The sequence below is a fragment of the uncultured Oxalicibacterium sp. genome (assembly GCF_913776015.1).
Taxonomy (GTDB): domain Bacteria; phylum Pseudomonadota; class Gammaproteobacteria; order Burkholderiales; family Burkholderiaceae_D; genus Oxalicibacterium.
On the sequence record NZ_CAJYMD010000028.1, the window covers coordinates 1 to 57671 of the forward strand.

Annotated in this window: 48 protein-coding genes (1 of these 48 running past the window's edge); 26 read left to right on the top strand and 22 right to left on the bottom strand. The window is 56.8% G+C overall.

Going from position 1 to position 57671, the window contains the following annotated elements; translation table 11 throughout:
* Positions 1 to 874 (bottom strand): patatin-like phospholipase family protein (locus QZ725_RS03835; protein WP_293776369.1); only part of this gene is annotated, 874 nt, incomplete at its 3' end.
* 222 nt (positions 875 to 1096) lie between these two features.
* On the opposite strand from QZ725_RS03835, the gene QZ725_RS03840 reads away from it, so the two are divergent.
* Positions 1097 to 2083: a Fe(3+) ABC transporter substrate-binding protein gene (locus tag QZ725_RS03840; protein ID WP_293776618.1), complete on the top strand. Its 987-nt coding sequence runs from the start codon at positions 1097 to 1099 to the stop codon at positions 2081 to 2083.
* 65 nt (positions 2084 to 2148) lie between these two features.
* Here QZ725_RS03840 and egtB read toward each other — a convergent pair whose 3' ends face one another.
* Both egtB and egtD read right to left on the bottom strand, forming a co-directional pair.
* The gene (gene egtB / locus QZ725_RS03845) at positions 2149 to 3414 is read right to left on the bottom strand and encodes an ergothioneine biosynthesis protein EgtB (RefSeq protein WP_293776371.1); all 1266 of its coding nucleotides are present in this window, start codon (positions 3412 to 3414) and stop codon (positions 2149 to 2151) included.
* Between the two features lie 56 nt (positions 3415 to 3470).
* On the bottom strand, positions 3471 to 4553 hold the full coding sequence (gene egtD, locus QZ725_RS03850; protein ID WP_293776372.1) for an L-histidine N(alpha)-methyltransferase: 1083 nt from the start codon (positions 4551 to 4553) through the stop codon (positions 3471 to 3473).
* Positions 4554 to 4726: 173 nt separating this feature from the next.
* On the opposite strand from egtD, the gene QZ725_RS03855 reads away from it, so the two are divergent.
* From QZ725_RS03855 to QZ725_RS03885, 7 genes are all read left to right on the top strand, one after another.
* Complete coding sequence (locus QZ725_RS03855) at positions 4727 to 6514, top strand: ABC transporter transmembrane domain-containing protein (RefSeq protein WP_293776373.1); 1788 nt, start codon at positions 4727 to 4729, stop codon at positions 6512 to 6514.
* Positions 6515 to 6691: 177 nt separating this feature from the next.
* A complete protein-coding gene (locus QZ725_RS03860) occupies positions 6692 to 7666 on the top strand; it encodes a thymidylate synthase (protein ID WP_293776374.1) in 975 nt (324 codons plus the stop codon).
* Positions 7667 to 7795: 129 nt separating this feature from the next.
* Positions 7796 to 8305, top strand: coding sequence for a dihydrofolate reductase (locus QZ725_RS03865; RefSeq protein ID WP_293776376.1), 510 nt, complete (start codon positions 7796 to 7798; stop codon positions 8303 to 8305).
* A 209-nt stretch (positions 8306 to 8514) separates the two neighbouring features.
* On the top strand, positions 8515 to 10770 hold the full coding sequence (locus QZ725_RS03870) for an arginine/lysine/ornithine decarboxylase (protein WP_293776377.1): 2256 nt from the start codon (positions 8515 to 8517) through the stop codon (positions 10768 to 10770).
* Positions 10771 to 10791: 21 nt separating this feature from the next.
* A complete protein-coding gene (locus tag QZ725_RS03875; protein ID WP_293776379.1) occupies positions 10792 to 12324 on the top strand; it encodes a cryptochrome/photolyase family protein in 1533 nt (510 codons plus the stop codon).
* Between the two features lie 223 nt (positions 12325 to 12547).
* Entirely contained in the window at positions 12548 to 13009 is a 462-nt protein-coding gene (locus QZ725_RS03880) for a PliI family lysozyme inhibitor of I-type lysozyme (protein ID WP_293776380.1), read from the top strand.
* 107 nt (positions 13010 to 13116) lie between these two features.
* Positions 13117 to 14055, top strand: a complete 939-nt coding sequence (locus tag QZ725_RS03885) for a sensor domain-containing diguanylate cyclase (protein WP_293776381.1) — start codon at positions 13117 to 13119, stop codon at positions 14053 to 14055.
* A gap of 61 nt (positions 14056 to 14116) precedes the next feature.
* On the opposite strand, the gene dcd is transcribed toward QZ725_RS03885, so the two are convergent.
* The 3 genes from dcd to hrpA form a co-directional block, all read right to left on the bottom strand.
* On the bottom strand, positions 14117 to 14683 hold the full coding sequence (dcd, locus tag QZ725_RS03890) for a dCTP deaminase (RefSeq protein ID WP_293776382.1): 567 nt from the start codon (positions 14681 to 14683) through the stop codon (positions 14117 to 14119).
* Positions 14684 to 14761: 78 nt separating this feature from the next.
* On the bottom strand, positions 14762 to 15424 hold the full coding sequence (locus QZ725_RS03895; protein ID WP_293776383.1) for a hypothetical protein: 663 nt from the start codon (positions 15422 to 15424) through the stop codon (positions 14762 to 14764).
* Between the two features lie 342 nt (positions 15425 to 15766).
* A complete protein-coding gene (hrpA, locus tag QZ725_RS03900; RefSeq protein WP_293776384.1) occupies positions 15767 to 19756 on the bottom strand; it encodes an ATP-dependent RNA helicase HrpA in 3990 nt (1329 codons plus the stop codon).
* Positions 19757 to 19920: 164 nt separating this feature from the next.
* Here hrpA and argA point away from each other — a divergent pair, with 164 nt between their 5' ends.
* Both argA and QZ725_RS03910 read left to right on the top strand, forming a co-directional pair.
* On the top strand, positions 19921 to 21231 hold the full coding sequence (gene argA / locus QZ725_RS03905) for an amino-acid N-acetyltransferase (RefSeq protein WP_293776387.1): 1311 nt from the start codon (positions 19921 to 19923) through the stop codon (positions 21229 to 21231).
* 103 nt (positions 21232 to 21334) lie between these two features.
* Entirely contained in the window at positions 21335 to 21607 is a 273-nt protein-coding gene (locus tag QZ725_RS03910; protein ID WP_293776390.1) for an oxidative damage protection protein, read from the top strand.
* Between the two features lie 65 nt (positions 21608 to 21672).
* Here QZ725_RS03910 and QZ725_RS03915 read toward each other — a convergent pair whose 3' ends face one another.
* Positions 21673 to 22410: a carbonic anhydrase family protein gene (locus QZ725_RS03915; RefSeq protein ID WP_293776392.1), complete on the bottom strand. Its 738-nt coding sequence runs from the start codon at positions 22408 to 22410 to the stop codon at positions 21673 to 21675.
* 222 nt (positions 22411 to 22632) lie between these two features.
* On the opposite strand from QZ725_RS03915, the gene QZ725_RS03920 reads away from it, so the two are divergent.
* Both QZ725_RS03920 and QZ725_RS03925 read left to right on the top strand, forming a co-directional pair.
* Positions 22633 to 23547, top strand: coding sequence for a sulfurtransferase (locus QZ725_RS03920; RefSeq protein WP_293776395.1), 915 nt, complete (start codon positions 22633 to 22635; stop codon positions 23545 to 23547).
* 2 nt (positions 23548 to 23549) lie between these two features.
* Positions 23550 to 24716 carry a YeeE/YedE family protein gene (locus QZ725_RS03925; protein ID WP_293776397.1) on the top strand — a complete coding sequence of 389 codons (1167 nt, stop codon included), beginning with the start codon at positions 23550 to 23552 and terminating at the stop codon, positions 24714 to 24716.
* Between the two features lie 379 nt (positions 24717 to 25095).
* Here QZ725_RS03925 and QZ725_RS03930 read toward each other — a convergent pair whose 3' ends face one another.
* The gene (locus QZ725_RS03930) at positions 25096 to 25398 is read right to left on the bottom strand and encodes a hypothetical protein (protein WP_293776399.1); all 303 of its coding nucleotides are present in this window, start codon (positions 25396 to 25398) and stop codon (positions 25096 to 25098) included.
* Between the two features lie 279 nt (positions 25399 to 25677).
* Between QZ725_RS03930 and QZ725_RS03935 the strand changes: the two genes are divergently transcribed.
* On the top strand, positions 25678 to 26469 hold the full coding sequence (locus QZ725_RS03935) for an EAL domain-containing protein (RefSeq protein WP_293776621.1): 792 nt from the start codon (positions 25678 to 25680) through the stop codon (positions 26467 to 26469).
* A gap of 143 nt (positions 26470 to 26612) precedes the next feature.
* On the opposite strand, the gene QZ725_RS03940 is transcribed toward QZ725_RS03935, so the two are convergent.
* Together QZ725_RS03940 and QZ725_RS03945 are read right to left on the bottom strand one after the other, a co-directional pair.
* Positions 26613 to 27074 carry a DUF2721 domain-containing protein gene (locus tag QZ725_RS03940; RefSeq protein ID WP_293776401.1) on the bottom strand — a complete coding sequence of 154 codons (462 nt, stop codon included), beginning with the start codon at positions 27072 to 27074 and terminating at the stop codon, positions 26613 to 26615.
* A gap of 170 nt (positions 27075 to 27244) precedes the next feature.
* Positions 27245 to 28153 (bottom strand): recombination-associated protein RdgC, encoded by a 909-nt coding sequence (locus QZ725_RS03945; RefSeq protein WP_293776403.1) that lies wholly within the window; start codon positions 28151 to 28153, stop codon positions 27245 to 27247.
* A 277-nt stretch (positions 28154 to 28430) separates the two neighbouring features.
* On the opposite strand from QZ725_RS03945, the gene minC reads away from it, so the two are divergent.
* From minC to fghA, 5 genes are all read left to right on the top strand, one after another.
* On the top strand, positions 28431 to 29234 hold the full coding sequence (gene minC / locus QZ725_RS03950) for a septum site-determining protein MinC (protein WP_293776405.1): 804 nt from the start codon (positions 28431 to 28433) through the stop codon (positions 29232 to 29234).
* A 46-nt stretch (positions 29235 to 29280) separates the two neighbouring features.
* Positions 29281 to 30096 carry a septum site-determining protein MinD gene (gene minD, locus QZ725_RS03955; RefSeq protein WP_293776407.1) on the top strand — a complete coding sequence of 272 codons (816 nt, stop codon included), beginning with the start codon at positions 29281 to 29283 and terminating at the stop codon, positions 30094 to 30096.
* 2 nt (positions 30097 to 30098) lie between these two features.
* Positions 30099 to 30380 carry a cell division topological specificity factor MinE gene (minE, locus tag QZ725_RS03960; protein ID WP_293776409.1) on the top strand — a complete coding sequence of 94 codons (282 nt, stop codon included), beginning with the start codon at positions 30099 to 30101 and terminating at the stop codon, positions 30378 to 30380.
* A gap of 115 nt (positions 30381 to 30495) precedes the next feature.
* Complete coding sequence (locus tag QZ725_RS03965; RefSeq protein ID WP_293776412.1) at positions 30496 to 31602, top strand: S-(hydroxymethyl)glutathione dehydrogenase/class III alcohol dehydrogenase; 1107 nt, start codon at positions 30496 to 30498, stop codon at positions 31600 to 31602.
* A gap of 35 nt (positions 31603 to 31637) precedes the next feature.
* The gene (fghA, locus tag QZ725_RS03970) at positions 31638 to 32480 is read left to right on the top strand and encodes an S-formylglutathione hydrolase (protein WP_293776414.1); all 843 of its coding nucleotides are present in this window, start codon (positions 31638 to 31640) and stop codon (positions 32478 to 32480) included.
* A gap of 104 nt (positions 32481 to 32584) precedes the next feature.
* Here fghA and QZ725_RS03975 read toward each other — a convergent pair whose 3' ends face one another.
* Positions 32585 to 34309, bottom strand: coding sequence for a methyl-accepting chemotaxis protein (locus QZ725_RS03975; protein ID WP_293776417.1), 1725 nt, complete (start codon positions 34307 to 34309; stop codon positions 32585 to 32587).
* Between the two features lie 700 nt (positions 34310 to 35009).
* On the opposite strand from QZ725_RS03975, the gene QZ725_RS03980 reads away from it, so the two are divergent.
* The 3 genes from QZ725_RS03980 to QZ725_RS03990 all read left to right on the top strand — a co-directional run bounded on the left by QZ725_RS03980 (position 35010) and on the right by QZ725_RS03990 (position 40004).
* Positions 35010 to 37211, top strand: a complete 2202-nt coding sequence (locus tag QZ725_RS03980; protein ID WP_293776624.1) for a YgiQ family radical SAM protein — start codon at positions 35010 to 35012, stop codon at positions 37209 to 37211.
* Positions 37212 to 37342: 131 nt separating this feature from the next.
* Positions 37343 to 38929 carry a glutamate--cysteine ligase gene (gene gshA, locus QZ725_RS03985; protein WP_293776419.1) on the top strand — a complete coding sequence of 529 codons (1587 nt, stop codon included), beginning with the start codon at positions 37343 to 37345 and terminating at the stop codon, positions 38927 to 38929.
* A gap of 370 nt (positions 38930 to 39299) precedes the next feature.
* The gene (locus QZ725_RS03990; protein WP_293776422.1) at positions 39300 to 40004 is read left to right on the top strand and encodes an OmpA family protein; all 705 of its coding nucleotides are present in this window, start codon (positions 39300 to 39302) and stop codon (positions 40002 to 40004) included.
* Positions 40005 to 40046: 42 nt separating this feature from the next.
* Here QZ725_RS03990 and QZ725_RS03995 read toward each other — a convergent pair whose 3' ends face one another.
* From QZ725_RS03995 to QZ725_RS04020, 6 genes are all read right to left on the bottom strand, one after another.
* Positions 40047 to 40613 carry a putative glycolipid-binding domain-containing protein gene (locus QZ725_RS03995; RefSeq protein ID WP_293776424.1) on the bottom strand — a complete coding sequence of 189 codons (567 nt, stop codon included), beginning with the start codon at positions 40611 to 40613 and terminating at the stop codon, positions 40047 to 40049.
* Positions 40614 to 40705: 92 nt separating this feature from the next.
* Complete coding sequence (locus QZ725_RS04000; RefSeq protein ID WP_293776428.1) at positions 40706 to 41545, bottom strand: Crp/Fnr family transcriptional regulator; 840 nt, start codon at positions 41543 to 41545, stop codon at positions 40706 to 40708.
* A 203-nt stretch (positions 41546 to 41748) separates the two neighbouring features.
* The gene (locus QZ725_RS04005; protein ID WP_293776430.1) at positions 41749 to 43131 is read right to left on the bottom strand and encodes an MgtC/SapB family protein; all 1383 of its coding nucleotides are present in this window, start codon (positions 43129 to 43131) and stop codon (positions 41749 to 41751) included.
* Positions 43132 to 43303: 172 nt separating this feature from the next.
* Positions 43304 to 43540: a hypothetical protein gene (locus QZ725_RS04010; RefSeq protein WP_293776432.1), complete on the bottom strand. Its 237-nt coding sequence runs from the start codon at positions 43538 to 43540 to the stop codon at positions 43304 to 43306.
* Positions 43541 to 43637: 97 nt separating this feature from the next.
* Positions 43638 to 43886, bottom strand: coding sequence for a hypothetical protein (locus QZ725_RS04015; protein ID WP_293776434.1), 249 nt, complete (start codon positions 43884 to 43886; stop codon positions 43638 to 43640).
* Positions 43887 to 43921: 35 nt separating this feature from the next.
* On the bottom strand, positions 43922 to 46228 hold the full coding sequence (locus QZ725_RS04020; protein ID WP_293776437.1) for a PAS domain S-box protein: 2307 nt from the start codon (positions 46226 to 46228) through the stop codon (positions 43922 to 43924).
* A gap of 299 nt (positions 46229 to 46527) precedes the next feature.
* On the opposite strand from QZ725_RS04020, the gene QZ725_RS04025 reads away from it, so the two are divergent.
* The 4 genes from QZ725_RS04025 (at position 46528) to QZ725_RS04040 (ending at position 52009) form a co-directional block, all read left to right on the top strand.
* Entirely contained in the window at positions 46528 to 46929 is a 402-nt protein-coding gene (locus tag QZ725_RS04025; RefSeq protein WP_293776440.1) for an MAPEG family protein, read from the top strand.
* Positions 46930 to 47023: 94 nt separating this feature from the next.
* A complete protein-coding gene (locus QZ725_RS04030) occupies positions 47024 to 49438 on the top strand; it encodes a DUF3772 domain-containing protein (RefSeq protein ID WP_293776442.1) in 2415 nt (804 codons plus the stop codon).
* A gap of 217 nt (positions 49439 to 49655) precedes the next feature.
* Entirely contained in the window at positions 49656 to 50516 is an 861-nt protein-coding gene (locus tag QZ725_RS04035) for an autotransporter outer membrane beta-barrel domain-containing protein (RefSeq protein ID WP_293776444.1), read from the top strand.
* Between the two features lie 335 nt (positions 50517 to 50851).
* A complete protein-coding gene (locus QZ725_RS04040) occupies positions 50852 to 52009 on the top strand; it encodes an acyltransferase (RefSeq protein WP_293776446.1) in 1158 nt (385 codons plus the stop codon).
* Between the two features lie 3 nt (positions 52010 to 52012).
* On the opposite strand, the gene QZ725_RS04045 is transcribed toward QZ725_RS04040, so the two are convergent.
* Positions 52013 to 52606 (bottom strand): hypothetical protein, encoded by a 594-nt coding sequence (locus QZ725_RS04045; RefSeq protein WP_293776448.1) that lies wholly within the window; start codon positions 52604 to 52606, stop codon positions 52013 to 52015.
* 214 nt (positions 52607 to 52820) lie between these two features.
* Here QZ725_RS04045 and QZ725_RS04050 point away from each other — a divergent pair, with 214 nt between their 5' ends.
* Positions 52821 to 53096: a hypothetical protein gene (locus QZ725_RS04050; RefSeq protein WP_293776451.1), complete on the top strand. Its 276-nt coding sequence runs from the start codon at positions 52821 to 52823 to the stop codon at positions 53094 to 53096.
* 70 nt (positions 53097 to 53166) lie between these two features.
* Here the strand turns inward: QZ725_RS04050 and QZ725_RS04055 are convergent, their stop codons facing one another.
* The 4 genes in view from QZ725_RS04055 to QZ725_RS04070 are tightly spaced (at most 5 nt apart) and all read right to left on the bottom strand, a layout consistent with a single transcriptional unit that may run on beyond the window.
* The gene (locus QZ725_RS04055) at positions 53167 to 54180 is read right to left on the bottom strand and encodes an XdhC family protein (protein WP_293776454.1); all 1014 of its coding nucleotides are present in this window, start codon (positions 54178 to 54180) and stop codon (positions 53167 to 53169) included.
* Entirely contained in the window at positions 54167 to 54745 is a 579-nt protein-coding gene (locus QZ725_RS04060; protein ID WP_293776627.1) for an NTP transferase domain-containing protein, read from the bottom strand. Before QZ725_RS04060 ends, QZ725_RS04055 begins: the two co-directional genes overlap by 14 nt.
* Before the next feature lie 5 nt (positions 54746 to 54750).
* Positions 54751 to 56949, bottom strand: a complete 2199-nt coding sequence (gene paoC / locus QZ725_RS04065; protein ID WP_293776457.1) for an aldehyde oxidoreductase molybdenum-binding subunit PaoC — start codon at positions 56947 to 56949, stop codon at positions 54751 to 54753.
* A 3-nt stretch (positions 56950 to 56952) separates the two neighbouring features.
* On the bottom strand, positions 56953 to 57671 hold the 3' portion of the coding sequence (locus QZ725_RS04070; protein ID WP_293776460.1) for a xanthine dehydrogenase family protein subunit M. 235 nt of this gene lie beyond the right edge of the window; only the last 719 of its 954 coding nucleotides appear in the window; the start codon falls outside the window, past its right edge — the gene reads right to left on this strand; the stop codon is at positions 56953 to 56955.

Sequence of the window (57671 nt, forward strand, 5' to 3'; positions counted from 1 at the left end):
TCTCTGCCATCTGCGCCATGGCTGCCTGCTCGCCCGCCAGCACGGCAAGGTTACGGCCATTGAAATCCGTACCTTTCATCATGCCCAACGCCGGACGGATGACGATATCGGCATTCTTCAATTCATACTGATTGATCGTTTGCCCCATGATGGTGAAGGTCTGCAAGACAACATCAACGGAACTCGATGCAAGCTGCCCTTCCGGCTGGCTCGAAATATTGACGGCGATTACGAAATCCGCCCCCATCTCGCGCGCAAAACTGACGGGCACAGGTGCCACCAAACCGCCATCGACGTAATAACGGTTACCGATCTTCACCGGCTGGAAGACCCCGGGCACAGCCGAAGATGCACGCACGGCCAAGCCTGTATTGCCACGACGAAACAGAATCGGCGCACCACTGTTGAGATCAGTCGCCACAGCAGCGAACGGCATCTTCAGATTTTCGATCGGTACATTGTTGATGGCCTTGTTGACATAGCTTTGCAGGGCATCGCCCTTGAGCACACCGCTCGAACGCGCAAACAACGGCACGGCCCAATCGGAAATGGCGGCCTCATCCATCTGCAGCGCCATCTTCTGCAAGGCAAAGCCATTATTGCCCGCCGCGTAGAGTGCACCAACGACGCTGCCTGCGCTGGTACCTACCACCATATCGGGCACGATGCCTTGTGCTTCGAGCGCCTTGATCACACCAATATGCGCAAAACCGCGCGCAGCCCCGCCACCGAGCACCAGTGCCACCTTGACGGGAGCGGCCGACTTTGGCTGCGGCGTGGCGGTGACCGGCGCTTCCGACTTGAAGGGTGAAAGGCTGCTGCAGGCACTGAGCAGGAGCGCGGAAAGCAAAGCCGAGAATCTTGTGAATCGCATGGAAATGTCATTTTTGGGAAAGACTGAAGGGTAACGCGAAGACGCATTGCATGCAGAAACCCTTTTGGCAGAAGTGAGAACCATTCCGGTTCATAAATTTTCACTCTATAATTTAACGAAATTTTTACACCTCTCTTTTCATCACATCCATCACAAGGACGCTTCATGAAACATCGCTTTGCCCCTGTTCTGACAGCTCTGGCGCTGGCCCTGCCACTTCACATGGCGCATGCAGCGGAAGAAAAAGTATTAAATCTCTATTCGGCCCGCCATTACCAAACCGATGAACAGTTATATGGCGAATTCACCAAGAAAACCGGCATCAAGATCAATCGCATCGAAGCCGATGACAACGCTCTCTTCGAACGTCTGAAAAATGAAGGCAAGAACAGCCAGGCAGACGTGATTGTGATGGTCGATGCCGCACGCATCTGGCGGGCCGAAATCGAAGGCTTTTTCCAGCCGGTGAAATCGAAGACGCTCGACAGCCGCATCCCCGCCAATCTGCGCGGCAAGGATGATGGCAAGGGTTCCGAATGGTTCGGCTTTTCCAAACGCGCGCGCGTCATCGTCTACAACAAGGGCACCGTAAAACCGGAAGATGTTGCCACCTATGAATCGCTGGCCGATCCGAAAAACAAGGGCAAGGTCTGCACACGCTCCGGCTCCCATCCCTACAATCTGTCGCTGATCGGCTCCATGATCGAGCGTAATGGCCAGCAGGCAACCGAAGAATGGGCCAAGGGCATGGTCGCCAATTTCGCGCGTCCGCCACGCGGGGGCGACACCGACCAGATCAAGGGTGTGGCATCCGGTGAATGTGGCGTGGCGATTGCCAACTCGTATTACTACGCACGTCTGCTGCGCTCGACCAAACCGGAAGATGTCGCAATGATGAAGAACGTCGGCTTCATTTGGCCTAATGCGAAGACCAGCGGTACGCACTTCAACATCGCCGGTGGCGGCGTGGCCAAACATGCACCGCATCGTGAAAACGCTGTCAAATTCCTCGAATATCTGGCAAGCGATGACGCACAACGCTATTTCGCCGACGGCAACAACGAATGGCCTGTCGTGACCAGCGTGAAGGTCAAGAATGAAGCGCTCGAAGGACTGGGCAGCTACAAGATCGAAAACGTACCTGTGTCTTTGATCGGCAAAAACCAGATCGCGGCGCAACGTATTCTGGATCGCGTGGGCTACAAGTAACAGACGGTTGTCCAACGAAAAAGCCGGCAGATGCCGGCTTTTTTATTTAGCGCCCTTGCTGCATTTCACAGCGCATTACCATCGCGCGCCAGCCGAATGCCGGTGAATTGCCAACGTGCCGAAGTCGGAAAGAAATTGCGGTAGCTGATACGGCTGTGTCCAGGTGGCGTAACGCAGGATGAACCGCGCAATACATATTGGTTCGCCATGAACTTACCGTTGTACTCGCCCAATGCACCGGCAGCCACCTGAAAGCCCGGATATGGCGAATAACTGCTCGATGTCCACTGCCAGCAGACGCCAAACAATTGCGTGAGCACGGATTCGTCCGACTGCAGGGCTTGCGTGGCAGCATGCTCCCATTCGGCCTCGGTCGGCAAGCGTGCGCCGGCCCAGCGCGCATAGGCATCTGCCTCGAAGTAGGAAAGCTGGGTAGCGGCGGCATGCGGGTCCAGTCTTTGCAGGCCGTTCAAACCGAAACCCTGCCACGCCTGATGGCTTTCAGCATCTTGGCGCAGTTGCCAGTACAGGGGATGCTGCAATCCTTCACGACAAACCCAATCCCAGCCTTCCGACAACCACAGTGCCGCAGTGCGATAACCGCCATCCTCGATGAAAGCCAGATACTCGGCATTCGTCACAAGGCGCGAAGCCAGTCCATAAGCTTCGACATATTGGCGGTGGCGCGGCAATTCATTGTCAAAACAAAAGCCATCCTGTGCGCCGATATGCACGACACCGGCGTCGAAGGCTTGCCATTGCAGCGGCAGCGGAATCGCCTTGTGCGGCGGACTATCGTCATAAGCAGGCTTGAGCGGATTGCAGGAAAACAGATACAAGACATCCGTCATCATCAGTTCCTGATGTTGCTGCTCATGCTGCAAACCCAATTCCAGCAGTGTCATCAGGCGACTATCGCGACCGGATAACAAATGCGCACCATCGTCGCGTGCCAGCAAACGGCGCATGCGTGCATCCACATCACGCCGATAGGCACGCACTTCATTCAGAGAGGGTCGGGTCAGCAGGCCGCGTTGCGGTCGCGCATGGCGATCGCCGACATCGTTGTAATACGAGTTGAAGAGCATGCGAAAAGCCGGGTGAAACGGACGAAAATCCGACTCGAAACGTTCGAGGATAAAGGTTTCGAAAAACCAGGTGGTATGGGCAAGGTGCCACTTGATCGGACTGGCATCGGGCATTGATTGGGCACCGCAATCTTCATCGGAAAGCGGAGATGCCAGCGACACGCTGTGATCGCGCACCGCTTGGTATCGTACCGGCAGCAATTCGGGATCGATCAAGCGGAAAGCGTCAGTCTTGGCGTTCATGCATGCTCCGAAAAATCGTTGGTGTCTTTGCGCAAGCCACGAATGTGATGTCCTCATCACAAATATCGATCCGGCGTTACCGCACGTGCATGGCAAACCAGAAACCAGTCGCGCGGATCGGTCCAGACCGTGACATCGCGGAACCCGGCTTGCGTCAGTAAATTCACGAATCCCTGACGGCTGTACTTGTAGCTGTTTTCCGTGTGAATGCGCTCACCCGCTTCAAAGCGCCGTAAACCATTTCCCGGCCAACGCACCGTCTGCGCAGTGCGGGCTTCCAGATGCATTTCGATACGGCTCTTTTCCGCATTGAAGAAGCCGCGATGCTGCCAGCCACGCAAATCGAAATCCGCCGACAGCAGACGGTTCAAGTGCTGCAACAAATTCAGGTTGAACGATGCCGTCACGCCGAGCGCGTCGTCATAGGCAGCATCGAGCAGCGCCGCATCCTTGATCAGATCGACGCTGATCAACAAGCTCCCATCGGCCTTGCCATTGTCTAGGCAAGCGGCATGAATTCGGCGCAGAAAGGCAAGTGCTTCGTCCGGCGCGAAGTTGCCGATCGACGATCCCGGATAGAAAAACAGGCGCTGCTGTCGCTGCACGGCTTCCGGCAGAACCAGGCTACGCGAAAAATCCATGCCGATACCCGTCATCTGCACATGGGGAAACTGGTACTGCAAGCGTCGTACTGCATCGCGCAGGAAGGCAACCGAGATATCAATAGGGACATATTGCGTCGGTTGCAATGCGGGAATCAGTTTTGCCGCCTTGGCACAGTTACCGGCACCGAGGTCGATCAGCGTGCTGCCCGTACCTGCGATCTCGGCGATATGCCCTGCATAGCGTTGAAAGATTTCTGCCTCGGTGCGCGTCGGATAGTATTCGGGCAACTCGCAAATGGCTTCGAACAGCTTGGAGCCTAAGGCATCGTAGAGATACTTGGGCGAGGTGTGGGCGGCTTCCGCCATCAGGCCGGCCAGCAATTCGGCGCGAACCAGATCTCGATCTTGTTCAGAATCCAGTTCGGCAAGCTGGATGAACTGGCTTGCGCCACGTTCCTGCTGCCAATCTTGTCGCAGCAAGGGCTTGCTGGTATTACGCCGGTGTTGCGTGGCAAATTCTGTTGCAGCATGCATACTGGCTCTCCCGTAAGTTGCCATCGCGCCAACGTTACCTCTGGCAAACGATGTGTCAGACTGCAAATCGTCTGGAGTGCTACTCTATGCCCTTTGCCGAACTGGCCGATGTGCGAAAGCGCACCGATCATCGGTGACCATCACGCCCCGACTGACCATAATCTGCAGCATTCATGACTCCCCGTCCTTCCCGAGAGCAAACCAAAGGCAGCATCGTGCTGCTACGCGGACTGGCACGCTTTCTGTTGCCGTATAGAAAACAGATCCTTCTCGCCGCGATCGCATTGGTCGTGGCAGCCGGCGCCACACTGGCCATTCCCTATGCTTTCCGCCAAATGATCGATCTGGGCTTTGGTGCCAATGGCATTCAGAACACCACGCATATCAACACCTATTTTCTTGCCCTGTTTGGCGTTGCCTGCGTACTCGCCATCGCCACGGCGGCACGCTTCTACACGGTATCGTGGTTAGGCGAACGGGTGACAGCCGACGTACGCAGCGCGGTGTATGCCCATGTCGTCACGCAAAGCCCCGAATTTTTCGAAACGACAAAAAGCGGCGAAGTACTGTCACGCCTGACCACCGACACGACGCTGATCCAGACGCTGATCGGCACCAGCATTTCCATGGCCTTGCGCAACATACTGCTGTTTGCAGGCGGACTGGTGATGCTGTTCGTCACCAGCGTAAAGCTGTCTTCGATCATCATCGTGCTGCTGGCAGCTGTCGTACTGCCGATCGTGCTGTTCGGTCGCCGGGTACGATCGCTGTCGCGCGACTCGCAGGACCGCGTGGCCGACTCATCTGCGCTGGCGGGTGAGATTCTGAATGCGATGCCCACCGTGCAAGCCTATACGCATGAAGGCATCGAATCGCGGCGCTTCGGCCAGTCCGTCGAGCAGGCTTTCGACACTGCGGTACGTCGCGTACGTGCGCGCTCGCTGCTGACCATGATCGCCATCCTGCTGATATTCGGCGCGATTGTGTTCGTGCTCTGGCTGGGCGCGCACGCCGTCATCAACGGCAGCATGAGCGCTGGCCAGTTGGGGCAGTTCATCTTGTATTCGGCGATTGTCGCCGGCGCGGTCGGCGCCCTGTCCGAGGTGATGGGCGACGCGCAACGTGCCGCAGGTGCGACCGAACGCTTGCTCGAACTGCTGTCGGTGCAATCGCCGATTGCCTCGCCAGCCTTGCCGCTGGCCTTGCCGCCGCGCCGTGCCAATGGCGCCTCGCTAACGCTGGAAGGTGTGACCTTTCACTATCCTTCCCGCCCTAACCAACCGGCACTGTCGCACATCTCGGTCGCCATCGATGCAGGCGAAACCGTCGCCGTCGTCGGCCCTTCCGGTGCGGGGAAAAGTTCGTTATTCCAATTGCTGCTGCGCTTTTACGATCCGCAGGAAGGCACGATCGAGCTTGATGGCATCGACATCCGCCAGCTCGATCTGCATGTCCTGCGCGACACGATTGGCATCGTGCCGCAAGATACGGTGATCTTTTCCGCCGATGCAATGGAAAACATCCGGTACGGCCGCCCGGATGCCAGCGATGCCGATGTCATCGCCGCTGCCAAAATGGCAGCAGCCCATGAATTCATCGAACGCTTGCCCGAAGGCTACCGATCCTTCCTCGGCGAACGCGGTGTGCGCCTGTCCGGCGGACAGCGTCAGCGCATTGCGATTGCGCGCGCCCTGCTGAAAAATCCACCACTACTGTTGCTCGATGAAGCAACCAGTGCGCTCGATGCCGAATCCGAGCGTTTGGTACAAGGCGCACTGGAAGCCGCGATGGCGGGGCGTACCACGCTGGTCATCGCGCATCGTCTCGCTACCGTGCAGAAGGCGGACCGCATCATCGTCATGGAACATGGCCGCGTTGTCGAAAGCGGCACGCATGCGTCGCTGGTCGCGGCCGGTGGCCTGTATGCCGGACTGGCCGCCTTGCAGTTTGCGCAGACCTGATTGCCAGAACAATCCGCCGCGCATGGATCGCTTGCGGATTTTGGCTATTGCCCCAAAAAGCACGCTGCCGGAGCAGGCAAAACGCAACAAGAAGCCCGCCCCGGACGAGTCAGGCTTTGACGTAAAATACCGGCTTTCGCGGCCTGCCCGCTTACCACTGATTCCACGGACCCACGCATGAAACAGTATCTTGACCTGGTACGCACGATTCTCGATACCGGCACCTGGCAGGAAAATCGCACCGGCGTCCGTACCATCAGCATTCCCGGCGCGATGATGCGTTTCGATCTGCAGAAGGATGGCTTTCCGGCCGTCACTACCAAACGTCTGGCGTTTCGCTCGGTCGTCGGCGAACTCGTCGGCTTTCTGCGCGCCTCGCGCAGCGCGGCAGATTTTCGCGAACTCGGCTGCAAGGTCTGGGACCAGAATGCCAACGAGAATGCCGACTGGCTGGCCAATCCTTACCGCATGGGCGAAGACGATCTCGGTGCCGTGTATGGCGTGCAGTGGCGTCAATGGCCGGCCTACAAACTGCTCGAATCGGACCGCAAGACGCAGATTCAGGATGCGCAGGAACGCGGCTATCGCGTAGTCGGCGTGGTGCGCGATCAGGGAACCGACAAGGTCTTGCTTTACAAGGCGATCGATCAGTTGCGCGAATGCTTGGATACCATCGTCAAGAATCCGGGTAGCCGCCGCATCCTGTTCCACGGCTGGAATTGCGCCGAACTCGATGCCATCGCCCTGCCCGCCTGTCATCTGCTCTATCAGTTCCTGCCGAATGCCGTCACCAAGGAAATTTCGCTGTGCCTGTATATCCGCAGTAACGACATCGGCCTCGGTGCGCCCTTCAATCTGGCTGAAGCCGCCACCTTGCTGCATCTGGTCGGACGTCTGACGGGCTACACGCCACGCTGGTTTACCTATTTCATCGGCGATGCCCACATTTATGAAAACCACCTGGACATGCTGAAGGAACAGTTGCAGCGCGAACCGTTTTCGTCACCCAAACTGGTCATTTCCGACCGCGTGCCCGACTATGCCGTTACCGGCAAGTACGAACCGGAATGGCTGGAAAAGATCGAGCCGATCGATTTTTCACTCGAAGATTACCAACACCATGCGCCGCTGACGGCACCGATGGCCGTTTGAGACGATTGGATCAATACAGCCGATTTGTAGCGCTTCTACCGTGGCTATTTGTACGGTCGCTTCACAAGACTGATTTATATCGCTGACTCACACGACTGATTGATACAGTCGATACGATTGCAGGAAACCATGTCCGCACACCTGACTCTGGTCGTTGCCATCGATGCCAAGAACGGCATCGGCATCGACAACCAACTGCCCTGGCATCTGCCAGAAGACCTTGCACACTTCAAGCGCACTACGTCAGGCCATCCGATCATCATGGGCCGCAAGACCTTTGATTCGATCGGCCGCCCGCTGCCGAATCGTCGCAATATCGTCATTACGCGTAATACGGCATGGCAGCATGAGGGCGTGGAAGCTGTCACCTCGATCGCCGCCGCCAAGGCGCTGGTTGGCGATGCTGCTGCCTTCATCATCGGCGGTGGGCAAATCTTTGCCGACACGCTGGCCGAAGCCGACCGCCTGATCGTCACGCATATCGACAAGGTGTTCGACTGCGACGCCTTCTTTCCGGCCATCGATCACGCGATCTGGCAGGAAACCGCGCGAGAAACGCATCATTCGGATGCCAGCGGCTTCGATTACGCTTACGTCACTTACGAACGTCGCCCTGCGGTCGCCGGCGAAGTTGTCTGAGCGAAATCGCCGTCCACGTCATCGCATCGTCACAATATCGCCGCACAGTGTGGGACTTCCAACAAAGTCCGGCCATTTTCTCCCGGCCGGACGCCATATCTGCGAAAATTCGCTTTTTTTCATCGGCGCGAAATGAACCTGCGCCTGTTGCGTCTTTTTTACCGTAGCCGTTCTTACTGCTTTTTGCCATTCGTCTTGCTGGAGACTTCATGAAATTCCGCTTCCCCATCGTCATCATCGATGAAGATTTCCGTTCCGAAAACACCTCGGGACTCGGCATCCGCGCCCTTGCGGAAGCCATCGAGAAGGAAGGCATGGAAGTGCTGGGCCTGACGAGCTACGGTGATCTGGCGCAGTTTGCGCAGCAACAGTCGCGTGCTTCGGCGTTCATCCTGTCGATCGACGATGAGGAATTCGGTGCCGGTTCGTTCGAGGAAACCGATTACGCGCTCAAGTCGCTGCGCGCCTTCGTCGAGGAAATTCGCCACAAGAATGCGGACATTCCGATCTACATGTACGGCGAAACGCGTACCTCGCGCCACATTCCGAATGACATCCTGCGCGAACTGCATGGCTTCATTCACATGTTTGAAGACACGCCGGAATTCGTGGCGCGCCACATTATTCGCGAAGCCAAGTCGTATCTCGACAGCCTGGCGCCACCGTTTTTCCGCGCCCTCGTCGATTACGCACAAGATGGTTCGTATTCATGGCACTGCCCCGGTCACTCGGGCGGCGTGGCCTTCCTGAAATCGCCAATCGGCCAGATGTTCCACCAGTTCTTTGGTGAAAACATGCTGCGCGCCGACGTCTGCAACGCCGTGGAAGAACTCGGCCAGTTGCTCGACCACACGGGCCCGGTCGCCAAATCCGAACGCAATGCCGCACGTATTTTCAATGCTGATCACTGCTATTTCGTCACCAACGGCACCTCGACCTCGAACAAGATGGTCTGGCACTCGACCGTTGCGCCCGGCGATATCGTGGTGGTCGATCGTAATTGCCACAAATCGATTCTGCACTCGATCATCATGACCGGCGCAATTCCGGTGTTCCTGATGCCGACACGTAATCACCTCGGCATCATCGGGCCGATTCCGTTGTCGGAATTCTCGATGGACAACATCCGCAAGAAGATCGAAGCCAATCCGTTTGCGCGGGAAGCCGTCAACAAGAAGCCGCGCATCCTCACCATCACGCAATCGACCTACGATGGCGTGGTGTACAACGTGGAAGTGCTGAAAGATTTGCTCGACGGCGAAATCGATACGCTGCATTTTGATGAAGCATGGCTGCCACACGCCACCTTCCATGATTTCTACAAGAACATGCACGCGATCGGCAAGGATCGCCCGCGCGCCCATGAATCGATGATTTTCTCGACGCAATCCACGCATAAGTTGCTGGCCGGCCTGTCGCAGGCTTCGCAAATTCTGGTACGCGAATCGGAAAAAGTGAAGCTCGATCAGGATGCCTTCAACGAAGCGTACCTGATGCACACTTCCACCTCGCCGCAATACTCGATCATCGCGTCGTGCGACGTCGCCGCCGCCATGATGGAAGCGCCGGGCGGTACCGCGCTGGTGGAAGAAAGCATTCTGGAAGCACTCGACTTCCGCCGCGCCATGCGCAAGGTCGAAGCCGAATGGGGCGATAACGACTGGTGGTTCAAGGTGTGGGGGCCAGACAGCTTTGCTGAAGAAGGCATTGGCACGCAGGACGACTGGATGATCCGTGCCGAGGACAACTGGCATGGTTTCGGCAATCTGGCACCGGGCTTCAACATGCTCGATCCGATCAAGGCCACCATTGTCACGCCGGGCTTGTCGCTGGACGGCAAATTTGGCAACTCGGGTATTCCGGCATCGATCGTCACCAAATATCTGGCCGAACACGGCGTCATCGTCGAGAAATGCGGCCTATATTCGTTCTTCATCATGTTCACCATCGGCATCACCAAGGGCCGCTGGAACACGCTGCTCACCGCGCTGCAACAGTTCAAGGACGATTACGACAAGAACCAGCCAATCTGGCGCATCCTGCCGGAATTCGCCGCCGCGAATCCGCGCTACGAAACCGTCGGCCTGCGCGATCTGTGCCAGATGATTCACGATTTCTACAAGGCCTACGACGTGGCACGCCTGACGATGGAAATGTATCTGTCCGACATGCAGCCGGCCATGAAACCGTCGGATGCCTTTGCCAAGATGGCACACCGCGAAATCGAACGCGTGGCCATCGACGATCTGGAAGGCCGCGTCACCTCGATTCTGCTGACGCCTTATCCACCGGGCATTCCGCTGCTGATCCCAGGTGAACGCTTCAATCGCACCATTGTCGATTACCTGCGTTTCGCACGCGATTTCAATGAGAAATTCCCGGGTTTCGAGACCGATGTGCATGGACTCGTCACGCGCGAAGTTGATGGCAAGCGTGGCTACTTCGTGGATTGTGTGAAGCAGTAATGCCATCCAGCCGGGGATCGGATGAAACCACTGTGCAGACTGATCCTCGGCGACCAGCTCAATCCTGAGCACAGCTGGTTTTCGGAAACACGCGACGACGTCATCTACCTGATGATGGAAGTCAGGCAGGAAACCGATTACGTCCTGCATCACGCGCAAAAGATCATCGCCATTTTTGCCGGCATGCGTGATTTTGCTCGGCATCTCGAAACGCACGGGCATCGTGTTCATTACCTGCAGATCGACGACAAGGAAAATCTTCCCTCCCTCACAGCCAACCTCGATCAATTGCTAGCGACGTACAAAGCCAGTGGATTCGAGTATCAGGCACCTGACGAGTGGCGGCTGGACGAGCAGCTGGCGCGCTATGTCGAGAAGCTGCACATTCCGGCGCGCATGGTCGATACCGAACACTTCTATACAGCGCGCGACGAAGCCTTTCTTCTGTTCGAAGGCCGCCAGCAGTGGCTGATGGAGCACTTCTATCGTCAGATGCGCATCAAGCACAACGTGCTAATGAGCGGGCCGCGCAAGCCTGTCGGCGCAAAGTGGAACTTCGATCACGACAACCGCAAGAGCTGGTCAGGCACGCCACGCGAACCCGAAGATATACGTCCGCTGCACGACCACAGCGCACTCTGGCAGCAAATCAGCGATGCCGGCGTGAAAAGCTTTGGACGACCGTCCGCCAGCGCGATTCCCTGGCCGCTCAACCGACAAGAGGCATTGGCGCAACTCACGCACTTCATTGACGAGGTGTTGCCGCATTTCGGCGATTTTCAGGATGCGATGCATACCCAGGCGCCTCGCCTGTTTCACAGTCTGCTGTCCTTCGCACTCAATACCAAGATGCTCAATCCGCTTGAAGTCGTGCAGGCGGCAGAAGAGGCCTATCGTCGCGGGCACGCGCCACTGCCAGCGGTCGAGGGCTTCATTCGGCAGATTCTCGGCTGGCGCGAGTACGTACGGGGCGTCTACTGGGCATACATGCCAGGCTACGACAAGCGTAATGTGTTCAAGCACGATACGCCGCTGCCACCGTGGTTCTGGGATGGCAAGACAAAAATGCGCTGTCTGTCACATGCAATCGGCCAGTCCCTCGACGACGCGCATGCGCATCACATCCAGCGGCTGATGATCATTGGTAACTTCGCGCTTCTTGCCGGTCTCGCGCCGAAAGAAGTGCATGAATGGTATCTGGGTGTCTATATTGATGCTTTCGAATGGGTCGAGCTGCCGAATACGCTCGGCATGAGCCAGTTCGTCGACCACGGCATGCTGGCGACGAAACCCTACGTCTCGAGCGCCGCCTACATTCACCGCATGAGCGATTACTGCAAGGGATGCCACTACGATCGGCGCAAGCGTGAGGGCGACGACGCCTGCCCCTTCAACGCGCTGTACTGGGATTTCTTTGACCGGCACGCCGCCCTGCTCGACAGCAATCAGCGCCTGGGCATGGTGTATCGCCAATTGGAAAAAATGGATGCTGCCACCAGATCGGCCCTGCGGGAACAAGCAAGCAAAACACGGGCACGTTTGAACATCTTGTAGTCTCTCGCCATCCAGATCACCGCTGTCACCTGATGAGGTGAAATTGGCAACGTCCTGGCACCGACGAACCACGACTTGGCATCCGCTGCCTCAGTGAATCATTGGTACTGGCCGGAAATCGGGATTTTTAGATGCAGGCAGGCGATTACAATAGCGTTGTTACGCATGTGCAGATACGCGCGGCGTCGCCCCTCCTGTTACCTTACCCCGCTATTCCGATACCATGCGTCGTTCTGTTCGTCTGCTGATTCCCCTTCTTCTCGCTGCGACCTTGCTGGCCTCGGCCCGAGCAGAAGACCCGCGCCGCGTCATCAAGCATGCCTTTGTGCCGCATACCGGCCAGACCGTCGTGGTCGCGGAAGGCGATCTGGAACCGCGCAGTATCGGCAGTTACAGCGTTCGGCTATACGCCAGGAATGACCCGGCTTATCCTTATGACCGATTTGTCGCTGGTCTGGTGCGTCCGCGCAATGGGATGATTCAGGATCTGTCCTTTGCCGATATCGACAAGAATGGTCAATCGGACATCGTGGTCATCACCCGCTATGCCGGCAGCGGCAACTTTGTCACAGCGGAAGCCTTTCATCTGCAAGGCAATACCTTGCGGCTGATCGCATCGGTCGCGGGGCTGGATGCAAAAAAAGATGCGATACAGGCGCTGCAGACAAAACATGCCAAGCGCTGAACGTCCGGGGATATCAGCATCAGACGGCCTGGCTGCCAGCCTTTCCAGCAACCAAAAGTTGTTTTCAGGTAATCTACACACACTCATTTTTGTGTCAGGTTTCCGCCGTGTTTTCCGAACAGCAGTTGTTGGCCATCCTTACCGCGCTTCCCGATCCCGCTTTCATTCTCACGCGTAGCGGTCGGTATGCAGCCATCTACGGCGGCGCTGATTCTCGCTACTACCATGACGGCAGCATGTTGATTGGCAAATACATGCATGACGTGCTGCATGAAGAGAAAAGTAATTGGTTCGCGAGCGAGATCGACAAGGCACTCGCCTCGCGCAAACTTCATATCGTCGAATACGGTCTCGCAGCCAGCGATGTGCGCGGCCTGGAATCCGCCGGCCCCGATGAACCGATCTGGTTTGAAGGTCGCATTCAGGCTCTGGATTTTCAGGTCGATGGCGAAGATGCCGTACTCTGGGTGGCCAGCAACATCACAAGCCGCAATCAACTTGAAACCAGATTGCGCATGCAAAGTGAAATCGATCCGCTCACCGGTCTCATCAATCGACGCAAGCTGCTCGACCTTCTCGCCGCCCAGTACGATGTTTTTCGCCGCTACCAGACGCCGGCGACCGTATTCATGTTCGACATCGATGCCTTCAAAAGCATCAATGACCAGCATGGTCATCTGAAAGGCGATCTGGCATTGCAAACGATTGCCGCTGTCTGCCGCACGGAGTTACGCACGACCGACCATCCTGCGCGTCTGGGAGGAGATGAATTTATCGTCCTGATGCCGCATACATGCCGTGACGATGCACTGCCGATCGTAGAGCGGTTGCGTGTCAGAATTGCCGACGCAATGCATAACCTGGGCTTGAGAGAAGGTGGCACCATCAGTGGCGGCTTCAGCGAACTGATGCACGACGACAGCGCGTTCACCGAAGTCATGCGGCGCGCCGATCTGGCGCTTTACAACGCCAAACGCCAAGGGCGAAATCAAGTCTTGGCCTACCGTCCCGACGCACTTCTGGCTGACCACAGCACCGGGCGATAGCGCGCTATCTGCAAATAGAAAAAGCCGGCGTATGCCGGCTTTTTCACAACACATCAAAAACTCAGGTCTTCGGCAACGTTACACCATGTTGGCCCTGGTATTTACCACCGCGATCCTTGTAAGACGTTTCACAAACCTCATCGCTCTCAAAGAACAACACTTGCGCGCAACCTTCGCCCGCATAAATCTTGGCCGGTAGCGGCGTCGTGTTGGAAAACTCCAGCGTCACATAGCCTTCCCATTCCGGCTCGAACGGTGTCACGTTAACGATGATGCCGCAACGCGCATAGGTCGATTTGCCAAGACAGATGGTCAACACACTGCGCGGAATACGGAAGTACTCGACAGTCCGCGCCAGCGCGAACGAGTTGGGAGGGATGATGCAAACATCGCCCTTGAAATCCACAAAGGATTTTTCATCGAAATTCTTCGGATCGACGATGGTGGAGTTGATGTTGGTGAAAATCTTGAATTCGTTGGCGCAACGAATATCGTAGCCATACGACGACGTGCCATAGGAAACGATCTTGTTGCCGTCGGAATGACGAACCTGCCCCGGCTCGAAGGGTTCGATCATGCCGTGCTGCTCCGCCATGCGGCGTATCCATTTGTCGGACTTGATGGCCATATCTTGTGTGTAAAACGATGGAAGGAATGTCGCGCAATTCTACGCGAAATTGACCCTACTCCCGCATTATGCCTAGGGTTAACGTAAATAATCGATCTTGCATGCAGCCTGCTGCTGCCCACCACAGAGCGTCATCGCTTTCAGCGAATTCAGGTAGCTTGCCGCTTGCGCAGGCGGGATTCGCCAAGGCAGATTGTTTTTCGCGTCCTGCTCGGAACCTGGTCGCCAGCCGTACTGAATCTGGAAGAAATAATCCCTCCCTTCTGCAAAAGCCACGAAGGCTCCCTCCCCATAGGGTGCGGCCGCCCCGTAACGATCACAGAAACCACCACTGACGGCAAATGGAATGCCATTGAAGGTGCTGACACGTGCAGTCATCTGGCTATTCTTGCCCGAGCAGGATGCATTTGCGGCATGCATGTGCTGTGCCAGAACGAGTTCGTTGAAACGTGTCTTTCCCTTCCGGATGTCGTCCATGACGTCAGCCGAAGGATAGGGCATGCGCTTGATCAGTAAATAGCCTTTACGCCAGGAACGAATATCTTCATCGCTTGGCACGTACTCGGCGTGAAACGCCCCATCAGGCGCGCCTGCGATTGATGCAAGCTTCCAGCCGGCCGGAATTTGGTAGTCGAGTTGCTCTCCCGTGACAGCAAATGCCGCATCGGCATAAGCGCCATTTGCCATGCCTATTGTTGAAAATACGAAAAGCAAAAAGGTTCTGGATAAAATTTTTTTCATCTACCATCTCCTTTCAGTCAGGCACTTGAGACAAATAGCAAAGCCTTGCGTATCAATGTGCGAGCAATTCGTCGCTTGTTATCAGGCATCCAATGCCCCACACATATTCATCAAGCGTTTGCATGATCTGACGCCAGACAGCATATTTCTGTTTGAGTTCAGCAACTGCGGATGCATACCGGTCCAAAGCTTTATCAAATTTTGATTGATGAAAAGACGACGCACTTCATCATAAGAGTCCTCGTCCCGAAAGTGATCGCAATCATTAGGGCGTTCGACTAACTGTTGAACTTCTGCGGGCAGCGCACGCGCACAATACCAACAGCACGTTGCACAACAGTCTCATCGCTGCATCGACTCCCAAACCTTCTGTAGCCGCTTGACCGATACCGGCATCGGCGTACGCAATTCCTGTGCAAACAACGATACGCGCAACTCTTCCAGCATCCATCGATACTGATCCATCTTCGGATCGCCATGTCGCTCTTTCAATGCGCGCTGCCAAGATGATGCGGCCTGCTGCCATTCGCTCATGGCGCGCGCATCGCGTAGTGGATCGGCACGCAGCTTGTCGATACGAATACCGATGGCCTTCAGGTACCGCGGGAAATGCGTGAGGTGCGCGTAGTCGGTCTGCGCAATGAAACGCTTGCCGACCAGTGCCTGCATCTGCGCCTGCATGTCGTTGACGGCTTGCGTATGCGCTTTCACGGTTTGCAGTTTCTTAGGCAAGGTGTGATAGTCGGCCAGCACGTTACCGGCAAGACGCGCGATTTCATTCACGAGCAAGCCGAGGCGTGATTTTCCTTCGTCCTTGCGGGCATTGAATTGCTCGGCATTCTTTGGCAATGGGTCTTGCAGGCAGGCGCGTTCAAGCGCCTGTTCGATGATCTGATCGCGTAGTTCTTCCTGCGAACCAATCGCCATGAACTGCATGCCCATCTGCTGCAAACCGGGGATGTTCTTTTCGAGGAACTTGACCTGCTCTTTCAATTGCAGCGCCATCAAACGGCGCAGACCAAGGCGATGCACGCGTGCGGCTTCATCGGGATCGTCGAATACTTCCAGATCGCAATGCGTCTTGCGGTCGACGAGTGCGGGAAAGCCGATCAGCTTTTGCTTGCCTTGCTGGATTTCAAGCAATTCGGGCAGTTCACCGAATGTCCATGCAGTGAGTTGCTGATGCTGCGCATTCTGCGGTTGCTGCGATGCCGCAGTCTTGTCCAAAGATGCCGTTGACGACTGTGCGATCGGCTGCGCAGTGTCAACATGGGCTTTACTGCCCTTTTCCACCGTAGAAGACGTTAGTGGTGTCGCCGTCTTTTCAGCTAATCGCTGAAAGCTTTCACGCGCCTGCCCGCCGAATTCGGCACGCAAGGCACCGAGATTGCGCCCCATATCAAGCTGGCGGCCATGCTCGTCGATCACCTTGAAGTTCATGAAGTGATGCGCAGGCAGGGTTTCGAGCTTGTAATCAGTCTGGCGCGTGACGATGGTTTTTTCTTCGCGTACATCGGCGATCACGGCATCGAGCAAACTGCCACGACCGAAGATGTTTTTCTCTTGCACGCGATCACAGAAACCGGCTGCGTAATCCGGCAATGGCACGCAATGGCGACGCAATTTTTGCGGCAGCGATTTGAGTAACAGATGCACCTTGTCCTTCAGCATACCCGGCACCAGCCATTCGGTACGCTCGACCGAAATCTGATTCAGTGCGTACAAAGGTACGGTCAGCGTCACGCCATCGCGCGGCGAACCCGGCTCGAAATGGTAAGACAAGGTGGTTGTGGCACCCGCCACGCTCATGCTCTTGGGGAACAGATCGGTCGTCACGCCTGCTGCCTCGTGGCGCATCAGATCGTCGCGATTCAGGTACAGCAGCTTCGGTTCGGCAGCCGTTGCGTCCTTGTGCCATTTCTCGAAACCGATGCCGTTGAACACATCGGATGGAATCAGCTTGTCGTAGAAAGCGGCGATCAGTTCGTCATCGACCAGCACATCCAGACGACGCGACTTGTGTTCGAGGTTTTCGATCTCGCGCACGAGCTTGTGGTTATGCGCGAAGAATGGCGCACGCGTCTCAAAATCGCCGCCGACCAGTGCATCGCGAATGAAAATCTCACGTGCTTCCTTGGGATTGATGAGGCCGTAATTGATACGACGCTGGCTATAGACGACCAGTCCGTACAGCGTGGCACGCTCATAGGCCGAGACCTGCGCGGTACGCTTTTCCCAGCGCGGATCGCCATACGATTTCTTCAGCAAATGCCCGGCCACGCGCTCCAGCCATTCGGGCTGAATCTGCGCGATGCAGCGCGCATACAGACGCGAGGTATCGACCAGTTCGGCCGCCATGATCCACTTGCTTGCTTTTTTCTGCAGCGATGAGCCGGGCCAGATATGAAACTTGATGCTGCGCGCGCCTAGATAATGCGGCTCGTCCTCGGCCTTGAAACCGATATTACCCAGCAAACCTGTCAGCAGTGCGAGATGCAGTTGCTCGTAGGTTGCCGGCGTTTCGTTGAGCCGCCAGCCCTGCTCGCGCACGATGGTCAACAGTTGCGAATGCACGTCACGCCATTCGCGCAGTCGCAATTGCGACAGGAAATTGGCGCGGCATTCATCCTGCAACTGACGGTTGGTTTTCTTGTGCTCAATGGCGTCCTGAAACCATTTCCATATTTTCAGGTAGCTCTGGAATTCGGATTTGTCATCGGCGAATTTCTTGTGCGCCTGATCGGCGGCATTCTGCGCTTCCAGTGGCCGATCGCGCGGGTCTTGCACTGACAGTGCTGCGGCGATGATCAGCACCTCATTCAAACAAACGTTTTCCTTGGCTGCCAGAATCATGCGCCCGACACGCGGATCGAGTGGCAAGCGCGCCAGTTCACGCCCCAGCTTGGTCAGGCGATTATCGTCATCGACGGCGCCGAGTTCCTGCAGCAATTGGTAACCGTCGGCGATCGCGCGGCCCAGCGGTGGTTCGATGAACGGAAAGTCTTCGACATCGCTCAAGCGCAGCGACTTCATGCGCAGGATGACGGAAGCCAGCGACGAGCGCAGGATTTCTGGCTCGGTGAATTTAGGCCGTTGCAGATAATCCTGTTCGTCATACAGACGAATGCAGACACCCGCCGCGACGCGACCACAACGCCCGGCGCGCTGATTGGCCGCCGACTGCGCTACCGGCTCAATCTGCAATTGCTCGACCTTGTTGCGGTAGCTGTAACGCTTGACGCGCGCCAAGCCGGTATCGACCACGTAGCGAATGCCAGGCACGGTCAGCGACGTTTCTGCGACGTTGGTTGCCAGCACAATGCGACGTGCATTGGTCGACTTGAAGACGCGCTCCTGCTCCTGTGCCGACAGGCGGGCAAACAGCGGCAGAATTTCCACGTGCGGTGGATGATGCTTGCGCAAGGCTTCGGCTGCATCGCGAATCTCGCGCTCGCCCGGCAGGAACACCAGCACATCACCGGAACCGATGCGTGCCAGTTCATCGACCGCATCGACCACGGCATCCATCAGATCGCGCTGGCCACGTTCCTTCGCCGCTTGCGCCGAACGGCGCGCAGCGGCCGCATCCGAGGTCGCATTGGGATTCGACTGCGGCTGCCGATCGAACGGTTCGATCGGTCGATAGCGAATCTCAACCGGATACAAGCGCCCCGACACTTCGATCACGGGTGCCGGTTTGTCACCCTTGGCAAAATGCCGCGCGAAGCGTTCGGCATCGATGGTCGCCGACGTAATGATGATCTTGAGATCGGGCCGCTTGGGAAGCAACTGCTTGAGATAGCCAAGCAGGAAATCGATGTTGAGGCTGCGTTCGTGCGCCTCGTCGATGATGATGGTGTCGTACTGACGCAGCAAGGGGTCGGTCTGCGTTTCGGCCAGCAGAATGCCATCCGTCATCAGCTTGACCCAAGCACCTTTGGAAAGCGTGTCGTTGAAGCGCACCTTGAAACCAACGTGCTCGCCAGCCGGCGAACCCAGTTCCTGCGCGATGCGCTTGGCTGTGGAAGAAGCGGCGATGCGGCGCGGTTGCGTGTGGCCGATCAGGCCCTTTTCGCCGCGACCAAGTTCGAGGCAGATTTTCGGTAGCTGGGTGGTCTTGCCGGAGCCGGTTTCGCCACTGACGATAACAACCTGATGATTGGCAATGGCCTGCGCAATCTCATCCCGGCGGCGGGAAACCGGCAACTCTTCGGGAAACGTGATCGCCGGTAGCGGATTGCGCAGGGGCGCTTCCTGCTCGGGACGCGCCTTGCGCTCGGTACGTTGAGGCCGTGGCGCAGCGGATTTTGGGGTGGATTCTGGTGCAGACATGAGGGCTCGCATTATACAGAGCACGCGAAAAGCGGCCACGAAGCGCCGCATGACAGAAGCAATGGCACCTTGCGCCGCCAGCCTCTCGCGAAAACAATCGCAAACAGCGCAAAATGCCGCGCTGGCGCTCACTGCACGGCAAATCGCGTGGGTATAATGCGCGGATGGAAAATCCAGACCAATTCGTCCAGTGGCTGCGCTCGGTCGCGCCGTATATCCACGCTTTCCGCGGCAAGACCTTCGTGATCGCTTTTCCGGGCGAACTGGTCAAGGCCGGCGCCTTGCCGGTGCTGGCGCAGGATCTTTCGCTATTGCACGCACTCGGCATCAAGGTCGTGATCGTGCATGGGTCGCGCCCGCAGGTGGAAGAACAACTGGCGCTGCGGAATGTGGAAGCACGCTTTCACAATGGCTTGCGCATCACCGATGCCGCTGCGATGGAATGTGCGAAGGAAGCTGCGGGTGAACTGCGCCTCGATATCGAAGCGGCTTTCAGCCAGGGCTTGCCGAATACACCGATGGCCGGTTCGACCATCCGCATCATTTCCGGCAACTTCGTCACCGCGCGTCCGATGGGCGTGATCGAAGGTGTCGATCTGGAATTGACGGGCGTGACGCGCAAGATCGCCTATGAAGCCATCCACCCGATTCTGAATGCCGGTGGCATGGTGATGCTGTCGCCGCTGGGCTTTTCGCCAACCGGCGAAGTCTTCAACCTGTCGATGGAAGACGTGGCAGTGACGACGGCAACCGCGATCCGTGCGGACAAGCTGATCTTCCTCAGCGAAACGCCGCTGATGTCGAACGCCGCCGGCGATGACATTCGCGAACTGACCTCGCTGCAGGCCGAACGCCTGCTCGATCGCAGCGAACTGCCACCCGATGTGGCGTTCTATCTGCAACACTGCGTACGCGCCACGCGCCACGGCGTACCACGTGCGCACATCGTGCCGTATGACATCGATGGCGCCGCCCTGCTTGAAATCTTCACGCACGATGGCGTCGGAACGATGGTGAGCTACGAGAATCTGGAAAGCCTGCGCCAGGCGACCATCGAGGATGTGGGCGGCATCCTGAAACTTATCGAACCGCATGAAGCCGACGGCACCTTGGTCAAGCGTCCGCGCGAATTGATCGAACGCGAGATCGACCATTTTTCCGTGATTGAACACGATGGTGTGATCTTCGGTTGCGCGGCACTCTACCCATTCCCTGGCGACAAAATGGCAGAGATGGCATGTCTGATCGTCAGCCCGGATGCGCAAACCCAGGGCGATGGCGAGCGTTTGCTCAAACATATGGAAAACCGCGCACGCGCCGACGGATTGAAGAAACTCTTCGTGCTGACGACGCGGACCGCGCACTGGTTCCTCAAGCGTGGCTTCGTGCCAGCGACGGTGGACAGCCTGCCCAAGGATCGCCAAAGCATGTACAACTGGCAGCGCAAATCCCTCGTCTTCGTGAAAAATCTATAATGACGCATCCGCGGTACGTGCCAAGCGCGCGACGCTGAATCAACATCAACCGGCAGCGCATGACAATGCATCGATCTCGCTGCCAGCAGAAAAGGAAAAACACATGACTCGCATGGTTCACTGCATCAAGCTCGACAAGGAAGCCGAAGGCCTGGATTTCCCGCCGTATCCCGGTGACCTGGGCAAGCGCATTTATGAAGGCGTTTCGAAGGAAGCATGGGCAGCATGGCTCAAGCACCAGACCATGCTGGTCAATGAAAACCGCCTGAATCTCGCCGATGTGCGCGCACGCAAATATCTGGCCGCACAGATGGAAAAACACTTCTTCGGCGACGGTGCCGATGCTGCGCAAGGTTATGTGCCGCCGACCTACTGATTGCATCTGCATCAGACGCAAAAAAGCCGACGCATGCGTCGGCTTTTTGTTTGTCGCGCCAGTCATCAGTAGAACTTGACCTCGCCCGTCTTGACGTCGAGCATCGCGCCGACAATCTTGATTTCGCCCTTGCCTTCCATCTCCTTCAACACCGGGCTGCGATCGCGGATCGATTGAACCATGAGCTTGACGTTGTTTTCCGCCACGGCATCGACGAACGCATAGTTATGCGAACTGCGGTCTGCACCACCTACATTCTTGGTGGCATCCACTGCCGGACGGATTTTTGCCAGCAAGCCGCTCAGATTGCCCATCTGCACGTTGTCGCACGCGCCCTTGACTGCGCCGCATGAGGTATGTCCCAACACCACGATCAGCTTGGTGCCCACCACTTTCGACGCGTATTCAAGACTGCCCAACACATCTTCATTGATCACATTGCCGGCGACGCGTGCGCTGAAGATGTCACCAATACCAAGATCGAATACAACGGACGGTGCCGAGCGCGAGTCGATGCAGCTGACGATGCTCGCAAACGGATACTGACCATTGGTGCCGGTAGTCTTGACCTGTTGACGGTAATCGTGCGCGGTCGGCTTGCCTTGGGTGAAACGTTCGTTGCCTTCTTTGAGAAGCTGGATTGCCTGATCGGCAGACATGTCCTGCAAGGTCTGGCTCGTCATGACAGGAGGACGCGTCTTGGTTGCCGACTGGTCACTCGACGTCGCACATCCGGCCAGCGCCACAATCATCGCCAAGGCACTGGCTGTGCGCACCCAAGTCTTGCTACTACTTTGCTGCATGCTACTTCCTTTCTTTTGATTAACAAATTTACAACAAAATCACGACAATTTAACATAATTAACATTTCATCATCAATGACTTGTGCGGGGGGATTGAAGGGATTTTTCTGCAAGATGCCATAAATGTTTCCTGCATATGCATATCGGAAATGCTTCGTTGTCCTACAGCAATCGCTTGCGTACATTAGCTAACGATTTCTTAACAACGGAGGATAGATTTCCATGAAACTCGTCAAAACCCTGCTACTCGCTGGCAGCCTGCTGATCGGCAGCGCGCATGCTGCGCCCAGCGACTTTCTGGTCAGCACCGACTGGCTGGAAAAGAATCTCAACGATCCCAAACTGCGTCTGATCGAAGTCAGCGTCAATCCCGGCCTTTATGAACGCGGCCATATTCAGGGTGCCAGCAATTTCTCCTGGCATACCGATCTGGTCGATCCCGTGCGTCGCGATATCGTGAGTCAGCAGAATTTCGAAAAGCTGCTGCGCAATGCCGGCGTCAATGCAGACAGCACGGTCGTTCTTTATGGCGATACGAATAACTGGTTTGCCGCCTGGGGCGCATGGGTGTTCGACATCTATGGTGTCAAGAACGTCAAGCTGCTCGATGGCGGCCGCAAGAAATGGGAAGCCGAAAACCGGCCACTGACGCCGGTCGCCAAACAGCAGGTTGCGGGCAACATCAAAGTTGCGCCAGCCAACCAGAAGCTGCGCGCACGACTGAGCGACGTGGTCGCAGTGGCAGAAAAGAAGAGCGATGCCAAGCTGGTCGATATCCGCTCGGCTGACGAATACAGCGGCAAGGTCTTTGCGCCTGCCGGCGTGCAGGAACTGGCCATTCGCGCCGGTCACGTTCCTGGCGCAGCCAATGTGCCGTGGGGCCAAGCTGTCGCTGCCGATGGCACGTTCAAGTCGGTCGATGAACTGAAGAAAATCTATGGCGCGGCCGGCATCGACGGCAGCAAACCCGTGATCACCTACTGCCGCATTGGCGAACGCTCGAGCCACACCTGGTTTGCGCTGTCGAAACTGCTCGGCTATGAAGTACGCAACTACGATGGTTCGTGGACAGAATACGGCAACACCGTCGGCGTACCGATCAACAATCCGGCAGGTACGGTCTGGGGCGGTAAGTAATCATGGCTGAAGCGGCACTACCGCCCGTGCGGCGACTGGTGCCGGCTGCCCTTGTCCTTGGCGTCGCACTCTGGTTCGCGTTCGCGCTCGGCAATATCGCCGGCAGCGGACGCGAACTGGCGTTGGCGGCCCTGTTCGGTACGGCATTCGGCATCGTCTTGCAGCGTTCGCGCTTTTGTTTTTATTGTGTGACGCGCGACTTTCTCGACCAGCGCAATGCCCGTGGCTTGCTTGGCATCGTGGTGGCACTGGCTGTAGGCATTCTCGGCTATCACCTGATCTTCGGTGCCTTCCTGCCGGTGCCGACACCGGGACGGTTGCCGCCGCAAGCACACATCGGTCCGATCAGTTGGGTACTGGCGGCTGGTGCATTCAGCTTTGGGCTCGGCATGGCGCTGTCGGGGTCATGCATCAGCGCCCATCTTTATCGCCTTGGAGAAGGCGCGACGGCATCGCCGTTCGCGCTACTGGGCACACTGGTCGGCTTTTTTCTCGGCTTCCTTAGCTGGAACACTCTTTATCTGGCGGCGATACAGGAAGCGCCCGTGATCTGGTTGCCGCATCATCTCGGTTATGCCGGTTCGGTCGCGCTGCAATTACTCGCACTGGCGGTCGTCGCTCTCTTGTTATGGCGCGCACATCGCAAAATTTCCAATATCGACTCGGGCAATGCATGGCAACAGCGCTGGCCTGCTGCCACAGGCGGCATCCTGATCGGCTTTATCGGCGTACTGGCCTACTTCCGGCTGGGCCCGCTCGGCGTGACAGCTGAACTCGGCAGTCTGGCGCGTACTTCGGCGGATCAGTTGAGCCTGCTACCGACGCGCCTCGAAGGACTGGATACGTTCTCTGGCTGTGCCACACGCATCAAGGAAAGCTTGTGGTCGCAAAATGGTGCTTTCGTCATCGCGTTGGTCCTGGGCGCTTTTGCTGCCGCACTTTCAGCCGGCGACTTCAAACCGCGCATGCCGCGCTTGAACGAAGTCGTTCGCGCGCTGATCGGTGGCGTGCTGATGGGCTGGGGGGCCATGGTGGCACTGGGCTGCACCGTGGGCACATTGTTGTCGGGCATCATGGCCGGGGCGGCATCGGGCTGGCTGTTTGCCGTCTTCATGTTCGCGGGACTGTGGCTGGGCTGGCGTGCGCGACAGTATTTCGGCTGGCACTGAGTTGCCGTTAAATCAATGCGCAACTACAAAGTGATGCTGTCGGTTGGCGGCATCAGCGCGGCGTATTAAACCTTGCGCATCTATCGGCGGTCTGACCATTACCAAAACATCACTATTCTGCCTTACCACTAAAGGGGTGAAACGAGGCGAGGATGCTGCTGTTAATGCAGACAATTTAATCAACGTCGATCAAAAAAATCATGCGCGAGTCTGTGCACGTTTCTCATAATTAGTGAGACGACATCAAATAGCGACGTCGGACGCACTGCCGGCCTGGCAGTTAGGCTGCGCGTAACAGAAAGACATGATAGTGGACAAAAGGCTCGCTCAAGCTTGCCTACTCGCATAGCACACTGCACATTCACATTTGATCACGCAATTACTGGAATGCAGTCCGCAAATGGCGATGCCGTAATACGCGTCGAATTGCCTCGCGAGGCGAGCAGCCGCGCTCGCCAGCAATCGATATCTCGCTCTGGATCAGGCGATCGGCTAATTGCCGATTGCCGCCTACTTGTTCAACGAGATTTCTATAAGCACGTTGATAAGCTTCTGCATTTTGAATCCTGAACTCGCAAGCAAGGCGAAATGCATGAATGCATTGCCACGACCAGTAAATTGCGACACCGAACAAGACCATCTGTACGGCCAAAACGACTACACTCCAAATGGCATCGAGCATGACCACTCTCCCGGATAGTGCCTATTAATCAAACCGTGCTTCAGAAAGACCGGACAAATGCCGATAGGTTCGAGAGATGGCGAACAATCGCGATGTAACAAATCAGCCATCATGATGCCTCAAGGAAACAAATACTCACGTCCGGAGTCTCAAGCAACGTCACGACGTTGAGCAAGCGCGCAGGCGTTCTCAAACCGGGCTGTGCTGATTCAGCAACCAAATCGGTTAACAAAAAGGCAGGGCATTCGTGCGAACTGTCGCTTTCACGAAAGATGCCTCATGGCCAAATCAACCACGATTTTTCCAGCTTTCCTGACCAGCTCAGGCTGCAAACATTGCGCGAATCCCGGCGGACTTCCGTTCGACTTCAGTTATGCGTACCAGCCAATCGTCGATATTGGCGACCGAAAGATCTTTGCTTACGAAGCGTTAGTGAGGGGTGTAAACGGAGAATCCGCCATGAGCGTGCTTGCCCATGTCAATGCAGACAATCGCTATCTGTTCGATCAGACATGTCGGGAAAAGGCGATCGGACTGGCTGCAAAACAACAGTTACCCTCGCGTCTATCGATCAACTTTCTCCCTAACGCCATCTATCGGCCCGAGCTATGCATTCGCACCACGCTGCTCGCCGCAGAAAAGTACAATGTGCCGCTCAGCGACATCATCTTCGAGGCGGTGGAAGGCGAAATGGTGGCTGATGGCCCGCGGCTGGCCGAGATTCTCAAGGAATACCAAAAGATCGGATTCCTGACTGCCATCGACGATTTCGGCGCAGGTTACGCAGGTCTCAATCTGCTGGCCGATTTTCAGCCTGACATCGTCAAGCTCGACATGGGTCTGATCCGTGCAGTAGATACCAGTAAACCGCGACAAAGCATCGTCAAGGCACTGGTGACTATCGCCAGTGAACTCGACATCATGGTGATCGCAGAAGGAGTGGAAACGGTCGGCGAGGCGCAGTGTTTGTCGCAACTCGGGATTACGTTGATGCAGGGTTATGCGTTTGGCCGACCACTGTTCGAGAACTTCACAAAACCCGACGAAATCGATTGGTCGGCACTTGCCTGAACGACGAAAAAATCGATGCCCTAATTTTCAACAACCGCATCATGTGATCAGAGACGCAACGTGGGCAACCCGCCGGCGCTCCAGCTCTGAGCCATCAATCAGGAACCTTTACTCCGAAAACAGGCATCGCCAGGCGATCACGCTCAGCGTTCGATACGCTCGATCGGCACGATCTTGCTGCGATGCAGATTGCCGGTCGCGACGAGAATTTCACGCAGCAGGAACACCAGTCCCAGCACCAGGCAGAACATGGCGGTAATGAAGAACACCGCAATGGCCTTAGAAAGATCGACATTCAGGGCGTCGCCAAGAAACAGCGAGGCAATCACCATGCTCACCAGCAACGCACAAGCGGTACTGAAAATGATGGCGCGATTGATCATGTGCGCACGCGGGTACAGCGTATTCAATTCGTCCTGCAATTCCTTGCGGGATTCTTCATCGGGGCCTGCGCGCAATCGTTCTTCCAGTACGCGCGAACGGTCAGTGATGCGACCAAGCCGATTGGTCAGCACGGTCATGGTGGTTCCCACGCCAGTCAGCAGAAACACGGGGGCGACCGAGAGCTGGATGATGTGACCGATATCGCTGACTTGGATTTCCATGGTGTCCGATTTTTGTAGAAGAAAGCAAAACGACCGTCTGAGCAACGGCCGTTCTGCGTACTGCATTACATCCTGCGCATCACATCTTGTACAAGTACTGAATCTGCATGCGCGCAACAGCGTACGTCAATTATGCATCAGCACAGCCGACGAAAACGTGTGTGCTTCGATTACAAGCCCGGCTGCTTGACTTCGCCACCCAGCGCCAGCACCAGATCGGCCAGCAACTTGCTCAGTTCACCCGTCATCAGCATGATGTCCGAATCGAAACGTTCGTCATCATTTTGGGCCATGCTGTCGGCGTTTTCCTTGATCACATCTAGCGGCGCCACGCGTTTGATCGTCAGGTTTTCGGTCAGCACGAAGGAAATGCGGTCAGCCCACGTCATCGCCAGACGCGTGCACTGCTTGCCCGAGGTGATGTGACGACGGACATCATCGGGATCGAGCGTATGGCGCACATAGCGCACGGTCGCCTTGCCTTCGGTGTTGGAACGTAGCTCGGTATCCTGATCCACCGTGAACCCGCCCGGTGCTTCGTCGCTGAGCAACCAGTCCGTCATGGCCGCCACCGGCGACGTGGCAACGTGCAGGGTTTCGAGCGGCAGCTTGTTGATCGACTTGAACAGCAGCTTCAACACTTCATCGGCCTTGACCGGGCTGCCGGCATCCACGACCAGCCAGCCGTTGACGGGATCGATCCAGACCCAGGTCGAACGCCAGACGCTGAAGGCGCGCGGCAACAGATCGTCGGTGACCTGTTCCTTCAACTCCTTCATCTGCTTGCGGCCGGGCTTGAAACCCTGCTGCTCCTCCAGCTCTGCCGCCTTGATCTTGGTGACCTGATTGATCACGGTGGTCGGCAGCAGCTTCTTTTCGGTACCGAGCACGATCAGCATCTGTTTATTGATCGTGTAGACCAGTTGGCCGTTTTCGCGTGGCGAAATCCAGCCCTGGCTTTGCATGTCAAGGCTGGAACACGGCTGGAACGCGTGCGGTGCCAGATCGGCTTCGAGTTTTTCCGCCGTTACGGACCACGGGGCAGGCAGACGGTAGATCTGAAGATTCTTGAACCACATGAGGGATGCTCCGGCAAAAAAGGGGGCTATTCTACACGCGCACCCAAGCCGAACAAATGCTTGCGGCGCGGTGCGGGTTGCAGCATGAAAAGTCGCGGACAATCGCATTGCGACTGCATGGAAGACGGCGTTGCAAGGGTTATAATGCTGCGTTATTTACCTTGCATGCAGCATGCCTACACGCAAGCCGGTTTGCCTGTCGGAAACCTGTGTGCCGCCAAGTGGTCATAGCTGCCGACGCTGGCCATCGTTTTAACCGTTACTCAACGCATCGTTCATGTCTAAGACTTCCAGCAAGCCGATCGAAATCAAGATTTCCACCGTTGTCGCCGTATCGGCCATCCTGCGCGATGCCAACCTGTCTGTGCTGGAAAAGGCCATGCAGGAAATGACAGGCGGCAATGCCGATTTCTTCGACGATGAATTCGCCGTGATCGATGTCGGCTTTCTCGATCCCGAAACAGTCATCGACTGGACCGGCATCACCGCCCTGCTGAAATCCCATCATCTGAATGCCGTCGCCGTGCGGAATGCCGCACCCGGCATGGTGGCTGATATCGCCGCGCATGGTCTGAGCCTCGATGGCTCGGTCAAGCCACGCGAAGAAGCCGCACAAGCTGCGGCAACGGAAACCGCCGCACCGCAGCAGGCAGAAATCGACCTGACGCCAGCGCCCGCCGTGGTGTTGGAAGCCGCTCCGGTACAGGCAGCGCATGCCGCTGCGCCAGCGGCGCAGTTTGCGGCCAACACCATGATCGTCGATACGCCGGTCCGCGCCGGCCAGCGCATCTATGCGCGTGGCGCCGATCTGGTGATCACAGCAGCCGTCAACAACGGTGCCGAAGTGATTGCCGATGGCAGCATCCACGTGTACGCCCCCTTGCGCGGCCGTGCACTGGCCGGCGCCAGCGGCAATACCGAAGCACGCATTTTTACCCTGAGCATGGAAGCCGAACTGGTTTCCATCGCCGGCATGTATCGCACGTTCGAAAACGGCTTACCCGCCGATCAGGCACGCAAGACCATGCAGGTGCGTCTGATTGGCGATCGCATCGACATGCTGCCCATCAAGGCAGCGTGACCATTCATCGAGTAACTATCCAACAATCCAATAAAAGGGGATTCCTTTGGCAAAAATCATCGTCGTGACGTCGGGTAAAGGCGGCGTCGGCAAAACCACCTCCAGCGCCAGCTTTTCGTCGGGCCTCGCCATGCGCGGCCACAAAACCGTTGTCATCGACTTCGACGTCGGCCTGCGCAATCTCGACCTCATCATGGGTTGCGAACGCCGTGTGGTGTACGACCTGATCAATGTCGTCAACCAGGAAGCCACGCTGAATCAGGCGCTGATCAAGGACAAGCATTGCGACAACCTGTTCGTGTTGCCGGCCTCGCAGACGCGCGACAAGGATGCGCTGTCGGAAGAAGGCGTCGAGCGCGTGCTCAAGGAACTGGCGGAGATGGATTTCGAATACATCATCTGCGATTCGCCGGCCGGTATCGAACACGGCGCCGTCATGGCACTGACCTTCGCCGATGAAGCCATCATCGTGACGAATCCGGAAGTGTCGTCGGTGCGTGACTCCGACCGTATTCTCGGCATCATCCAGGCCAAATCGCGCCGTGCGCTGAACGGCCAGGAACCGGTCAAGGAACATCTGCTGATCACACGCTACGTACCGAAACGTGTCGAAGCCGGCGAAATGCTGTCGTACACCGACGTGCAGGAAATCCTGCGCATTCCGCTGATCGGCATCATCCCGGAATCGGAATCGGTGCTGCACGCATCGAACGCCGGTAACCCGGCCATCCATATCGAAGGCAGCGAAGTCTCGGAAGCCTATAAAGACGTGGTGTCGCGCTTCCTCGGCGAAGAACTGCCGCTGCGCTTTACCGACTACGAAAAGCCTGGTCTGCTGGCACGCCTGTTTGGAGGTAAGTAACCATGTCGCTGCTCTCCTTCCTGTTCAACTCCAAACCGAAAACCGCTTCGGCGGCCAAGGAGCGGTTGCAGATCATCATCGCGCGCGAACGTAACGGTCGCGCCGGCCCGGACTTCCTGCCTGCGCTGCACCAGGAACTGATTGCCGTGATCTCGAAGTACGTGAAGGTCAACCCGGAAGACATCAAGATTTCGCTCAACAGCCAGGGTACGCTCGAAGTGCTCGACGTCAACGTCGTGCTGCCGGAAGATATGGAACCTGTTCCTGAAGCCAAACAAGGCTGATCGGCAACCGCTTGCCCCAACGCCGGAGCCTTCGCGCTCTGGCGTGCACGATCCCGCTTTAACCGCTCTACCGCATACATCAACTGTCATCACTGACGATTGAAAGGAACATCGCATGAAAACCAAAGCCGCCGTCGCCTGGAAAGCAGGACAACCACTGACCATCGAAGAAGTCGAACTCGGTGGCCCGCGCGAAGGTGAAGTGCTGGTGGAAATCAAGGCCACCGGCATCTGCCACACCGATTACTACACGCTGTCTGGCGCCGACCCGGAAGGCCTGTTCCCGGCGATTCTTGGTCACGAAGGTGCGGGTGTGGTGGTCGATGTCGGCCCCGGTGTAAAAAGCCTCAAAAAGAACGATCACGTCATTCCGCTCTACACGCCGGAATGTCGCGAATGCAAATTCTGCCTCTCGCAGAAAACCAATCTGTGCCAGAAGATTCGCTCGACCCAAGGTCGTGGCCTGATGCCGGACGCAACGAGCCGTTTCTCGCTCGACGGCAAGCCGATCTTCCATTACATGGGCACCTCGACCTTCTCCAACTACATCGTCGTGCCGGAAATCGCCCTGGCGAAAATCCGTGAAGATGCGCCGTTCGACAAGGTTTGCTACATCGGTTGCGGCGTGACGACCGGCGTCGGTGCGGTGCTGTTCACCGCAAAAGTTGAAGCAGGTGCCAATGTGGTCGTGTTCGGCCTCGGCGGTATCGGCCTGAACGTGATTCAGGCGGCCAAGATGGTTGGTGCGGACAAGATCATCGGCGTCGATATCAACCCGGATCGTCAGGCGATGGCACGCAAGTTCGGCATGACGCACTTCATCAATCCGAATGAAGTCGAAAACGTGGTCGATGCGATCATCCAGTTGACCGATGGCGGTGCCGACTACAGCTTCGAATGTATCGGCAACACCAAGGTCATGCGTCAGGCGCTCGAGTGCTGCCACAAGGGCTGGGGCAAATCGATCGTGATCGGTGTGGCCGAAGCCGGTGCAGAAATCAGCACACGTCCGTTCCAGCTCGTCACGGGCCGCGAGTGGAAAGGCTCGGCCTTCGGTGGTGCACGTGGCCGCACCGACGTGCCGAAGATCGTCGACTGGTACATGGAAGGCAAACTCAACATCGACGATCTGATCACGCACACGCTGCCGCTCGATCGCATCAACGAAGGTTTCGACCTGATGAAGAGCGGCGAATCGATCCGTTCGGTCGTGCTTTACTAAGTCATACGTTCTACAGTCTGGAATACGAGGAAGAAGTGGAAATCATCAGTCAGCACAAGTGCTTCAACGGCACCCAGGGCTTCTACAAGATCGAATCGACGGCCACCGGCCTGCCGATGACGTTTTCGGTCTACCAGCCACCGCAGGCAAAAACCCAGAAGGTTCCGGTTTTGTTCTATCTGGCCGGTCTGACCTGTACCGAAGAAACCTTCATGATCAAGGGCGGCGCACAGCGTTATGCTGCCGAACACGGCATCATGCTGGTTTCCTGCGATACCAGCCCTCGCCGCACCGGCATCAAGGGTGCAGCGGATAGCTGGGATTTCGGTCACGGTGCCGGCTTCTACCTCGACGCCACGCAACAACCATGGGCCACGCATTTCCGCATGGAGACCTTCGTCGTACAAGAGTTACGCGAACTGATCCTGCGTGAATTCCCGGCCCAGGCCGATCGTATCGGCGTGTTCGGCCATTCAATGGGCGGTCATGGTGCCTTGACGCTGGCACTGCGCCATCCAGATATCTTCAAATCGGTATCGGCCTTTGCGCCGATCACGGCACCGTCACACTGCCCGTGGGGCCAGAAGGCATTCTCGAATTATCTGGGCAGCGACCAATCGCAATGGGCGCAGCATGATGCCAGCGCATTGATGCGTGAACGCAAGACACCATTCCCGGATGGCATCCTAATCGACCAGGGGCTGGACGATCAATTCCTCGAAACCGAATTGCTGCCGCATCATTTCGAAATGGCCTGCTGGACGGCCGAGCAACCGCTAACGCTGCGCCGCCATGCCGGTTACGACCATAACTACTATTTCATCTCCACCTTCATGGAAGACCACATCGCCTTCCACAGCAAGCTGCTGAAGAAGTAAGGCATCCGCATCGCGGTGTGTCAGGCACCAAAAAGGAAAAAGGGATTCTGCAAACAGAATCCCTTTTTTATTGCGGCAGTCCAGGGACTGCCTCTGTTATACGATCAGAACTCTTCCCAATCGTCCGCACCGTTGCTGGCCAGTGTCTTGGCTGATGGCGCTGTAGCAGGCTTACGCTCGGCTGCGACCGCCGTGGAAGGCTTGGCCGCTGCCGGGCGTTGTGCTGCCACGACCGAAGACTGCACGGTACGGCGCGGTGCTTCAGTCGGCGCTACCATGCCGCCGGCAATACGGAACACGCTGACAGCCTGCGCCAGATTCTTGGCCTGATCCTGCAGCGATTCGGCAGCAGCAGCCGCTTCTTCCACCAATGCCGCATTTTGCTGCGTGACCTGATCCATCTGCGTCACCGCAGTATTCACCTGCTCGATGCCATCGCTCTGTTCCTGGCTGGCAGCAGTAATCTCAGCCATGATGTCGGCCACGCGTTTGACGCCATCGACGATCTCGTCCATCGTCGTACCGGCTTCAGCAACCTGCTTGCTGCCGGCATCCACTTTTTCAACCGAATCGCTGATGAGCGCCTTGATTTCCTTGGCTGCTGCGGCGGAACGTTGTGCAAGGTTACGCACTTCGGTTGCTACCACCGCAAAGCCGCGGCCCTGCTCACCGGCACGCGCAGCCTCGACGGCAGCGTTCAGCGCCAGAATGTTGGTCTGGAAAGCGATGCCATCGATGACGCCGATGATGTCGACGATCTTGCGCGACGACGAATTGATCTCGCTCATCGTATCGACCACTTGCGATACCACGGTGCCACCCTTGGCAGCAACGCTGGAAGCCGCCACGGCCAGTTGATTGGCCTGCCGTGCGTTATCGGCATTCTGCTTGACGGTCGAGGTCAGTTCTTCCATCGACGAAGCGGTTTCTTCCAGCGAACTGGCCTGCTCTTCGGTACGCGAGGACAGGTCGAGGTTGCCACTGGCGATTTCGCTCGAAGCCGTCGCAATGGTATCGGTACCCATGCGAATCTGGCTGACGATACGCATCAGGTTTTCCTGCATCGCGGCAAGTGCGGACAGCAGCATGCCGGTTTCATCTCTGGTGACGGGCAGACTGCTGCGTGCTGTCAGATCGCCTTCCGCCACCGATTCGGCTACCTTGACCGCTTCACGCAGTGGTCGCGTGATCCCGACCGTCAAACGCCAGGCGATCAAGGCACCCAGCAACACGGCAATCAGCGCACCCACGATCAGGGTCGTGCGGCCTGAATGATAGTTGTCGGTAATGGTTTGATCGGAGACCGCGACTTCGCTGTCGTAATAGGCTAGGACATCGCGCACACTATCCACATAGGCGGTCAGCGCAGGGATCATCTTCGCTTCGATCTGCTGATTGGCTTCCGCGATTTGACCGGCGTTCTTCAGTGTGATGATGGCTTTGCGTGCATCGACATACGCCGTACGCTGCTTGCCGACGGCTTCGAACAAGGCTTTTTCCTTGTCGTTATCGGCCTTGTCCTGCAGGACTTTTTGCATCTCGTCGATTTGCTTGCTTTGCGCACTCATCTGCTTTTGGAAGAAGTCTTGCGTCGCGGCATCGCCCGCCTTCACCAACGCAAGTGCACGCGTCGCATTAACGCTCGTCGCCATCAGCCAGTTCTGTGCCGTTTTTTGCTTGACCAAGGATTCATCGATCAAATTCCGGCTCGACTGATTAATGTTTTCCAGACGGAGAATCCCGACGACCCCCATGGCAATCACGAGCAACAGGATCAGGCCAAATCCCATACCGAGTCGTGTACCAATTTTCATGTTTGCGATGCGCATCTTGTCTCCTGATTCATTTTTATACGAACAACCAATTTTCTAGTCTTGCCTTGCAATGCTGGCCATCACATTCCCTGCTATACCGCTTATTCCCACCACCTTATTGCCTGAACACAACAACGGTACACCGGTTGACCGCGTCGTCGGAAAACATCTTCAAACATTGTTAATTGGTGCATGGGTCGGGACCATGTTCTTTGCCTCCACATTTTTTAGTGACGATTCGGAACATGCCGGGAGGCAATTTATACCCCATCCTTTTGTAGGCTGCTAGTCGAAAAAATTCGTCGTAAAGCGCTAACCCTCTTGCCGCATCATTCGTGTCACAAATTAACAATTTTCATGTTTCCTGCACACAACACTTGCTCACCCAAATTGACTTAATGCATACGCCCTTGATTTCCATATAGCAACAAAAACTACCTCATATATGGGATATCGGCGTTTTTCCTCAAAAGTTGAATAAAACACTCCATTTTTTTCAAACGGAATAATTAACAATGTAAACAAGCGTTTAGTGACGCCGAAAACCGCCGCTCGAAAAGAGCAAACCTGTCATACTGTCGCCTTCCCCACGCATTGCCTTGCCAGCCGACCAAGCAGTCGCATGCCAGCCATCCTCATGAGCGCCGTACCGAAGAATCTCTTTTCCTATCCCGTAGCCCCTGCACAGAAACGCGCGCCCGCGCCTTTCCTGCCGATGTCGCGCGCGGAAATGAACAAATTGGGCTGGGACAGTTGCGACGTGATACTGGTGACGGGCGACGCGTATATCGATCATCCAAGCTTCGGCATGGCGCTCATCGGTCGCCTGCTGGAAGCACAAGGTTTCCGCGTCGGCATCATCAGCCAGCCTGACTGGCATTCGGCCGAGGCCTTCCGCGCGCTGGGCAAACCGAATCTGTACTTTGGCGTTACGGCCGGCAACATGGATTCGATGATCAATCGCTACACGGCCGATCGTAAAATCCGCTCCGAAGATGCCTATACGCCTAACGGCGAACCCAATAAGCGGCCGGATCGCGCGCTGACCGTCTATGCGCAACGCGTGCGCGAAGCGTATCCCGGCGTCAACGTGGTGATCGGCAGTATCGAAGCCAGCCTGCGCCGCATTGCGCATTACGATTACTGGTCGGACAAAGTACGCCGTTCCGTCCTGCCCGATTCCAAGGCCGACATCCTGATCTTCGGTAATGCCGAACGGGCATTGGTCGATCTCACGCATCGATTGGCAGCCGGCGAACCGATACAAAGCATTCGCGATCTGCGCGGCACAGCCTTCATGGCACCAGCCGGCTGGCGGCCAAGTGAAGAATGGGGTGAAGCGAATTCGACCAGCGTCGATACACCGGGCAAGGTGGATGCGCATCCTGATCCGTACGAGATGAAGATGAAAAATTCGGAGGGCTGCAAGACCGACGGCGATGCCGCGGCCAAGCCTCCAGAATCCAACGTCAAACCCATCAAACTCGTCAGCCGCGAAGAGCGACGCCAGGCAGAGCGCGATCTGCGCAGTCGCACGGTGGTGCGCCTGCCGTCCTATGAACAGGTCAGCAACGATCCGGTTTTGTATGCACACGCTTCGCGCGTGTTCCATCTCGAATCCAACCCGGGCAATGCACGCGCGATGGTGCAATCGCATGGCGAACGCGATGTCTGGCTGAATCCGCCGCCGCTACCCTTGGCGATGGATGAAATGGATGGTGTGTACGATATGAATTACGCGCGTGCGCCGCATCCAAGCTACGGCAAGGCGCGCATTCCAGCGTGGGAAATGATCCGCTTCTCGGTCAACATAATGCGCGGCTGCTTCGGCGGCTGCACCTTCTGTTCGATCACCGAGCATGAAGGCCGCATCATACAGAGCCGCTCCGAGCCATCCATTCTGCGCGAGATCGAACTGATCCGCGACAAGGTAAAAGGCTTTACCGGCACCATTTCCGATCTGGGCGGCCCAACGGCGAACATGTATCGCCTGGCCTGCCGCGACAAGCGCATCGAAGAATCGTGCCGTCGCCTGTCGTGCGTGTTCCCGAGCATCTGCTCGAACCTGAACACCGATCACGGCAAACTGATCCAGCTTTACCGCAAGGCACGCGCCATTCCGGGCATCAAGAAAATTCTGATCAGTTCCGGCCTGCGGTATGACATCGCCGTACGTTCGCCCGAGTACGTGAAGGAACTTGTCACGCATCACGTTGGCGGCTTGCTCAAGATCGCGCCCGAACATTCGCAGGAAGGCCCGCTTTCCAAGATGATGAAACCGGGCATGGGTTCCTACTACAAGTTCAAGGAACTGTTCGAGAAGTATTCGAAAGAAGCCGGCAAGGAGCAGTACCTGATTCCCTACTTCATCGCCGCCCATCCGGGCACGACCGATGAAGACATGCTGAATCTGGCACTGTGGCTGAAACAAAACGATTTCCGTCTGGATCAGGTGCAGACCTTCATGCCGACGCCGATGGCGATGGCAACGGCCATGTACCACTCGCGCAAGAACCCGTTGCGCAAGGTCAGTGCCGATTCGGAAACGGTGGAAACGCCGCGCATCGGCAAGATTCGCAAACTGCACAAGGCATTCCTGCGCTATCACGATCCCGAAAACTGGGCGATCTTGCGTGAAGGCTTGCAACGCATGGGGCGAGCCGATCTGATCGGCAACGGGCCGCATCACCTGGTACCACGCACCGACCCATCGCCAGCGGCAATCGCTTCCGAACGACGTCGCGAAACCCCGGGCCCGAATCAACTCGCGAAGAAATTCGGCCAGAACAAGCCGAGGCCGGGTGCCGCCGTGGTGCGCACGCCGGTACGCCAGACAATCGCAGGGACACGCCATCAAACCGTTGCCGGCAAACCCGTCAAAGTCAAAGCAGCTGGCGGTCGCAACGGACGCCGCTAGCCGTCACCTGATCAGATCCCGATTTGCTGTCCAGTGAGCGATGGGCAACCAACCCGCTCTTCCGTTTTCGGTTATTCTTCCGCCACTCGCCGCATGTTGCACGACGGCGGAAACCGATTAGGGAGCATCACTTGAACAACTTGTTTGCGCGCCGACTTGCCCTGCTTGCAGGCGACGCACATCGCCATCTTCTGACGCAGGGCTATCGCGGCATCGAACGCGAAACCCTGCGCGTGACGGCTAGCGGCAGTCTGGCCCTCGATGCGCATCCGGTCAGCTTGGGTTCCGCACTGACCCATCCGCAAATCACCACCGACTATTCCGAATCGCTGCTCGAATTCATTACGCCGGCCGAACACGACGTCTCCGATGCATTGGCGCAGCTTGATCGCATCCATCGTTTCACCAATGCCCACCTCGGCGGTCAGCTTCTGTGGAGCCAATCGATGCCGTGCATCCTGCCGTCCGAAACCGATATTCCGATTGCTTGGTATGGCACATCCAACATCGGGATGATCAAGCACGTGTATCGGCGCGGGCTGGCCGTGCGTTACGGCAAGGCCATGCAATGTATCGCCGGCCTGCATTACAACTATTCATTGTCCGAAGATCTGTGGCGCGTACTGAAGAAAGAGGCCGACACGCCGCTCGACGACAAGGACTTCCAGTCCGAAAGCTATATCGCGCTGATTCGTAACTTCCACCGCTATAGCTGGTTGTTGATGTATCTGTTTGGCGCTTCGCCGGCATTGTCGGCCGAATTCCTGCGTGGCCGCCCGCATCAGCTCGACAAGTTTTCCGAAGACACGCTTTACCTGCCCCATGCCACCAGCCTTCGCATGAGCGACCTCGGCTACCAGAACCGTGCTCAGGCCGGCATCATGCCGCCTTACAACGATCTGGACAGCTACATGCGCAGCTTGTCGCGCGCAGTGCGCCAGCCTTATCCCGATTACGAAGCCATCGGTACACGTCGCAATGGCGAATGGATACAACTCAATACCAACTTGCTGCAGATCGAAAACGAGTTCTACGCCACCATTCGCCCCAAGCGTGTCATCAACAGCGGCGAACGCCCGGTGGAAGCACTGTGCGCGCGTGGCGTGCAATACATCGAAGTGCGCTGTCTCGATATCGATCCATTCGAACCACTCGGCATCAGTCTTGAAACATCACGCTTTCTCGACGCCTTCCTGCTGTTCTGTGCGCTGGACGAAAGTCCGCTGGTCGATGAACAAGCCGGCGACGAAGCCAGCAGCAACTTCGCGCTCACCGTCAAGGAAGGTCGCCGTCCTAGCCTGATGCTGCAACAGGATGGGCAAGGTATCGAATTGCAGGCCTGGGGCCTTGCGCTGCTCGAACGTATTGCAGCGACCGCAACGCTGCTGGATCAGCAATATGGCGATCATCGCCATCGTGATGCGCTGGCAACCCAGAAAAACAAGCTGCTGCAGCCGGAAACCACGCCATCTGCGCGCGTGCTCGCGGCAATCGAAGCCAACGATCGTTCCTTCACAGGTTTCGGCCTCCAGCAAAGCCGACAACACGCGGCATACTTCGCCAGTCGCCCGCTCGGCAGCGAAGAACAGGCAGAGTTCACGGCCATGGCAAACGCTTCCATCAAGGAGCAACAACGCATGGAAACCGAGGAAAGTGACGATTTCGATGCCTTTGTCGCCGCCTACAACCAGCGTACCCCCAGCCGTCTATGCGGCTGAGCACCCTCAGCTCTTTCACCCTCGTGCAATCTGTGAATTAACGCACAGACCGCCTTGCCCGCCACCCTTAATCTGCCAGCCATCGGTGTAATAACAACAAGCAGCACCGAGGGCTGATCGGCAGCTCGCATGGGAGGTGCATCGTTCAATCCGGTATCGTCTGGCAAAAATCTTGCCCGTTCGGCCAACCCCGAATGGATACCGGATTGCTCATGCAGCATTGCCTTCTGGTAAATATTTGTAAATGAGCAGCGCGAGAACATCCGTTCAAGGCAAAATCGTTCGGCAAGCTCAACTTTCGTTCACGCCAATTGTCTGAAACACATGCGTTCATTAGAACCGCATCATAATTTTTATAAGGAAAACTGCCATGCGTAAATTGATGATCGGCAGCGTTGCTGCAGTCATGGTCCTGTCGGGCTGTGCAAATATGAATGACACCGAACGCCGTACCGCACAAGGTGCTGGTATCGGTGCCGGCGCTGGCGCCGTGATCGGTGCATTGGGTGGTGGCAGCAAGGGTGCCGTAGCCGGTGCCGCCGCTGGCGGTCTGGTCGGCGCCATTGCCGGTAACGTCTGGTCCACGCGCATGGAACGCCAGCGCCAGCAAATGGAACAAGCAACGCAAGGTACCGGCGTACAGGTTTCGCAAACCGCTGACAACCGCCTGAAACTGGAAATTCCGAGCGACATTTCGTTCGCCACCGGCCGTTCCGACATCACCGCCAGCTTCCGTCCGATTCTCGACCGTTTTGCCAGCGGCCTGAACGAGAATCCGGCAGCCACTGTCACCATCATCGGCCATACCGATTCGACGGGTAGCGATGCCATCAACAACCCGCTGTCGCTGGATCGTGCTGCGCGTACGCGTGACTATCTGGCTGGCCGTGGCGTATCGCCACAACGTATCTACATCGATGGCCGTGGCAGCAAGGAACCCATCGCCAGCAACGCGACGACCGAAGGCAAGGCCCGCAATCGCCGCGTCGAAATTTATGTTGCCGAACCACAGCAACAACAACATCAACAGCAGCAGTATCAACAATACCCGCAGCAACAGTATCAGCAACGCTGATCGTTTTACTCTCGGCTCAACCCCGCCTATCGGCGGGGTTTTTCATTTCTGCCGCCATAAACCGGGATAGTGACGAACACACCCAAAATCATCGAGCAGGAGATCCGCTTCATAATTATGTGCAGGAGAACAGTAATGCAGACGGTCCGATGCCAAACAAGTGATTTGCTGTTCTAAGACGCGGAACTGCCAGTCCTCTGCTGTCGTATCCAGCCATGCGCAATGGAAGAAATGACTATCACCTTGCTGCAATTGGAGACGACGAATCGCCAGTAGATTGGTCGCTGGTGTAAAACCGAAATCGAGATCCAGCAATCCGTCTAATGCAGGTACGCAAACCCCATTCACGTACCAAGCGCTACTGCGCTTCTCGACTTCGATCAAGACGGCACGTTTCCCGATCTTCCCCTGAATGCGACCTGCAATACTGTTCCAATAAAGATCGCAATGCGCCTGATAATCCAGCGCGATCACCCCTTGTTCTGTATCGACAAGTTCTGCATGGCCTTGCAGATGCCAACCTGCCGCACCATGCATGATGCGGCAGCTATCGCCGCCAAGCCGGTCTAGGCATTGCCAGCTAATTGTATGAACTGGAACGGCTGTCATATCCTTCTCCGAAGCTGCCGCTGAACAAACAAAAAAGCCGCTCCGAAGAGCGGCAAACAAGACCAAGGAAAGTGGTATTCGATCAGACCAGTTTATTTGTTAGGCAACAAACCTTCGTAGACCTTTTTGATGCTGGCATAGCATTCGCAGATGTGGTCTTCCAAGCCTTCGCGATCAACCACGGTAATTTGACCACGGCTGTAATGGATCAAACCTTCATCCTGCAGTTTGCGGGCGGCTTCTGTCACGCTTTCGCGGCGCACACCCAGCATGCTGGCAATCAGATCCTGCGTCATGCTGATCTGGTTCGATTGCAGGCGATCCAGGCTCAGCAGCAGCCAGCGGCACAGTTGCTGGACGATCGTGTGATGGCGGTTACAAGCCACGGTATGGGCCATTTGCGTGAACAGCGCTTGTGTAAAACGCAGCAGCAGTTGTTGCAGGGCGCCACCGCGGGCAAATTCGGCTTGCAGCGCGGACGCCTTGATACGGAAACCGTAGCCGGCGCTCTTGACAAAGGCGCGGTTCAGGGAAGCGCCGCCGCCCATGAACACATCGTGTCCAACCACACCTTCGTAGCCGATCACGGCGGTTTCGGAAGAAGCACCATCTGCAGTTTCATACAGCAGCGAAACAATGCTGTTAGTCAGAAAGTAGACATGCTGCATGCTTTCGCCCGCTTCGCAGATGGTCATGCCGAATGGCATTTCCACGAATTCCAGGTGCGGCAACAAGCGTTCATAGTCGGCCGCTGGCAATGCTGCCAGCAAACCATTGTGTTTGGGGTTATGACCGTGCAGCCCTGCCAAAGCGCGAGGCGCAACCGGACGTTTCGTCAGGCCTGCTTCCTTTGCCTTGAGCGCAGCAATCGCTTTTGCGTTGATAACCTGCTGACCGGTGCTGGAAGTGCGGATATTGGATACTTGTGCCATGGTTTGCTCCCTCAATGTCATAACATCATGGGTTGCATCATCGTCGCAAAGCATGGATTACAAAATCAGCGATTCACCTAACTTTGTGTGAGAACACACTGACAACGCGACAAACTTCTCTTACAAGGAAGAAGTTTTGTCTGATCGTTCGCTGATCACGCATTCGGCACCGAATATCGACAAAACAGTCTACTAACACGCAATTACTGGGGAATCGGGACCGGCAAGAGGTCATCCAAGCCAGGAATGATTGCCAAAAGGAAATTCAGCAACGGTTTTGCCGTCATCGCACCGACAATCCCCAGCACGGCAATCGACAGCATTGCCACGCCAAGGCGCAGTACCAGGCCGCGATTGTGCGAGCGCAGGATCAGCGGCAGGTTGATGGCGACACTGGCCAGCGAGGCCAGCACGGCGCCGGTCGATGCCACATGAACCGGAATCGATCCGCTGGCGACCAGGCTGGCAGCCGCTGCCACCGCACTGGCGCTGGAAACCACACCACCGATCAGACTCACCGCATAGAAGCCGGCTTCGCCAAATGTCTGCTGCGCCAGTACGCCGGCAATATGCAGGATCAGGAACACCAGACCGTACTTGAGCGCCGCCGTCAGCGAAAACGGCAGCGGCAATTCGACCTGACCGGTCGGATCGCTGGACACCTGGCGTGTGGCATTGCGATCGACAAAGAACCAGGCTGCCGTCACGATCAGCATGACGACGAAGGGGATGGTCGCCGTCAGCGCCATCGCAGGCGCCAGAATCACCAGCAAGGCACCATTGCGGATGAGCATGGCACCGGTTGCCAGCAAGATGCCGCGGTAAGCCGCACTGATGGTGTCGCGATGCTGGTCACGCGCACGCGCCGCCAGTTCGCTGACAGTAATGCTGCTGTTCACCAGACCACCTAGGAAACCGGCCATAACGATGCCGCGCGTACCGTACATTTTCCACAGCACATAGTTGGCAAAGCCGATACCGGCGATCAGGATTACGGTCACCCAGGCCGCCCGCGGTTCGATCAGCTTCCACGGTCCAATCGCGCCTTCCGGCAAGGCCGGATAAATCACGATGGCCAGAATCGCCAGCAACAATGCCGAGCGCATTTCATTCTCGGTCAGACCAAGACTGAAGCCCGTCAACCGGTCTTTCCATGCCAGCAAGGCGGTAACAATCACCATGATGGAAGCGGGTGTAGCCGTATGCCCCTTGCCGCACAAGATGCCCGCTACGCAGGTGATGAGCATGGCGGCCGAGGTGGTCAGTTCTGCCGTTTCATTGGTACGCAAGCGCTGCATATTCAGGAAGATCGTCAGCAAGCCGACCAGCGCCAGAATCAGGTACGCATAATTGTCGCCCAGCACACCTCCCATACCGCCCAGTAAGGCGATGAAACCAAAGGTACGCAAACCGGCTTCCTTGCCACGCCGCTCGCGTTCCAATCCGATCAGCAAACCAAGCGCCAACGCCAGACTCAAGCGCATCAGACTGACGGGATAAGGCCATTTGACTTCCGGCAAAGACATGCCGACCTGAATCAGGGGCTGAACGAGGGAATTGACGATGTGCGGATCGGGAGCAGACATGGAGACAGCAGGCGAGAGCCGAAGCAAAACATGGCGAATCGGAAACTATAAACCAGCGACCTCCGCTTGTCCCTGCAAAATGCGCATGTGCTTATGCGTGTGACGCATCAAACGGGTGGTTCCATCCTGATGGCGGCCCATTGCAATCGACCGCCTCAGGAGAGGGTTGCCCTCAAACCGGGCGCGCGAGCAGGTTATCGATCTTGTGGCGCGTATCGGCCAGCACGGCGGCCTTGGCCTGCTCTGCAGTATCGGCATCGCAAGGCCCGCCAAAATCCTGGAACACCTCAACACCATCAGCGGCATGTCGTTCGACATCGCTTACCGCCGACCAACCGCCCTGATCGGCCGGCATGACAAACGTGTAGATAGCGAATCCTTCGTAAGTGGTTTCAGGAACGCGGCTCATGGAGTTCTCCTTTCAAAGCTGGGATTTCAAAGCCCTAAATATGCACTGCAGTTTCAGGGCCGTCACATCGACGGTTACGCAATCATCTGACTATTGTTCAATGCGGTGGTTCGGCATGCGAATGGCGGATCATGTCTTCGGCAATCTGCAGCGCTGCCTGCTCGGCCTCTTCGCGCGTGGCAAATATTCGCTCGGTGGCGACACGCTGCTGCGGAAACAGAATATGCCGATGCATGGGGTTGGACGATGGCCCCGAAATCGACAGATGCGCGGCCCACCCTGTTGCATCAGGCAACGCGACGGCAGTGCAATCCACATTGAATGCGCCGATCAGTGTGCTTGACATGACAATCTCCTTCGCATCGAATACTGCCCGGTGTTTTACCGTTCTTCAGACAAGCCCCTCCCGTCACTGCGTTTTTCCTCAGCCGCAATCGCAGCCAGCAATTTCATGAGATGGGCCGCATCGACCGGCTTGACGAGATGATGGCTGAAACCCGCCTCTGCCGTGTTCTGCCGATCCTGCTCCTGACCATAACCGGTGATGGCAATCAATACGGGCTGGGCTGTTGTCGGATCGGCCTTGAGCCGGCGTGCAAGCGTATAGCCGTCGATATCCGGCAAACCGATATCGAGCAGACAAACCTGCGGTTGCTCGCGTCGCACACGTTCCTGTACGCCGCTCGAACCGAATTCGACGATGACCTCATGCCCGGCCGCTTCCAGATACATGGCCAGCATGCGTGCGGCGTCCTGATTGTCGTCTACCAGCAGGACGCGCAACCCTTTGCTCATCAGTGCTGCCGGTGCTTGTACCAAAGTCGGGGAGCCCCACTCTTGCTGCACAAACGGCAAATGCACAACAAACCGGCTGCCTTTATTCAAGCCATCACTGAAAGCGGCAACTGTGCCGCGATGCAACTCCACCAGACTGCGCACTAGTGCCAACCCGATCCCGAGCCCGCCTTGTGTACGATCCGCAGTACGCTCGGCCTGCGAAAACAAGTTGAAGGCATTACCAAGGAAGGACGAGGTCATGCCAATACCGTTATCGATAATCTGGACCACGATCTCGTTACCTAACCGCTCCGCCTGCAACAGAATGCTGCCACCCTCGGGCGTGTACTTGGCTGCGTTGTTGAGCAGATTGGAAAATACCTGCACCAGCCGCTTGGCATCACCGCGTACAGACATGGGCGTGCCCGCCAGACGTACCGATAAATGATGTCGGCGCGAATCGATCAAAGGGCGAACCTGCTCCTGTGCCTCAAGCAGAATGTCCTTGATGTCGAGAACAGTATTTTCCAGCAACACCAGACCACTATTGACGCGCGAGACGTCGAGCAGATCATTGATCAGACTGGCCATGTGCCGCACTTGGCGTGAAATGATTTCGCTCGATTTACGTACCCGCGCATTGTCGGGTTGGGTCAGGCGCAATAATTCGGCAGCCGCACTGATTGGCGCCAATGGATTCCGCAGCTCGTGCGCCAGCATGGCCAGAAATTCATCCTTGCGCTGATTGTCTTGCAGCATCCGCTGCTCGGCATTTTTTCGCTCGGTGATGTCCTTGAAGAGAATGGCAACGCGATGATCAGCCGGTTGATCGATGCGGAAAGCATAGACGTCGAACCAGCGATGCATTTCTTTCGCCTCGTTTTCGAAACGAATCGGTTTTCCCGTGTTGGCAACACTGCCATAAATCTCGAACCAGTGCGATTCGAGTCCCGGCACCAGTTCAAGCGCCGTTTTACCGATTACATCGTGCAGACCGGTCTGCTCTTCAAACGTAGGATTGATATCGACGAAACGATAATCGGCAGGCTGGCCGTTTTCATCAAACAGCATGTCGATGATGCACAGTCCCTCATCGATCGATTCGAACAACGAACGATAGCGTGCCTCGCTTTTCTGCAACGCCACTTGGGCCAGCTTGTGGTCATGCACATCGGTCGAAGTACCGAACCAGTTGCGAACCTCGCCGGTGAGAGGATCGATGTCAGGTTCGGCCCGCACGAGAAACCAGCGATAAGCACCAGTCGTATCGCGCACACGATGTTCGACCTTCAAACCGCGACCATGCGATTTTGCTTCTTCCCACGCCAGCAAGGTTGCTTCACGATCATCCGGATGCAACAGCGCCGCTACCTGCTCCAACGCCATGTCGGGATCGAATAATTGACCGCTGAATCGGGTCCAATGCTGATTGGCAAATTGCGGCTGCCCCTTCGCATCGCACATCCAGACAATCTGCGGAATGCAATCAGCCATCTTGCGCAAGCGCTGCTCGCTGCGTCGCAAGCGGTGATCCTGCTTTACATACGGCGTGACATCGCGGAAGTAGATCGATAACCCACCCTCTTTGGCCGGATGCACCTGCACTTCGTACCAGCTTTGATGGTCCGGATAGAACCCCGTCATGCACGTGTGACAGCGCTCGCGCATGGCGCGGTGATAGATCATTTCGAAATCGCTGCCGATCAAACCGGGCAAGATCTCCCATACCTGCTTCCCCAGCACACGGTCGGCGGGATAGCCAAGGATCTGTTCAGCGCGCCGATTCAAATAAGTCACATGCCAGTTTGCATCCAGTGACAGGAAGCCATCGGAAATGCAGGCCAGCACGGTCTCGACATCCGGCATCAGCGCGCCAGTTGCGCTAGTCGCTTTTTCAACAAGCCTGTCCATATTCTTGCGTTTCCTAATGATTTTTATCACGCAACCAGTCGATACTGACCATTAAAATGTTTTTCTGCAAGAGAGGTCAATGGACCTTGTAAATTATGCGCAGATGCACGATGGATCACGGTATTTTTTACATACCTGAAGGTATTTCTTCTTTTTGAATATCGATCAATCGATCCCGCCATTGCGCGGCGTTACCAAATCGGAACATTCATCTTACCCACGAGGTCGAAACACAAAGCCCGGGCTTACAAAGCCATGAAAAAGAACCAGAATCAGAACAACCAGAATCGGAAAACGACATGTCTATCGAACTTACCCTTCTCGCCTGCACTTTACTGCTAGCCATCGCACAAATCATGTTTGCTGCATTCCTGCGTACACGGGAAACGGGCACTGCCTACAATACCAGCGCACGCGATGATGAAGGCCCACCGGTCGGCAAACTCACGGGACGCATGCAGCGCGCGCAAAGCAATCTCTTTGAAACGCTGCCCTTGTTTGCAGCTGCGGTCCTGATCGTTGCCGTTGCCGGCCGCGAAGGGACACTCTCCCTGTACGGGTGCTGGCTGTATCTATTGGCACGCATCGTCTATGTACCTCTTTATGCGCTCGGTATTCCAGTGGTTCGTACACTGGTGTGGCTGGTTTCTCTGGCAGGTCTGTTGATGGTGATTGCAGCAGCCTTGCTGGGTCACGGTTGAGAAGGCAGATTCTGCTCTGAGTCACCGTCCCGACTGACATTTCCCGCCGCAACCGCATTCAATATCTACATCCTTTTTGCATTTATTTATTTCCATGCAACCCGCCCTGCGCTCCGCCCGCTCATTACCCATCCTCATTCGCCAAGGGTTGATCACACTTGCGCTGCTGCTTTCAGTTTTCCTGACAGGTACACATTCAGCTTGGGCGCAAGCTAGCGCTGCCGATCAACAACTGGATACCTTGCGCCAGCAGATCACGAGCATGCAGGATGTGCTCAAGGGGCAAGCCAGTCTGGATGACACCACGCTGTCCAAGATGAAGGCCGACGCCATCGCTGCCGGCGCCGAGGCCGACAAGATCGCGCGGGATATCGAACCGCAGTTTATCAGTGTGCAGGCACGCCTGGCCGAACTCGGCAAACCCGATGGCAATACCAAGGAAGCAAAAGACGTACAGGCGCAGCGTGCACAACTGGAAAAGGAAAGCAGCGCACTCGATTCGCAAGTAAAGCTGGCACGCCTGCTATCCGTGGAAGCCGATCAGGCGTCCGAGCAGGTTTCCACCGTGCGCCGTACGCAGTTGCAGGCCAGACTGGGCGAGCGCACCACATCCATTCTTTCCAAGCAGTTCTGGTCGCAACTGGCGGCCGAACTGCCGCAAAACGCCCAGCGCCTGCGCGCACTCGGCGACGATCTGAACCAGGCGGCGCAACGCACTTCGCCGCAAATATGGGCTGCCCTTTTGGCTGGCATGGTCGTCATCACGCTGATTCGCATCTGGCTGGGACGTCGTCTGCTGGCATTCACGTCCACGCGTGTGCCGCATGGTCGTTTGCGTCGTTCGCTTAATGCGCTGGTGCTGACGCTGCTGGCAGTCGGCCTGCCTTATCTCATCAGCGAACTGGTGAAACTCGGTCTGCGCTGGGATGACGGACTGGCCGAGGGCACCGCGAACTTTCTCGGCAGCCTGATCGGCATCATCTGCTTTGCCGGTTTTGTCGCGGGTCTCGGCTATGCCTTGCTGTCGCCGGGCCGCCCTTCGTGGCGGCTGCTGCCGCTGCATGATCGACTGGCGCACCGCATGCGCAAGTTTCCCTTCGTTTTTGCGGTGATTGTGGCGCTGGTATGGATCACCGAATTGCTGTCCAGTATTGTCAATGCCGGTCTTATTACCGCAGTGGCAGTCAATTGTATCGTCGCGCTCTTGCTTGGCGCCACCATCGGTCTCGGCATGCAACGCGCCGAACGCATGTGGCGACACATTCGTAACAGTGAACCGGATCAGGCGCATGTGATGCCTGTATGGGTACGCATTGCCACCATCATCATCTGGCTGTCGCTTGCCATCAGCATGATCAGCCTGCTTGCCGGTTATGTGGCGCTAGGCAGTTTCATCGTTAAGCAGATTGCCTGGGTTGCGGTGGTGATTTGCAGCACCTATCTGGTGATGGTGCTGGTGGATGACTTCTGCATGCTGCTCGCCGTCTCACAACCTGACCCCAACGCCAAGAATCCGGTACTGGCGACACCCCAAGCCCGCGATCAGGCTGCCGTCTTGCTGTCGGGTGGCGCACGCGCGCTGGTACTGTTACTCGCCGTGATGCTGTTGCTGGCCCCATTTGGTGAAGGGCCGAACGAACTGATTCATCGCGTCGGGCAAATCAACGACGGTCTAGCGATCGGCGAAGTCCAGATCCGTCCTAGCGCCATCACACAGGCATTGCTGGTGCTCGTGATCGGATTCGTCTGCTTGCGCCTGCTCAAGCACTGGCTGGAAACACGTTACCTTCCGACCACGACCCTGGATACCGGCATGCAGGTTTCAGCATCGACGCTGTTCGGCTATGCCGGTGGCGTAGTGGCCGTGGCGCTGGCCATGTCGGCTGCCGGCATCGGCCTCGAACGCATTGCATGGGTAGCGAGTGCGCTCTCGGTCGGTATTGGTTTCGGCTTGCAGGCGGTGGTGCAGAATTTCGTTTCGGGCCTGATCCTGCTGGCGGAACGCCCTGTCAAGGTCGGTGACTGGGTATCGCTGGGCGGTGTCGAAGGGGATATCCGTCGCATCAACGTCCGCGCGACCGAAATCCAGATGGGCGATCGTTCGACCGTCATCGTGCCGAATTCCGAATTCATTACCAAGACGGTGCGCAACGTCACGCATGCCAGCCCGTTAGGCCTCGTGCAGATCAAGCTACCGTTGCCGGTGGATATCGACGCCGCGCAAGTCCGCGCGTTGATTCTTTCTGCCTTTACGGAAAGTGGCGACATTCTCGACAACCCCGCACCCAATGTGCAGCTTGACGGTATCGAGAAAGGCTATCTGCTGTTCAATGCAACCGGTTTCGCTTCATCGCCGCGACTGACCTACGGCATCCGCAGCAATTTGCTGTTCGAGATTCTCAAGCGACTTCGTGCAGAAAAGATACCTATGGAACACGTCAGCACCATGCTGCTCGGCAAACCGGAAGCCACGGCATCTGCCGAACATCCAAGCGACACACGCACCTGATTCTCACCGAATCGACATCCGACCTGCTGCATGCTCATACCGGGGCATGCAGCACATCTGCAACAGTCAAGGCACAAATTCTCCTCTATGTAAGCTAACGCACATAGTTGGTGCAAGGCTGTCGGCTACTCTCGAATCCATCAATGCACTGCATCGATTCGCAAGCACTGCGCTGAGGCGTAACGCTTTACCTGTACATTTATTTTCGGAGAACATCATGCACGACAGCCTGAAACAAGCCGCACCGGGCAAGGCCCTCGATCAAAAAAACCGTCTTATTCAATACGCATCGGTTTTTGGCTTGTGCATGTCGGCTGCGATTCCTGCCATGGCCGATCCTTCTCCTGCACTCGATCGCGTCAGCATTTCCGCGGGTGTCTTTCGCGCCGAACCGACGTTCAGCGTCGGTGTGGAAACGCCATACGGCAATCTCAATACGCCAGATCGCACCAACAGCGATGTATCGATCCCGCGCCTGCGCGCCGATATTCTGCTGTTCGACAGCCAGGGCATTTCGTTCGACTATTACCGCTACGATCGCTCGTATGCGCAAACCGTTTCCGGCAGCTCAACGCTTAATGGTCAGCCGGTAACCGGTAATGCCACCTTCAACTCCAACCTCAAACTGGATCTCGCACGCCTGTCTTACAAATGGTGGATCGGCAGCGGCAATAGCGTGTTTGGTATTGGCCTCGGTGGTGCCTACTATCGCGCTGATCTGACCGGCTCCATCAACGGCACAGCCACGGTCGGCAGCACGGTCTATACCGATGGCACGTCGGACCGCTATACGGACGATGCCGTGGCACCGTTGATCGAACTGGGCTGGCGCCATGCTTTCACGCCGAATGTCCGCATGTATGTGGAAGCCGGCGGCGTGAAAAAGAATAGCGGCAATCTGCAAGGACACATCTATAACGGCAACATCGGCGTCGAGTGGTTCCCCTGGAAAAACATCGGCCTGGTACTGGACTACGGCGAACAGCGCGTCAAGCTCGAACGCAGCCGCGCCAATGCGACGGCCGAAATGGATGTCCGCTTCCGCGGCCCTTCCTTGTTCGTGAAGGCACGTTTCTGATACAACAAGACATCGGTCATGAACCTGTCATATTAGGGATCTACTATCCCCTTCGGTTTGCCACTCTCCACTATAGGTTTGGGTGAATCGCTTGAGACCTGCCCTCGTCAAGAGGGTGGGTCTTTTTCTTTGGTGCGCACTTTTCTAAAACACTTCTGGTTACCGCATGTTGGTTGCTAGCTGCTCTCGATTTCTGCTGATCCAGAACCACTGCCTGCGTGTTGTAGCAAAACCATCTTTTTCCTGCGCCGTTACACCTTTCCGCCTCATTTCAATATATTATTTGCAACATAAATTAATAAATTAGCAACTTAATTTGTGCTGAAGGATTTGTCATGACGCAGCAGATCGCCGGCATCAAGCCGGCCCCGCAACAAAACCGCATCGATGAACTGGAAAGTATTCGCGGCATTGCCGCCCTGCTGGTCGTCATCTACCACATCCCCAACTGGAACGCCGCACTCTTCGACCTGCCGTTGTTTCGCAACAGCTACCTGATGGTCGAACTGTTCTTCGTACTATCCGGCTTTGTCATCTACAAGGCTTATGCCAACAACATCCACTCGCCGGCCAATCTGTTCCGCTTCCAGTTTCTGCGTTTTGCCCGTCTGTATCCGGTGCACCTGTTATTCCTGCTCGTGTTTCTCGGACTGGAAGTCGCCAAATACGTCGCCTACACGCATTACGGGGTCAAGAGTCACAAGACCACACCGTTTGTGGAAAACGACTTCACTGCGCTGCTGCAGCAACTGTTCCTGGTCCAGGCCATTGGCCCGACCGGCAATGCCCTCACCTTCAATGCGCCGGCATGGTCAATCAGTGTGGAGTTCTATACCTATCTGATCTTCGGCTTGATCGTGCTGTACATGGGCCGCATGAAAATGGCGGTATTTACCACGCTAGGCATCGCTGCCTGCGTGATCCTTGCGGCCGATCCAAAGAATGGGTTTGCCGACCTGCTGTCCTGTCTGGCCGGCTTCTTCATCGGCTGTTGCACGGCATGGTTGTCGGAACGCGTGAAATTCAAGCTCCCGTCACAAAGCGTTGCTCTGGCGGTGGTGATGTTGCTGTTGTATCTGCAACTGAAGACACCAAAACAGCACGATCTCTGGATCTATCTGTTCACGGCGATGCTGGTACTGACCATCGTCTTGTCCGACGATGGTGCGATACGACGCGTGCTGCGCCTGCGCTTTTTTCTGTGGTTGGGGACGATCTCGTATTCGATCTACATGTCCCACTCGGCACTGCTGTGGGGCTTTAATCAGGTCCATCGCTTTTTCTTCAAGCGATCCGAAATCCTGATCGAAGGTCGCATGGTGCCGCAACTGACGTTCGTGCAAGCCCTGCTTTCCTATGTCGTCATCCTTACGCTGCTACTCTTGCTCAGCCACCTGGTGTATCGCTACCTTGAACAGCCTTTACGCGAACGTTCGCGCAAGGTGCAGTTGAAGATGCCGGCGTTTTTGGTGCGTGGTGCGAAAACACCCTGATGGCTAGCGGCGTGCTACCGGCAGGATTTCCACCGAAGCCAACGCCGCATCCATCAGGCGCGCGGCTTCGGCTTCGGTCAGTGCGTCTTCGGCAGCCTTGGCGGCCCGGACCGCATACGAAATGCGATCCATTGCATAGCAAGTCTGCTCGAATACCAGGCGGTAATTATTTGCCTTGATCGATTGGCTCATGCCGGCATCGCTGCCGCTGTAGCTTGTCCAGACATGATTGTTGATGGTCACCGGCGACAGGCGCATGCCGTTCCCGGACTGCAAACCATGACTGAGACAGCTTGCCACCACATCGGGATCGCGGCTGGCGCCGAGTTGCAATACTTCAGACAAGGCGCTGCCATCTGCGGCACGCGCCGGCAAAGTCAGACGCACGATCCCCTGTCCTTCACCGACGGCTTTGCCATCCCAGATCATGCGCCAACCGCTTTGCATCAGCGCACGCCCCTGAAACTCCATCGATCGCTGCGCGCCCGGTGGCTGCTGTAGTCGGACATCGCCATCCTTGCTGAGAAAAACAGTAGTGTCCTGCCGAAAGGCATCGCATGCCACCAGCGACAGGCTCAGCACAGGCAAAAACAGCATTTTTCTTCTCATCGTCCACCTTTGGAAACGGACCGGCTATCTGGCTAGGTTGTATTGCAGGCAGTGCTGCCAGTTTCGCGATTTCCTGCGATTCAGGCAAGTGAAAGTGGCAAATAGCTAGGCACAGATTCCCACACGAGACACGGGTGTTGTCCGATTGGTTGGCGAAGCACGGCCTTCTACACTGGTGCATGAACCGCTCAAGGAGATAGCCATGTCAGTCAATAAATTGCAGGTGCCAACCAGTGAAGTCGATGACCAACCAAAAAACGGTCTGCCAAGCATTCCCGACACCGACAAGAGCGGAAAAAATCTTCGTGCTCAGACGCATGGACGCAATGTGTTCGATCCGCCATCGGACGAGGATTTGCGCGATGGATCATCACACAACGACCAAAACAACCGTCTGCGCAACAATCCGGATGACGTTACCGAAAAGGACCCTACGCGTAGTAGCGACAAGCCATTAAGTGGCAAGATTCAGCCATAAAGATGATTATTGATTATGTAAAAAAGCCCGCGGTTGCGGGCTTTTTTACATGAAGGAAAGCTTAGGCATATCAGGCTACCTCTCGCTCCTTCGCGATCGCCACGGACATTTCAGCCGGCAACGGCACCTGGTTCTTGACGGCAATAATCTCGGCCATCACGCTGACCGCAATCTCTGCGGGCGTCTTGCTACCGATATAGATACCGACCGGGCTACGCAGCCGTCGTAGCGACGCTTCCGTTTCACCGAAATGCGTCATCATGCGCGCCCTGCGCTGCGCATCGTTACGACGTGAACCGATCGCACCGAGATAGAACGCCTTGCTGTGTAAGGCTTCCAGCAAGGCCAGATCGTCCAGCTTGGGATCATGACTGAGTGCGACAATGCAACTGCGCGCATCCGGCCGGAACGCGACTACCACATCATCCGGCATGCCCACCACGGTTTCGACGCGTGGCACAGACCAGCTCGCTAGGTAGCTTGGCCGCGGATCACACACCGTCACGGCAAAACCATTGAATAAGGCCATTGTCGCCAGATATTCGGCAAGAGCGCCAGCACCGATCAACAGCATCCGGTATTCGGGGCCCAGCGTGTTGATCATGCGCACACCATCGAAGCGCAAGGTACTCGGTTCGGATGCAGCGGACAACGTTACTGCGCCGTCCGAGCATGAAACTGCACGCTGCACCAGTTCGCCTGCTTCCAATCGCTGTACCAGCGTATCCAATGCTGCAAATTCCGGGTCGAATTCCAGCAAGAGCGACAAGGTGCCGCCACAAGGCAGACCAAAACGATGCGCTTCTTCCGCGTCCACGCCGTATTGCACAAGCTGCGGCGCGCCCTGTGGTATGGCGGCAGATTGGCCCGCTTCCGATGAGGCATAGCGCACAATCAGGTCATCCTCGATGCAGCCGCCGGATACAGAACCGACCGTCATGCCATCTTCACGCAAGGCCATCATCGCGCCGATCGGCCGCGGCGACGAACCCCAGGTCATGACGACTGTCGCCAGCATGGCGCGAAAACCGGCGGCCCGCCAGTCGCGCAAGTCGCGCAATACCTTGACGTCAATGCTTTCCATGGCATTCTCCCTGCAGAATCGACGCGCTCATCAGCATGGTCTGTACGCGCAGCAAATCGTCATGCGTATCCACATCCGTGATCAAACCCGGATCGTCCAGTGCGATATCCACCACGCGACCACCAAGCCGTTCAGCTTGTACCACCGAAGCCGCACCATGATCGCCTGTCAATGCACATAAGGCCGCAGCGCATGCACGCGAAAATCCGACCGGGTGCCCAGCCTGCCCGTCATGATGTGGCACGACTACCGTACCCTGCTGCAATCCTGCCGCTACCGCACGCAAACTCGCCGCACGCACCAAGGGCAAATCACCCGGCAGAATCAACCAGCCAGCGGCATCGGCAGTCGCACGTACTCCGGCTGCAATCGAATCTCCCATGCCCTCGCCGTCGGCCTGACGGACGACATGAACCGACAAACCGGCTTCGGCAACCGCCAGCAAGACATGGTCCAATACAGACATACCAGCCAGCGGTGCCGACAGCTTGTGGCCTGCGCCCCCCGAAGCCAGAAAACGACGCCCCTTGCCTGCGGCAAGCACCACGACCACAGGCAGTGGCATCGTGCTCACACCCACTCCGGCAGTTTGGTAATCAGCTTGTCCAGCGTGATCGGGTACTCACGCACGCGAATACCGCTGGCGTTATAGATGGCATTCGCAATCGCCGCGCTGACGCCGCACAGACCCAGCTCACCCACGCCTTTGGCTTTCATCGGCGAGGACATTGGATCGGTTTCATCAAGAAACACGACATCCTGATGCGGAATATCGGCATGCACGGGTACCTCATAGCCGGCCAGATCGTGGTTGACGAAGAAGCCGCCCCGCTTGTCGACGAACAGTTCTTCCATCAATGCGGCCCCTACCCCCATCGTCATTGCACCGATGACTTGACTACGTGCCGATTTCGGATTGATGATGCGTCCCGCAGCACAGACTGCGAGCATGCGGCGCACGCGGGTTTCGCCTGTTGCGGCATCGACACCGACTTCAACAAAATGCGCGGCAAAGGTGGATTGCTGGTAGCGCTTGTCGAGATCTCCGAATTCGATGCGATCTTCAGCCACGATTTCGCCATGTGCAGCCACATAGCCGAGCGGGAACGACTGGCCACGTGCATGCAGCATGCCATCGCGGAACGCAACCTCGTCAGGTGCGACCGTCAGCTTTTGGGCAATGATTTCGCGCAACTTGACGCATGCCGCATAGACGCCAGCCGTCGCGCTGTTGGCGCCCCACTGTCCACCCGAGCCGGCAGATGCCGGAAAGGCCGAATCGCCCAACCGCACAACCACCTTGTCAACCTGCGTACCCATCATCTCGGCGGCAGTTTGCGCAATGATGGTGTAGCTGCCAGTACCGATATCGGTCATATCGGTTTCCACAGTGATAATGCCGTTGCCATCCAGACGCACGCGTGCACCGGAAGGCATGACCAGATTGTTGCGGAAGCCGGCCGCCACACCCATGCCAATCAGCCAGCGACCATCGCGAACACGCCCGGGTTGCGCTTGACGCTGATTCCAGCCGAAACGCTCGGCACCGACACGGAAACATTCCACCAGGCGGCGTTGCGAAAAGCGCCGATCCGTTTTCTCTGGATCGACCTTGGTGTCGTTGAGAATCCGGAATTGGAGCGGGTCCATCTGCAACTTCTCGGCCATTTCATCCATCGCGACTTCGAGCGCCATCATGCCCGGCGCCTCGCCCGGTGCGCGCATGGCATTGCCTTCTGGCAGATCAAGCAAGGCCAGACGCGTGGCAGTAATGCGATTGGGCCCTGCATACAGCAATCGCGTTTGCTGCACCGCATTTTCAGGTTCGCCGCCCTCGAGATTACCTGACCAGCTTTCATGACCGATTGCCGTGATCTTGCCATCGCGCGTGGCACCGATACGAATACGCTGGATGGTGGCAGGACGATGCGTGGTGTTGTTGAAGATCATGGGACGCGTCAGCGCCACCTTTACCGGACGCCGCGCTGCGCGTGCGCCCAATGCCGCCAGCAAGGCTTCAGCACGCAGGAAGAGTTTGCCGCCGAAACCGCCACCGATATACGGCGAAATCAGACGCACATTTTCCTTGGGAAGGTTGAGCGTCTTCGCAAGATCACCCACACCCCAGTCGATCATCTGGTTGGATGTCCAGACCGTGAGACGGTTGCCCTCCCAGCGTGCAGTGGATGCATGCGGCTCCATCATCGCGTGCGACTGATCGGGCGTGGTGTAGGTCGCATCCAGACGGACTGGTGCCAGATCGAATGCGCGTGTGAAGTTGCCGGCACTGGTATCCGGATTCTCACTTTTCGGTACGACGGCATTGTCTTTTTCACGCGCCAGATCGAATTTGCCGGCGGTCGGCAGATATTGCACGCGTACCAGTTGGGCTGCGGCCGTCGCCTGCTCGAACGTGTCGGCCACGACGAGCGCAATCGCCTGATGATAATGCGCAATCTCCGGCCCGCCCAAAAGCGTGGCGACATTCATCTTGCCCTTGCCAAGCTTGCCGGCATTCTCGGCAGTGATGATTGTCAGCACGCCAGGCGCACGTCGCGCCTCGTCAAGATTGATCAAGACAATACGTCCCTTGGCAATCGCGGAACCGACAATACAACCATACGCAACGTTTTCCACCACGTCGTGGCGCTCGTAGGCGTAAGGCGCGGTGCCGGTGGTCTTTAGCGGTCCATCAATACGGTCCAGCGGCTGACCGACCACGCGCAACTGATCGATCGGATTGGTGGTGGCAGGTGTGGTGAATTTCATGGCTTATCCTTTTCGTCCGTCTGCCAGCACTGCGGCAAGGGTTCGCTGGGTCAGCGCAATCTTGAATGCGTTTTCATGCGTCGGCCGTGCGGTCGAAAACAACTGGTCGCACACCGCTTTCGCACCGGAAGGCAGAGATTGCTCAGCCGCTTCCACACGCCACGGCTTGTGCGCCACACCACCGACAGCCACCCTGCCGCGACCGTCGACCTGCACGATCGCCGCCACCGATACCAGCGCAAATGCATACGATGCGCGATCACGCACCTTCTGATAAATCTGACGGCCGCCAACCGGCTTGGGCAAGCGTACCGCCGTAATCAATTCGCCGAATTCCAGCGTCGTATCGATATGTGGAGCATTGCCGGGCAAGCGATGAAAATCCGCAATGGGAATCACACGTGCCGAACCATCGGGACGCATGGTTTCCACTTCCGCATCGAGCACACGCATCGCTACCGCCATGTCGCTGGGATGCGTGGCAATGCACGCTTCGCTTGCACCGATGACTGCATGCTGCCGACTGAATCCACCAATTGCCGAGCAACCGCTGCCCGGCACGCGCTTGTTGCACGGCTGATTGGTATCGTAAAAATAGGGACAGCGCGTACGCTGTAACAGGTTGCCAGCAGTCGTTGCCTTGTTGCGCAACTGGGTCGATGCGCCGGCTAGCAAGGCACGTGACAAGACGCCATAATCGCGGCGCACACGCTGATCGGCGG

What these genes read in the sequence shown, in the direction of transcription:
- argA (WP_293776387.1), top strand. Translation starts at nt 19,921, where the DNA reads ATGGAAAATCCAGACCAATTCGTCCAGTGGCTGCGCTCGGTCGCGCCG.
- QZ725_RS04035 (WP_293776444.1), top strand. Translation starts at nt 49,656, where the DNA reads ATGCACGACAGCCTGAAACAAGCCGCACCGGGCAAGGCCCTCGATCAA.
- QZ725_RS03870 (WP_293776377.1), top strand. Translation starts at nt 8,515, where the DNA reads ATGAAATTCCGCTTCCCCATCGTCATCATCGATGAAGATTTCCGTTCC.
- QZ725_RS03980 (WP_293776624.1), top strand. Translation starts at nt 35,010, where the DNA reads ATGTCGCGCGCGGAAATGAACAAATTGGGCTGGGACAGTTGCGACGTG.
- QZ725_RS04000 (WP_293776428.1), bottom strand. Translation starts at nt 41,545, where the DNA reads ATGGCACAAGTATCCAATATCCGCACTTCCAGCACCGGTCAGCAGGTT.
- egtD (WP_293776372.1), bottom strand. Translation starts at nt 4,553, where the DNA reads ATGCATGCTGCAACAGAATTTGCCACGCAACACCGGCGTAATACCAGC.
- QZ725_RS03995 (WP_293776424.1), bottom strand. Translation starts at nt 40,613, where the DNA reads ATGACAGCCGTTCCAGTTCATACAATTAGCTGGCAATGCCTAGACCGG.
- QZ725_RS03975 (WP_293776417.1), bottom strand. Translation starts at nt 34,309, where the DNA reads ATGCGCATCGCAAACATGAAAATTGGTACACGACTCGGTATGGGATTT.
- QZ725_RS04055 (WP_293776454.1), bottom strand. Translation starts at nt 54,180, where the DNA reads ATGGAAAGCATTGACGTCAAGGTATTGCGCGACTTGCGCGACTGGCGG.
- QZ725_RS03860 (WP_293776374.1), top strand. Translation starts at nt 6,692, where the DNA reads ATGAAACAGTATCTTGACCTGGTACGCACGATTCTCGATACCGGCACC.
- QZ725_RS03865 (WP_293776376.1), top strand. Translation starts at nt 7,796, where the DNA reads ATGTCCGCACACCTGACTCTGGTCGTTGCCATCGATGCCAAGAACGGC.
- QZ725_RS03875 (WP_293776379.1), top strand. Translation starts at nt 10,792, where the DNA reads ATGAAACCACTGTGCAGACTGATCCTCGGCGACCAGCTCAATCCTGAG.
- QZ725_RS04040 (WP_293776446.1), top strand. Translation starts at nt 50,852, where the DNA reads ATGACGCAGCAGATCGCCGGCATCAAGCCGGCCCCGCAACAAAACCGC.
- QZ725_RS03940 (WP_293776401.1), bottom strand. Translation starts at nt 27,074, where the DNA reads ATGGAAATCCAAGTCAGCGATATCGGTCACATCATCCAGCTCTCGGTC.
- QZ725_RS03840 (WP_293776618.1), top strand. Translation starts at nt 1,097, where the DNA reads ATGGCGCATGCAGCGGAAGAAAAAGTATTAAATCTCTATTCGGCCCGC.
- QZ725_RS03855 (WP_293776373.1), top strand. Translation starts at nt 4,727, where the DNA reads ATGACTCCCCGTCCTTCCCGAGAGCAAACCAAAGGCAGCATCGTGCTG.
- QZ725_RS04050 (WP_293776451.1), top strand. Translation starts at nt 52,821, where the DNA reads ATGTCAGTCAATAAATTGCAGGTGCCAACCAGTGAAGTCGATGACCAA.
- minE (WP_293776409.1), top strand. Translation starts at nt 30,099, where the DNA reads ATGTCGCTGCTCTCCTTCCTGTTCAACTCCAAACCGAAAACCGCTTCG.
- QZ725_RS04005 (WP_293776430.1), bottom strand. Translation starts at nt 43,131, where the DNA reads ATGTCTGCTCCCGATCCGCACATCGTCAATTCCCTCGTTCAGCCCCTG.
- hrpA (WP_293776384.1), bottom strand. Translation starts at nt 19,756, where the DNA reads ATGTCTGCACCAGAATCCACCCCAAAATCCGCTGCGCCACGGCCTCAA.
- QZ725_RS04010 (WP_293776432.1), bottom strand. Translation starts at nt 43,540, where the DNA reads ATGAGCCGCGTTCCTGAAACCACTTACGAAGGATTCGCTATCTACACG.
- QZ725_RS04030 (WP_293776442.1), top strand. Translation starts at nt 47,024, where the DNA reads ATGCAACCCGCCCTGCGCTCCGCCCGCTCATTACCCATCCTCATTCGC.
- QZ725_RS03880 (WP_293776380.1), top strand. Translation starts at nt 12,548, where the DNA reads ATGCGTCGTTCTGTTCGTCTGCTGATTCCCCTTCTTCTCGCTGCGACC.
- QZ725_RS03915 (WP_293776392.1), bottom strand. Translation starts at nt 22,410, where the DNA reads ATGCAGCAAAGTAGTAGCAAGACTTGGGTGCGCACAGCCAGTGCCTTG.
- QZ725_RS04060 (WP_293776627.1), bottom strand. Translation starts at nt 54,745, where the DNA reads ATGCCACTGCCTGTGGTCGTGGTGCTTGCCGCAGGCAAGGGGCGTCGT.
- QZ725_RS03965 (WP_293776412.1), top strand. Translation starts at nt 30,496, where the DNA reads ATGAAAACCAAAGCCGCCGTCGCCTGGAAAGCAGGACAACCACTGACC.
- QZ725_RS03925 (WP_293776397.1), top strand. Translation starts at nt 23,550, where the DNA reads ATGGCTGAAGCGGCACTACCGCCCGTGCGGCGACTGGTGCCGGCTGCC.
- QZ725_RS03910 (WP_293776390.1), top strand. Translation starts at nt 21,335, where the DNA reads ATGACTCGCATGGTTCACTGCATCAAGCTCGACAAGGAAGCCGAAGGC.
- QZ725_RS03945 (WP_293776403.1), bottom strand. Translation starts at nt 28,153, where the DNA reads ATGTGGTTCAAGAATCTTCAGATCTACCGTCTGCCTGCCCCGTGGTCC.
- paoC (WP_293776457.1), bottom strand. Translation starts at nt 56,949, where the DNA reads ATGAAATTCACCACACCTGCCACCACCAATCCGATCGATCAGTTGCGC.
- dcd (WP_293776382.1), bottom strand. Translation starts at nt 14,683, where the DNA reads ATGGCCATCAAGTCCGACAAATGGATACGCCGCATGGCGGAGCAGCAC.
- QZ725_RS03990 (WP_293776422.1), top strand. Translation starts at nt 39,300, where the DNA reads ATGCGTAAATTGATGATCGGCAGCGTTGCTGCAGTCATGGTCCTGTCG.
- QZ725_RS03895 (WP_293776383.1), bottom strand. Translation starts at nt 15,424, where the DNA reads ATGAAAAAAATTTTATCCAGAACCTTTTTGCTTTTCGTATTTTCAACA.
- QZ725_RS04015 (WP_293776434.1), bottom strand. Translation starts at nt 43,886, where the DNA reads ATGTCAAGCACACTGATCGGCGCATTCAATGTGGATTGCACTGCCGTC.
- QZ725_RS04025 (WP_293776440.1), top strand. Translation starts at nt 46,528, where the DNA reads ATGTCTATCGAACTTACCCTTCTCGCCTGCACTTTACTGCTAGCCATC.
- QZ725_RS04045 (WP_293776448.1), bottom strand. Translation starts at nt 52,606, where the DNA reads ATGCTGTTTTTGCCTGTGCTGAGCCTGTCGCTGGTGGCATGCGATGCC.
- QZ725_RS03920 (WP_293776395.1), top strand. Translation starts at nt 22,633, where the DNA reads ATGAAACTCGTCAAAACCCTGCTACTCGCTGGCAGCCTGCTGATCGGC.
- QZ725_RS03935 (WP_293776621.1), top strand. Translation starts at nt 25,678, where the DNA reads ATGGCCAAATCAACCACGATTTTTCCAGCTTTCCTGACCAGCTCAGGC.
- egtB (WP_293776371.1), bottom strand. Translation starts at nt 3,414, where the DNA reads ATGAACGCCAAGACTGACGCTTTCCGCTTGATCGATCCCGAATTGCTG.
- minC (WP_293776405.1), top strand. Translation starts at nt 28,431, where the DNA reads ATGTCTAAGACTTCCAGCAAGCCGATCGAAATCAAGATTTCCACCGTT.
- QZ725_RS04020 (WP_293776437.1), bottom strand. Translation starts at nt 46,228, where the DNA reads ATGGACAGGCTTGTTGAAAAAGCGACTAGCGCAACTGGCGCGCTGATG.
- QZ725_RS03930 (WP_293776399.1), bottom strand. Translation starts at nt 25,398, where the DNA reads ATGCTCGATGCCATTTGGAGTGTAGTCGTTTTGGCCGTACAGATGGTC.